This is a genomic window from Thiospirochaeta perfilievii, from assembly GCF_008329945.1.
In the GTDB taxonomy this organism is placed as follows: Bacteria; Spirochaetota; Spirochaetia; order DSM-2461; family DSM-2461; genus Thiospirochaeta; species Thiospirochaeta perfilievii.
Genome location: NZ_CP035807.1, coordinates 692056 through 749726 on the forward strand (window position 1 = coordinate 692056; position 57671 = coordinate 749726).

At 33.9% G+C, this 57671-nt stretch carries 50 protein-coding genes and 3 rRNA genes (2 of these 53 only partly in view); 13 read left to right on the forward strand and 40 right to left on the reverse strand.

Features of this window, described 5'->3' with window-relative positions; translation table 11 throughout:
* The 28 genes from EW093_RS03180 to EW093_RS03310 form a co-directional block, all read right to left on the reverse strand.
* Window positions 1-119, reverse strand: partial view of a tyrosine recombinase gene (locus EW093_RS03180; protein ID WP_149567000.1) — the beginning only. It extends 751 nt beyond the left edge of the window; 119 of the gene's 870 nt are visible here — the first part of the coding sequence; the start codon lies at window positions 117-119; its stop codon lies off the left edge, out of view.
* Window positions 120-124: 5 nt separating this feature from the next.
* Window positions 125-1258 carry a cell division protein FtsZ gene (ftsZ, locus tag EW093_RS03185; protein ID WP_149567001.1) on the reverse strand — a complete coding sequence of 378 codons (1134 nt, stop codon included), beginning with the start codon at window positions 1256-1258 and terminating at the stop codon, window positions 125-127.
* A gap of 16 nt (window positions 1259-1274) precedes the next feature.
* Window positions 1275-2504, reverse strand: coding sequence for a cell division protein FtsA (gene ftsA, locus EW093_RS03190; RefSeq protein WP_187759809.1), 1230 nt, complete (start codon window positions 2502-2504; stop codon window positions 1275-1277).
* Between the two features lie 4 nt (window positions 2505-2508).
* Window positions 2509-3255: a cell division protein FtsQ/DivIB gene (locus tag EW093_RS03195; RefSeq protein ID WP_149567003.1), complete on the reverse strand. Its 747-nt coding sequence runs from the start codon at window positions 3253-3255 to the stop codon at window positions 2509-2511.
* The gene (gene ftsW, locus EW093_RS03200) at window positions 3245-4399 is read right to left on the reverse strand and encodes a putative lipid II flippase FtsW (RefSeq protein ID WP_149567004.1); all 1155 of its coding nucleotides are present in this window, start codon (window positions 4397-4399) and stop codon (window positions 3245-3247) included. The genes EW093_RS03195 and ftsW overlap by 11 nt, the downstream gene beginning before the upstream one ends.
* 4 nt (window positions 4400-4403) lie before the next feature.
* Window positions 4404-5483 (reverse strand): phospho-N-acetylmuramoyl-pentapeptide-transferase, encoded by a 1080-nt coding sequence (gene mraY / locus EW093_RS03205; protein ID WP_149567005.1) that lies wholly within the window; start codon window positions 5481-5483, stop codon window positions 4404-4406.
* Between the two features lie 40 nt (window positions 5484-5523).
* Window positions 5524-6891 carry a UDP-N-acetylmuramoyl-tripeptide--D-alanyl-D-alanine ligase gene (locus EW093_RS03210; RefSeq protein ID WP_149567006.1) on the reverse strand — a complete coding sequence of 456 codons (1368 nt, stop codon included), beginning with the start codon at window positions 6889-6891 and terminating at the stop codon, window positions 5524-5526.
* Window positions 6884-7165 carry a hypothetical protein gene (locus EW093_RS03215; RefSeq protein WP_149567007.1) on the reverse strand — a complete coding sequence of 94 codons (282 nt, stop codon included), beginning with the start codon at window positions 7163-7165 and terminating at the stop codon, window positions 6884-6886. The genes EW093_RS03210 and EW093_RS03215 overlap by 8 nt, the downstream gene beginning before the upstream one ends.
* A complete protein-coding gene (rsmH, locus tag EW093_RS03220) occupies window positions 7162-8121 on the reverse strand; it encodes a 16S rRNA (cytosine(1402)-N(4))-methyltransferase RsmH (protein ID WP_149567008.1) in 960 nt (319 codons plus the stop codon). Before rsmH ends, EW093_RS03215 begins: the two co-directional genes overlap by 4 nt.
* The gene (gene mraZ, locus EW093_RS03225; protein WP_149567009.1) at window positions 8121-8558 is read right to left on the reverse strand and encodes a division/cell wall cluster transcriptional repressor MraZ; all 438 of its coding nucleotides are present in this window, start codon (window positions 8556-8558) and stop codon (window positions 8121-8123) included. Before mraZ ends, rsmH begins: the two co-directional genes overlap by 1 nt.
* Before the next feature lie 224 nt (window positions 8559-8782).
* On the reverse strand, window positions 8783-10381 hold the full coding sequence (locus tag EW093_RS03230) for a glycoside hydrolase family 57 protein (RefSeq protein ID WP_149567010.1): 1599 nt from the start codon (window positions 10379-10381) through the stop codon (window positions 8783-8785).
* Complete coding sequence (locus EW093_RS03235; protein ID WP_149567011.1) at window positions 10381-11109, reverse strand: DUF4912 domain-containing protein; 729 nt, start codon at window positions 11107-11109, stop codon at window positions 10381-10383. Before EW093_RS03235 ends, EW093_RS03230 begins: the two co-directional genes overlap by 1 nt.
* A 73-nt stretch (window positions 11110-11182) precedes the next feature.
* Entirely contained in the window at window positions 11183-12043 is an 861-nt protein-coding gene (locus EW093_RS03240; RefSeq protein WP_149567012.1) for a class I SAM-dependent methyltransferase, read from the reverse strand.
* Window positions 12043-12900, reverse strand: coding sequence for a hypothetical protein (locus EW093_RS03245; RefSeq protein WP_149567013.1), 858 nt, complete (start codon window positions 12898-12900; stop codon window positions 12043-12045). Before EW093_RS03245 ends, EW093_RS03240 begins: the two co-directional genes overlap by 1 nt.
* A 3-nt stretch (window positions 12901-12903) precedes the next feature.
* On the reverse strand, window positions 12904-13944 hold the full coding sequence (locus EW093_RS03250; RefSeq protein ID WP_149567014.1) for a hypothetical protein: 1041 nt from the start codon (window positions 13942-13944) through the stop codon (window positions 12904-12906).
* An 82-nt stretch (window positions 13945-14026) separates the two neighbouring features.
* On the reverse strand, window positions 14027-14848 hold the full coding sequence (locus EW093_RS03255; RefSeq protein WP_149567015.1) for a hypothetical protein: 822 nt from the start codon (window positions 14846-14848) through the stop codon (window positions 14027-14029).
* A 6-nt stretch (window positions 14849-14854) separates the two neighbouring features.
* Entirely contained in the window at window positions 14855-16528 is a 1674-nt protein-coding gene (gene recN, locus EW093_RS03260) for a DNA repair protein RecN (protein ID WP_187759810.1), read from the reverse strand.
* Window positions 16521-17369, reverse strand: a complete 849-nt coding sequence (locus EW093_RS03265; protein ID WP_149567017.1) for an NAD(+)/NADH kinase — start codon at window positions 17367-17369, stop codon at window positions 16521-16523. Before EW093_RS03265 ends, recN begins: the two co-directional genes overlap by 8 nt.
* 19 nt (window positions 17370-17388) lie before the next feature.
* Window positions 17389-18375: a hypothetical protein gene (locus EW093_RS03270; RefSeq protein ID WP_149567018.1), complete on the reverse strand. Its 987-nt coding sequence runs from the start codon at window positions 18373-18375 to the stop codon at window positions 17389-17391.
* Complete coding sequence (locus EW093_RS03275) at window positions 18372-18875, reverse strand: chemotaxis protein CheW (RefSeq protein ID WP_187759811.1); 504 nt, start codon at window positions 18873-18875, stop codon at window positions 18372-18374. Before EW093_RS03275 ends, EW093_RS03270 begins: the two co-directional genes overlap by 4 nt.
* A 62-nt stretch (window positions 18876-18937) precedes the next feature.
* Entirely contained in the window at window positions 18938-19564 is a 627-nt protein-coding gene (locus EW093_RS03280) for a phosphorylase family protein (protein ID WP_149567019.1), read from the reverse strand.
* A 2-nt stretch (window positions 19565-19566) separates the two neighbouring features.
* Window positions 19567-20016, reverse strand: a complete 450-nt coding sequence (locus EW093_RS03285) for a hypothetical protein (RefSeq protein WP_149567020.1) — start codon at window positions 20014-20016, stop codon at window positions 19567-19569.
* Window positions 20017-20790: 774 nt separating this feature from the next.
* Window positions 20791-20899 (reverse strand): 5S ribosomal RNA (gene rrf, locus EW093_RS03290).
* Window positions 20900-21079: 180 nt separating this feature from the next.
* Window positions 21080-24049: ribosomal RNA gene (locus EW093_RS03295) — 23S ribosomal RNA — on the reverse strand.
* A gap of 475 nt (window positions 24050-24524) precedes the next feature.
* Window positions 24525-26064, reverse strand: a 16S ribosomal RNA gene (locus EW093_RS03300).
* Together the 16S, 23S and 5S rRNA genes form the textbook arrangement of a ribosomal RNA operon.
* A 264-nt stretch (window positions 26065-26328) precedes the next feature.
* On the reverse strand, window positions 26329-28230 hold the full coding sequence (locus EW093_RS03305) for a pyruvate carboxylase subunit B (protein WP_149567021.1): 1902 nt from the start codon (window positions 28228-28230) through the stop codon (window positions 26329-26331).
* A gap of 174 nt (window positions 28231-28404) precedes the next feature.
* Entirely contained in the window at window positions 28405-28566 is a 162-nt protein-coding gene (locus EW093_RS17255) for a hypothetical protein (protein ID WP_187759812.1), read from the reverse strand.
* Window positions 28567-28575: 9 nt separating this feature from the next.
* Complete coding sequence (locus EW093_RS03310; RefSeq protein ID WP_149567022.1) at window positions 28576-30141, reverse strand: acyl-CoA carboxylase subunit beta; 1566 nt, start codon at window positions 30139-30141, stop codon at window positions 28576-28578.
* A 218-nt stretch (window positions 30142-30359) separates the two neighbouring features.
* Between EW093_RS03310 and EW093_RS03315 the strand changes: the two genes are divergently transcribed.
* From EW093_RS03315 to fabV, 5 genes are all read left to right on the forward strand, one after another.
* Window positions 30360-31343 carry a beta-ketoacyl-ACP synthase III gene (locus tag EW093_RS03315; RefSeq protein ID WP_149567023.1) on the forward strand — a complete coding sequence of 328 codons (984 nt, stop codon included), beginning with the start codon at window positions 30360-30362 and terminating at the stop codon, window positions 31341-31343.
* A 125-nt stretch (window positions 31344-31468) separates the two neighbouring features.
* Window positions 31469-32398, forward strand: a complete 930-nt coding sequence (locus EW093_RS03320; RefSeq protein WP_149567024.1) for an ACP S-malonyltransferase — start codon at window positions 31469-31471, stop codon at window positions 32396-32398.
* A gap of 3 nt (window positions 32399-32401) precedes the next feature.
* Entirely contained in the window at window positions 32402-33151 is a 750-nt protein-coding gene (fabG, locus tag EW093_RS03325) for a 3-oxoacyl-[acyl-carrier-protein] reductase (RefSeq protein ID WP_149567025.1), read from the forward strand.
* 61 nt (window positions 33152-33212) lie between these two features.
* A complete protein-coding gene (gene fabF / locus EW093_RS03330) occupies window positions 33213-34445 on the forward strand; it encodes a beta-ketoacyl-ACP synthase II (protein ID WP_149567026.1) in 1233 nt (410 codons plus the stop codon).
* A gap of 3 nt (window positions 34446-34448) precedes the next feature.
* Window positions 34449-35618 (forward strand): enoyl-ACP reductase FabV, encoded by a 1170-nt coding sequence (gene fabV, locus EW093_RS03335; RefSeq protein WP_149567027.1) that lies wholly within the window; start codon window positions 34449-34451, stop codon window positions 35616-35618.
* A gap of 36 nt (window positions 35619-35654) precedes the next feature.
* On the opposite strand, the gene EW093_RS03340 is transcribed toward fabV, so the two are convergent.
* Window positions 35655-36563, reverse strand: a complete 909-nt coding sequence (locus EW093_RS03340; RefSeq protein WP_149567028.1) for a response regulator — start codon at window positions 36561-36563, stop codon at window positions 35655-35657.
* Window positions 36564-40865, reverse strand: coding sequence for a PAS domain S-box protein (locus EW093_RS03345; RefSeq protein WP_149567029.1), 4302 nt, complete (start codon window positions 40863-40865; stop codon window positions 36564-36566).
* A 106-nt stretch (window positions 40866-40971) separates the two neighbouring features.
* Between EW093_RS03345 and EW093_RS03350 the strand changes: the two genes are divergently transcribed.
* On the forward strand, window positions 40972-41766 hold the full coding sequence (locus EW093_RS03350) for a thymidylate synthase (protein WP_149567030.1): 795 nt from the start codon (window positions 40972-40974) through the stop codon (window positions 41764-41766).
* Window positions 41763-42239, forward strand: coding sequence for a dihydrofolate reductase (locus tag EW093_RS03355; protein WP_149567031.1), 477 nt, complete (start codon window positions 41763-41765; stop codon window positions 42237-42239). The genes EW093_RS03350 and EW093_RS03355 overlap by 4 nt, the downstream gene beginning before the upstream one ends.
* A 23-nt stretch (window positions 42240-42262) precedes the next feature.
* Here the strand turns inward: EW093_RS03355 and EW093_RS03360 are convergent, their stop codons facing one another.
* The 5 genes from EW093_RS03360 to EW093_RS03380 all read right to left on the reverse strand — a co-directional run bounded on the left by EW093_RS03360 (window position 42263) and on the right by EW093_RS03380 (window position 45611).
* On the reverse strand, window positions 42263-43075 hold the full coding sequence (locus tag EW093_RS03360) for a PIG-L deacetylase family protein (RefSeq protein WP_149567032.1): 813 nt from the start codon (window positions 43073-43075) through the stop codon (window positions 42263-42265).
* Window positions 43076-43138: 63 nt separating this feature from the next.
* Window positions 43139-43411 (reverse strand): hypothetical protein, encoded by a 273-nt coding sequence (locus tag EW093_RS03365; protein ID WP_149567033.1) that lies wholly within the window; start codon window positions 43409-43411, stop codon window positions 43139-43141.
* A gap of 101 nt (window positions 43412-43512) precedes the next feature.
* Window positions 43513-44274, reverse strand: a complete 762-nt coding sequence (locus tag EW093_RS03370) for an MBL fold metallo-hydrolase (RefSeq protein WP_149567034.1) — start codon at window positions 44272-44274, stop codon at window positions 43513-43515.
* Between the two features lie 3 nt (window positions 44275-44277).
* Window positions 44278-44616 carry an arsenate reductase family protein gene (locus EW093_RS03375; protein WP_149567035.1) on the reverse strand — a complete coding sequence of 113 codons (339 nt, stop codon included), beginning with the start codon at window positions 44614-44616 and terminating at the stop codon, window positions 44278-44280.
* A complete protein-coding gene (locus EW093_RS03380; RefSeq protein WP_149567036.1) occupies window positions 44613-45611 on the reverse strand; it encodes an FAD:protein FMN transferase in 999 nt (332 codons plus the stop codon). Before EW093_RS03380 ends, EW093_RS03375 begins: the two co-directional genes overlap by 4 nt.
* A gap of 29 nt (window positions 45612-45640) precedes the next feature.
* Here EW093_RS03380 and EW093_RS03385 point away from each other — a divergent pair, with 29 nt between their 5' ends.
* From EW093_RS03385 to asnS, 5 genes are read left to right on the forward strand one after another with little or no spacing between them, the layout of a single operon-like run.
* Entirely contained in the window at window positions 45641-46006 is a 366-nt protein-coding gene (locus tag EW093_RS03385) for a NusG domain II-containing protein (protein WP_149567037.1), read from the forward strand.
* Window positions 45981-46511: a Gx transporter family protein gene (locus tag EW093_RS03390; RefSeq protein ID WP_187759813.1), complete on the forward strand. Its 531-nt coding sequence runs from the start codon at window positions 45981-45983 to the stop codon at window positions 46509-46511. Before EW093_RS03385 ends, EW093_RS03390 begins: the two co-directional genes overlap by 26 nt.
* A gap of 14 nt (window positions 46512-46525) precedes the next feature.
* Window positions 46526-47050: a hypothetical protein gene (locus tag EW093_RS03395; protein WP_149567039.1), complete on the forward strand. Its 525-nt coding sequence runs from the start codon at window positions 46526-46528 to the stop codon at window positions 47048-47050.
* A gap of 8 nt (window positions 47051-47058) precedes the next feature.
* On the forward strand, window positions 47059-47841 hold the full coding sequence (locus tag EW093_RS03400; RefSeq protein WP_149567040.1) for a M15 family metallopeptidase: 783 nt from the start codon (window positions 47059-47061) through the stop codon (window positions 47839-47841).
* Between the two features lie 28 nt (window positions 47842-47869).
* Window positions 47870-49246 (forward strand): asparagine--tRNA ligase, encoded by a 1377-nt coding sequence (gene asnS / locus EW093_RS03405; protein ID WP_149567041.1) that lies wholly within the window; start codon window positions 47870-47872, stop codon window positions 49244-49246.
* 28 nt (window positions 49247-49274) lie between these two features.
* Here asnS and EW093_RS03410 read toward each other — a convergent pair whose 3' ends face one another.
* Window positions 49275-49748, reverse strand: a complete 474-nt coding sequence (locus EW093_RS03410) for a hypothetical protein (protein WP_149567042.1) — start codon at window positions 49746-49748, stop codon at window positions 49275-49277.
* Between the two features lies 1 nt (window position 49749).
* A complete protein-coding gene (locus tag EW093_RS03415) occupies window positions 49750-50181 on the reverse strand; it encodes a hypothetical protein (RefSeq protein ID WP_149567043.1) in 432 nt (143 codons plus the stop codon).
* Between the two features lie 102 nt (window positions 50182-50283).
* On the opposite strand from EW093_RS03415, the gene EW093_RS03420 reads away from it, so the two are divergent.
* The gene (locus EW093_RS03420) at window positions 50284-51918 is read left to right on the forward strand and encodes a nucleoside kinase (RefSeq protein WP_149567044.1); all 1635 of its coding nucleotides are present in this window, start codon (window positions 50284-50286) and stop codon (window positions 51916-51918) included.
* On the opposite strand, the gene EW093_RS03425 is transcribed toward EW093_RS03420, so the two are convergent.
* The 3 genes in view from EW093_RS03425 to EW093_RS03435 are tightly spaced (each overlapping or abutting the next) and all read right to left on the reverse strand, a layout consistent with a single transcriptional unit that may run on beyond the window.
* On the reverse strand, window positions 51908-52948 hold the full coding sequence (locus EW093_RS03425) for a hypothetical protein (protein ID WP_149567045.1): 1041 nt from the start codon (window positions 52946-52948) through the stop codon (window positions 51908-51910). The genes EW093_RS03420 and EW093_RS03425 overlap by 11 nt on opposite strands.
* The gene (locus EW093_RS03430; RefSeq protein WP_149567046.1) at window positions 52941-55679 is read right to left on the reverse strand and encodes a tetratricopeptide repeat protein; all 2739 of its coding nucleotides are present in this window, start codon (window positions 55677-55679) and stop codon (window positions 52941-52943) included. Before EW093_RS03430 ends, EW093_RS03425 begins: the two co-directional genes overlap by 8 nt.
* Window positions 55680-57671 carry the 3' portion of an ATP-dependent Clp protease ATP-binding subunit gene (locus EW093_RS03435; protein ID WP_149567047.1) on the reverse strand. It continues 468 nt past the right edge of the window, so 1992 of the gene's 2460 nt are visible here — the last part of the coding sequence; its start codon lies beyond the right edge, outside the window; its stop codon occupies window positions 55680-55682.

Below are 57671 nucleotides of genomic sequence, written 5' to 3' on the forward strand. Positions count from 1 at the left end.
GGATTTAAAGACCTATCAATACAGTAGTTATTAAGTTCCATAGCCTCATACATATAGGTTTCAACAGAACTCTCTTGTAGACGAATCTCAACTGTAAGGTAGTCTCTAAATTTCTCCATTATATCTAATTAATCCTCTGTCTCTCTCTTAATATAGTTGGAACATCAAAATCCTGACTAATAGAGAAGTTTTGTGTTAAGATGCTACTTTTACTCTTAGCCTTTTCGGTTTTTGCTTTAGGAGTCTTATTATGAGATGTTATCTCAAGGATTTCATCTTTATATGTATGATCTCCTCTAAATCCAGTTGCAACAACAGTTACAATAATCTTTCCATTCATAGTTTCATCAACAACGGTTCCAGATTTTATCTCGACTCTATCATCAACAGTGGATGTAATTATCTCATTAATCTCTTTATACTCAGTTATTGTAAGGGATTCATCACATCTAATATTTACTAAAAGACCTGTTGCACCATCAATAGTTGATTCATTCTCTAATAGAGGGTTTTTTATAGCACTAGTAGCAGCATCAATTGCTCTGTTATCACCAAAACCTTCACCAATGCCCATTAATGCATCACCCTTTCCCTTCATAGTACTCTCAACATCAGCAAAATCGATATTAATTATACCAGGAGTAGTAATAAGATCGGATATTCCTTGTACACCCATTCTTAATACATCATCAGCCATTAAAAAAGCCTCTTTTATTGATGCATTTTTATCAACAACATTAAATAAATTTTCATTCGGAATAGTGATAACAGTATCAACGATACTCTTTAAGTTATTAATACCATTTTCTGCATAGGACATCTTTTTTTCCCTTTCAAAAGCGAAGGGTTTTGTAACTACTGCAACTGTTAAAATATCTAACTCCTTTGCAATAGAAGCTATAACAGGGGCTGCTCCAGTTCCTGTACCACCGCCCATACCAGCAGTTATAAAGACCATTTTAGAGCCCCTTAACATATTTGTTAAAGTCTCCCGATCCTCTTCTGCTGCATTTTTTCCAACCTCAGGTTTACCACCGGCACCTAATCCTCCGGTTAACTTTGATCCTATAGCTAGTTTAATACTGGCTAAAGACATATTTAGGGCTTGTTGATCTGTATTAACAGCAATAAAATCTACACCTTTAACACCCTCTGATATCATACGGTTTACAGCGTTACTTCCACCTCCACCTACACCAATAACCTTAATAATTGTGCCTACAACCATTGGTTCATCATTAATATACTCAATATCCATTTACCCCTCCCAGACTTTAAATGAAGTGTTTAAAAACTCTTTTAAATAAATTCTCTTTTTTAGGACCACTAGAGTCCAAATCTTTTCTTTTAATTACAGTATTCTTATTTTTTTTCCCAATAAAAGATACTAAACCTACTGCTGTTGAAAACCCAGGATGTCGTAACTCCTCGGTTAATCCGGATACCCCTTGGGGTAGACCTATTCTTGTTTGTACACCTAGAATCTCTGTAGCCAAATCAGCAATCCCTGGTAGAAGTGAAGATCCACCAGTTAAAACAACTCCACCAGGATACTTATCACCAAAACCCTTTCTTCTAAGCTCAGTACCAATTATATTAAACATCTCACATGCTCTAGCTTCAATAATCTCAGCTAAATATGTCTTAGTTACAGTTAATGGAGGTCTTCCAGCTATTCCTGGAATTATTATCTCCGATTCGGAATCAACGTAACTAGCAACACAACACCCCTCTCTTAACTTAATATTTTCTGCAGATAGGATTGGTGTATTTAAAACCTTAGAGATATCATTTGTAAAAATATCTCCTCCCATAGGTACAACATTTGTATAATAAGGAGCTCCTCCATAGTGTAGTAAGACGTCTGTAGTTCCACCGCCAATATCAATTAGTAGAACACCTAACTCCTTCTCGTCCCTTGTAAGGACACATTCACTTACAGCTAATGACTCTAAAACTATCTCATTAACGTAGTAGTTTCCTCTGTTTACACACTTAACAATATTATCTGTGGATGTTAAAGAGCAGGTTATAATGTGAACCTCAGCCTCAAGTCTAACACCTATCATATTTACAGGATCATAAATTCCACTCTGCCCATCTATTGTATACTCCTGGGGAATAACATGTAGGATTTGCCTATCTAGAGGTATAACCAGTGCTTTAGCTGCTTCTAAAACCCTATCAACGTCGTGGGTAGTTATCTCTTTTCCCCGGTCTGTAACAGCTACAACTCCCTTAGAGTTATAACACTCAATACTACCCCCTGCAATTCCAGTATAAAGATGAGTAACAGTTCTACCAGCCATCTGTTCTGCAGCGGATATAGCACTGGAAACAGCTTTTATAGCCTCTTCCATGTTTGTAATTACACCAACTCTAACACCCTTTGACGGAGCACTGCCCCAACCAACAATATGAAGTTTACCAGAGGTATTATACTCAGCAATAACAACCCTAATTGTTGTTGAACCAATATCTAAACTAACTACTAAATCATCCAACAAACTACTCCTTTTCCCTATAAACAATTTCATCTTCTCTAAAATCAACCTGATCAACAGAGACAGACTCCCTCTCTAACAGGGAAATAACAACTATAATATTCTTTAATTCTGATGCTGTTAAAACATCTCTAACTACAGCTTTTATAGGTGAAAAAATAAAATGTAAAACAAGATCAAATGTTTTTTCACCCCTTTTTGTAACAATAATTTCACTAATAGAGGAGTAATACTCTGGAACACTGCCTCTAATATCCTTTAGGGACTTTAATAATGGAACTAAAACCTTAGGAAGTTCCCCACCTGTGGAAACCTTTCCAAAATCTAAATCCCCACTTAATACAGGAAGATTAATATCCTCTATCTCATTACCTATTTGAAAAACAACACCATTTTCATCAAAGCAGATAGGAATGGAGATACCACCCTGATCCACATAAGCAATAGCTAATGCCTTCCTACCAAATACAGTTATATTCAGAGTATCAGGAAAGGATTTTTCTACATATACTTTTCGAACTAAAGGCTCTTTTAATATTCTTTTTTCAATTATATCTGGCTTAATAAATAGGAAAGAACTAGAACTATTAAGCCCTGCAATATTCTCAATATTATTGGAGAAACTTATGGATGAGTCTAACTTTATCTCCTTAATAGTAAAAAAAGGCAGAACAAAGAAACCAAAAATTGATATTATGATCAATATAGTTAATAGAGTATATATAGAGTTTATAATTATTCTAGAATTCATCTTCTACCTCAACATCCTCAAACCTAGAGAGATTAAATAGAAAACCAACCATTATCATAGTAACTAAAATTGAAGTACCACCCTGGGAGAAAAATGGAAGAGGAATACCTGTTGGTGGAAGAAGTCCTGAAACAACACCCATATTTAACATTGCTTGGAAAAATATGGCACAACTAAAACCTGCTCCCACTAAAACCTTAAAGCTAGAGTCTTGCCTCTTGGCGATTGAAATACCCTTTAAAAAGAAAATAACAAAAAGGGTTATTATAGCAAAAACTCCAATTAAACCCGCTTCCTCACCTACAACTGTAAAAACAAAATCAGAATGAGCCTGGGGTAATGGTCCTAGTTTTATATTTCCAGCTCCTAATCCCTTCCCGGAAAAACCACCTTGATATAGAGCCTTTAATGATGTTAAAACCTGATATCCACTAGCTAAGGGATCTTTCTCAGGACTTAACCATGAGAGGATCCTACGAATTCTGTAGGGCTGGACCATAATAACTAATGAGGCAACAAGTAGACAGAATCCCGATATAATACCAATAAAACGGATTTTAACCCCTGATAAAAACAGTAGAATCAGTGATAGAGAGAAAACAAAAAAGCTTGTAGAGAAGTCATTCTGAATAATAATTATCCAGGATGAGAAACCAACAACAATAAGGGCTGGTAAAATTGTCCTAGACATATCATTTATCATACCCCTCTTTTTATCAAACATTCTAGCAAGATAGATAGTTAGGGTTATTTTTACCAACTCAGATGGTTGAAATTTTATACCCGCAATTTCAAACCACCTAGTCCCTCCAGATATTGTTCTACCTAGACCAGGTATAAAAACCAATAGATTTAATATTAAAGAGATCAGGAGAATAAGGGATGCAAACTTCTCAAAAAAATCAATATTAATAAATGTAATCAAAATAGCTAATATAACACCTAAACCTAAAAATTGTAGGTGCCTATAAAAAAAGTAGTATGGTCCCCTATCTACCTTTAGACTAAAATACCAAGAAGCAGAAAATAGAGATACAGCACCAATTCCAGCTAATAAGATAACGATCATTATTAGGTGTAAGTCTACGGACTTCTTAGATGAGATAGATTCAAATGTAAACTGATTTTTTATATTATTTGCCATTTTTTTATTGTGTTTTTAACATTGAAAGCCCAAGAATTGCTAACATTCCTCCAATAATCCAAAATCTATTTATAACCTTACTCTCAGCCCAGCCCTTTAATTCAAAATGATGATGTATAGGAGCCATTTTAAAAACCCTCTTACCTGTTCTTTTAAACCAAAAGACCTGTATTATTACAGATAGAGTCTCCATAACAAAAACTCCACCAATAATCAAAAAGAGAACCTCTTTCTTAACAATAATGGATATAACACCTAATACTCCACCTAATGCAAGACTTCCTGTATCCCCCATAAAAACCTGGGCAGGATAACAGTTAAACCATAAAAACCCAATACATGCCCCAACTAATGCAAGACTAAATACAGTTAACTCCCCACCACCTGGGACAAAGGGGATATTAAGATATTCAGAAAAATCAGGTCGCCCCGATAAGTATGTAATAACAGCTAAGGCTATAGTTGCAAAAAGAACTAATCCTGTAGCAAGACCATCTAAACCATCTGTTAAATTAACCGCATTAGATATCCCAACTATATAAAAAACAATAACAGGGATCATAAAAATACCTAGGTCAATAACATGACGTTTTAAAAATGGGATATAGAGTTTTGAGAACTCCTCACTGCCATGTAAATATAATAATATTGCCACAACTGAAGCTATAAATACCTGACCAATTAGTTTAAACCTACTTCTTAATCCCTCGGAACTCTTTCTTGAGATTTTCAAATAATCATCTAAAAAACCTAAAAAACCAAAGGAGACAAATGCTCCAATTACAAGCCATGAGTAGAAACTTCTAATATCCTGCCATAGAACTACTGATATAATTACAGAGACAATTATAATAAAACCACCCATTGTAGGAGTCCCTGACTTTTTTAAGTGGGACTGGGGCCCATCATGCCTAACCTCTTGTCCCATTTTTATTTTAGTTAAAAACTTAATAATCCATGGCCCTAGAATAAATGAGATTAAAATTGCAGTCACCGCAGCATAGGCTGAACGAAAACTGATATATTGAAAGATATTTAAAAAGGATACACTATCCTTTAATGGATATAATAATGCTTTAAACACGAATCTCCCCCCTAGAATCGAAAAAATATATAATTAAAAGCTAAAGTAAATTATCAGTAATTCCCTCTAAGCCTATGCCCCTTGAAGCTTTTAAAAGAACCAAGGAGCCAGAACCAACTAAAACGTCGACTCTATTTTTAAGGTCGTTAACATCCTTAAAGTAGTGAATGCCTACAACACTCTCTAATTCAGAAAAGACCTGTTCAAACTCTTTACCACAAAGGATAACTGTTTTAAACCGATCCCTTGCGAAGTTTAATATTTTATTATGCTCCAAATAGGAAGAGTCTCCTAACTCAAGCATACTACCTAAAATTACAACCTTCTCCTTATCCCATTTAGTAGATTCAAACATTTTAAGTGAGCTTAACATAGAGTCTGGATTTGCATTATAACAATCTCTAATAACCCAATTTTTCCCATTTAAAACCTCTCCACGACCAAACATTGATGGAAGATTTTCTAATCCTTGGGCTATAAGCCTAGAAGGAACGCCTAATTCCCTAGCACAACTTATAGCCATAAAAGCATTTAATAGATTATATCTGCCAATATATGGATATTTAACAGTTACATCTTCATATTTAAACTCCCAACCATAAAAACCTAAATCATTTATATTTGATATAAAATCAGGGTTATCACTTACAGTTAGAACACTACCATTTACTTCAGAAGAAAGGTAGCTGTAATAATCATCCCAACCCGGAATAATACCAATATTATCCCCTGTAAAGTTTGCAAAAGAGTCCTTCTTCTCCCTTGCTATACCATCTCTTGATCCAAAAGAACCAATATGAGCGGTACCAATATTTGTAATTATAGAAATATCAGGGTTAATAATATCAACAAGGGCTTTAATCTCCCCTGGGTTACTCATCCCCATTTCTAATACTGCTAATTCATTCTCCTCTCTAACCCTAAAAACAGTTAAAGGTAGCCCAGTTTCAGAGTTAAAATTTCCATCTGTTACCAGGGTAGGTTTATATAGCTTTAAAATTGAGCCTAAAACCTCTTTTGTTGTAGTTTTACCACTACTACCAGTTATAGAAATAACCTTTAATTTTGGAAATTTCTCTATATAGTGATGGGCCAATTTATGTAGAGCCTCTAAACCATCGTTAACTATAAAAAAAGTAGCTCCATACTCAGCAGCTAATTTTTCAATCATCTCCCTATTCTTATCAAAGTAGAAAGAAGATACTAAGGAGCTAACAACCCCTTTTTTTAAACACTCTTCTATATATAAATTCCCATCTGTAAACTCCCCTTTTAAAGGAATAAAAAGTGAACCACCTACAGCTAATCTAGAATCTATTATAACTCGGTCAACAACACCATCTTTATAACCTACGGCTTTGGCCTCTAGAGCATTTAATATATCATAGTGGGAAAAAAGCTCAATCATCTAAACCTATCACCTCTAAACGAACAATCTGGCCACCACCAATCTTCTTTAATCGCTCATTGGTATCTATATACTCAAAAACCCTAGCTGGTGACTCTAGCTCAGCTACACGATTTATCAGCTTTTTATTATTTTGAACCAACTCTTCCTGGCTATTTATTAAACCTCTAACCTCAAAATACTCCATCATATACCTTTCAGACTGTAATACATTAACAAAGAGGAATAGAGGAACAGATAAGGTTACAATTATAGCTAAAAAAGATCTTCTCATCCCATAACTTCCCTAGCTTCTGTAAGCTTTTCAATAACCCTTAACTTTGCACTTCTAGAAGGAGGATTTAGTTTAATCTCTTCCTCTGTAGGACCTATAGGTTTCTTTGTTAATCTTTTAACCTCAGGCTTCCCTCCACACAGACATCTTGGGTAATTATCAGGACATATACACTTTTTTGCCCTATCCTGGAAAAAACGTTTTACAGCCCTATCTTCTAAAGAATGGAAGGTAATGATACCAAACCGCCCTCCAGGTTTTAATATCCTTAAAGCGTCTTCTAAAACCCTGTCTAATCTATATAGTTCTGAATTAACCGCGATTCTTAAAGCTTGAAAAGTTCTAGTTGCAGGATGGGTTTTTCCATGACGTTTATCAGGTGCAAAACATCCACGAACAATATATGCCAACTCATCCGTTGTTTCAATAGGTTTTATCTCCCTTTGAGCACATATTTTTCTTGCTATTTTCCTTGATAATTTCTCATCACTAAAATCATATATTAAGTTTGCTAAAGTCGTCTCATCATAGGTATTAACAATGTCCCTAGCACTCTCTACAGTGTTTGGGTTTAACCTCATATCAAGGGGTTCATTCTTTTGAAAAGTAAAGCCTCTTCCACTTTTTTCGTAGTGAAAAACAGAGATTCCTAGATCCAACAGAATCCTATCAGGTCTCTCATAATTATAGTTATCAAAATTCTCAAAAAACTCATTAAACCAGGTATTTTCAAAATTAACCCTATCACCAAAGGGAGCTAATCTCTCCTTAGCTACACCCTGAATAACATGATCAGCATCTATTCCAATAACTTTCATAGTAGGAAAATTTGTTAAAAACATATTTGAATGTCCACCCTCACCCATTGTTCCATCAACAAGTAGTTGATCTGGTGCAGACGGTTTTAAAAAACCTAAAACCTCATCCATTAAAACTGAATAATGTACAATATCCATTAAAAATCCAATCCTTCAAGAGCTTCATTAAGATCCTCTTCAGTCTCTCTTTGGTACTCTTCATACGCTTCCACATCCCAAACCTCAATATGGTCATCAAGGCCTAAAATAACACACTCTCTTACAACATCTACTGACTTCATAACCGAGGCAGAGAGTTTAATTCTACCGGCTTTGTCAATATTAACTTCTTGAGCAGGAGCGATCAGTCTTCTTTGAATAAGTCTGGATTGTGATTTAAATAGAGAACTATTCTCTTTTACTAAAGCCTCTAGCTTCTGCCAAGGCTCAGTTGGGAATAACCATATACAGCGATCGACGCCCCTAGTTTGAACTAGGATATCATCTGGCAGAGAAGCCCTGATTTTTCCAGGAAGAAGTAGTCTTCCCTTATCGTCAATAGTACCGTTGAACTGGCCTTTTATCTCATATCCCATCTAATTACACAAAAATCCTACAAATTCCCACTTTCTCCCACTTATATCCCTAATAATGACACTTAGAAATTCAATTGTCAACGAAGAAAAAAAATTTAGAATTTAAATTAAATGCCGATAATAGATAGAACTATACAGGCGTTAAGTAAAAAAATATTTTATTAGAATAAAAAAAAAGAGAGTGGAAAAACCACTCTCTTACTAATAATTATTACTATTTAAAACTAAATCTTTTGAAAAACTAGATAGTTTATATCCTTAAAGAGATTATTCTTTTTTTCTAACTTAGTTAACCATTCAGTTTTTACCACATTTTCACACAAGGAATCGTAAATTTTATGAAAATTTAGTATATGAGTTTTAACACGCTTAGTAGCGTATGGAACTGTAGTTCCTGTTTTTAAAATTAAAGGCCAGTCCGAGGCTTGAGCAAGTAAAACTTCCCTAGCTGCTTGATTTAAAGCCCTTCTTTTAAGGCCTGTAGCATCAGGGTACCTCTGGGTTAGTTCAACCATTTTCTCTATAACTTTAAATAAGTGTCTATAAATCCAATCATTAGATCCATCTAACCATACCTGACTATATCCCTGTTCCCCCCAACTAGAATATACAGGTTCAACAGTTTGATTCTCAGGGTAAGATTTTAAATACTCAAGAGGTGTACAATAATCAAATATATCACTTTCAGATATGGAGACTAAAAGTTTCTCAATAAATTGGGGACCTTCAAACCACCAGTGACCAAATAACTCAGCGTCATATGGACATGTAAATAGAGCAGGTCTATCATCAAAAACTTTTCTAACTCTATTTACCATCTTCTCTCTATTATATAGAAAGTTATCTACATGTTCCTCGATCTTTATCTCAGCCTTAGCTGGGTTGTATAACTGCTTAGTTTCAGAGCCTGTAATAGCGTAATACTTAAACCCGGTATTAACCCTAATATCATCATCTTGAATATATGGTCTTATATAGTCTATAGGAAGATCAAAACCAATATCCCTATAAAACTCTCTATATACAACATCTCCTGGGTACCCATCAATAGGGGACCATATATCCCGGCATGACTCCTTCTCTCTTGGGAATACCGATACTCCATTTGGACATGAAACAGGGGCAAATACACCTTTATCAGGAGTTGTATCACTATACATTACCCCATGGGCTGATGAAATATAGAATTTTAAACCAGACTCTTTTAATATTTCTTCTAGTCCAGGGAAATACCCACACTCAGGTAACCAAATACCAGAGGGCCTTTCAGCAAAAACCCGTCGAAATGAGTCAACAGCTGTAACTATTTGTGCTCTAATAACTTCAGGATACTCTGAAAAGTTAGGTAAAAAAGCATGGGTTGCAGCACTGGTAATTAGTAATAAGTTCCCCTTATTAAAATAGTGTTTAAAACCAATAGTTATATCTTTATTATATAAGTTAACAAAGTCATTATAATTTTCTGTAAATAGCTTCTGGTACATTATTGCCATTTTATGTTCAGCAGGATTACTTCTAGTTCTAATAATCTCTTTTTCCGCTAACTCTATAAGGGAAGATAAGTGATCTAAATACCTCTCTTGTAGAAATGGATCAACTAACATCTCAGTTAGTGTTGGAGAGAATGATATAGTAAGTTTAAAATCTATACCCTTAGACTCAAGATTTCTAAAAGTTCTTAACAGAGGAAGATATGTCTCACTTATAGCCTCAAAAAGCCACTTCTCTTCTAAGAACTTCTCATACTCTGGATGCCTAACAAATGGAAGATGGGCGTGTAAAACTAAGGATAAAAGTCCCTGTGAATTTTCAAAAGATCTCATTATTCCTCCTCATCCATACTATCCATAGGTAGTATTCTATTTAAACTTTTTCTACTCTCTTCTATAATATCGCAATTAGAATAGCCACTTAATTCTACAATTTTTTTAAGCTTAGCATTATCATCTAAAACGTAGTTTATATGGTCTCTAGTAGTTTTCACAATCCTACTTCTATCAATAATAATCTCTTTTGAATCGGATAAGAGTACAAATTCAACACAGTAGAACGACTCTTCATGGGGGAGACTAACATACCTACTAGTCTCTCCTTTTTTTATCCCAATATCAAAAAAATCAACAATAGCATCAGTAGAATACTCAGCTTCATCTAACTCAATGATTCTTAGGATATAATTTACATCCTCTAACTGGTTCTGGTACTTTAAATTTAGTGAATCTTTAATATCCCACATAATAAAACCCCAGGAATTATCCCGTAATAGGAAATGAAGCATATTTTCATTATACCTATCTGGTAAAACCATCTCTTCATCAACATCGTAGGCTAAATCAAGTTCTTCATTAATTGTTACTGAATATTTTTTTGATTCAATTGATACGGCTAAATTTAAAAGAGACTCTTTCTCTATACGATCCTCTTCCATTACCTCAATAATAGAATCAATCATTTTTGAACGATCCCAATCCTGCTTTACTCTAATTCCAATTTTCTTGGAAAGATTAGCTAAAACATCATCACTTAATAACTCTAAACGCTCTATAGTCATATACCATCCTATACTAAGGAAAACAAATTTTTTTTAGATATTAAAAGTATGTTATGAAAATGATGAACCAGTGTCAAGGGTCGATATAGATAGGTTTCACAGCTTTGATAATGACTACATCTCCAAAGCCCAGGGGTTTTGCAAGTCTATCTAGTAATAATTTAATTAGTTTATGATAGCCACTATTTGCACACAGACCTCCCCAGGTTTTATGTCTTTCTACTTTAAAATTATTCTGTGTAAAAAGACGCTTTAGGGTTTTTATAGAGAATAGAATTAAGTGATCAGGAATAACTGACCGCCATTTATCTTTAAACAGTTTAGCTTGAAATCCGGAAATATTTGGAGTGGTACAATAAATAACTCCTCCAGGCTTTAATAAAGAGTATATATCTTTAACAAAATCATCAGGATTATTTATATGTTCAATAACATGGGATAAGTGTATTACATCTAAGGACTCTTTTTCTATAGGAGCTTCATTAAGTGTCCCATTAAAGATGTTTACACCCCTAACTCTATTTCCATACTCTGCAGCTCCCTTACACACCTCAACACCGTAGGTTTCCCATCCAAGCTCCTTCATGTGGGAGAGGAATAGACCTGTTGCACAGCCGATATCTAAAATCTTCTTTTTACGTTCCATTACAGGGTTAAAGTCAAAAGAAACATCCTTTAATCCAAGAATCATTAAATTTAGAAAGGAGTCTTCGTTCTCTATTTCATACTCAAAATAGTCATCATCATATCTACTAGTAACATCTGAGGCTACAGGCTGAGGATTTTGATATATAAGGGAGCAGTTACAACATTTTTTATAGCTATACTCCCTATCCATATCCCAAAAATCAATAAACTTATCATCTTTACAAACAGGACAACTAATAACTTCCTGTCTCTCTAAAATACTTGGTTTTGTAGAAAATGTTTTCATTATTTTACTACCACTGGATAGGATCTTGATGCTTCATTACCTTCTATATCCTTTATTACTATCTCTATTAAACTGCTACCGGTAGTAAGGTATACATCCCCACCATAGAGTAGAGTACCTCCAGAGATTATGTCTTTAAGTGGAACATCACTATTCCCGGAGAGGTATATAGTTTTATCAATCTCTTTTAATGAACTAAAGGATGTATTATATCTCTCAAAACCATCTACAAAAACATTAACACTAAAGGGAGTAAACTTCTTATACTTACCCCTAATTCTTACAACATCCCATGCATCTATATAAATCCTTGATAAACCTGGGTTTAAACTTATATTTCTTGTTAACTTGCCCCTAGTTTCAAGATTATCTATATAGACACTACTTATAACAGGTTTTCTATCATCTAATAAAAAGGGTAAAATTTGCTGGGGATTAATATATGAATCTTTTTTATCATCATATAAAGAGAAGATAAAAGAGTCATATACCCCTGAAGAGACCCCTATTAGTTCAGACTTAGATAAATTTTTAGTTTGTGTAAAACTATCACTTGTAGAGAAGTTTCTATATATAGACTTAAATTCTCCTACATGTTTAAGAATTAAAATATTTCCCTCTTCACCATTGTAATCTAAATCACCAAACTCAAAACTGTCCTGGTAAAATACAATTTCACCATCTGTTATAGGGTAGATAGCTTGATTTTCGCTATCAAATTCAATTCCATCTAATATATTATCCCCTGTAAATGATCCAAAAACTGATGATAAATAGTCCTTATTTGATGGCCACTGGTATGAAAAAACTGCCGTTATGGCAAAATAAAGTAAAAATAATAGAACAAATTTTCTCACACCCTACTCCCTTATATCCAACTTAATAACTGAATCATCAATTACTGTATATATAGACTTATTCATTGATCTAACAGAGACTCCCTCTCCAATAAAGTTGTTCTCTAACAATACCCTATTGTCCGGTGTTAACAGTTTTATATTATTATAATTAACTGCTCCTGAATGAACTAGGTAGATATCTAACTCTTTTAAATACTCAACATTTTTTAAGTTGTAGTTACTTTCAAAAAATGTATCAGATTTCTCCTCAATATTTATAATGAAAAAACCACTACTGTTTTGAAGGAATACAGAACGGTTATTGGATGTAATAAAAAGTTTAACACTCTTCCTTATCTCATCTTTTAAAGTAGTTGTGTAATAGGGTTTATACTCAACACCCCTTCTCTCATATAGTATAAACCTTTGAGGATCTAGCCCACTTACAATACCTATATATTTACTATCCTTTGATATTACAACACTGTAAATTATTGAGACTCTACTACCTCCAGGTTCATAATCAAAAGTAATCTCACCATCACTATCTAAAACTGTAAAAAAGCCCTTTGCAAATCCGATTACAGTAGTGTCGAAGTTCCCATCAATTGAAGTAATAATATAATTAAATGATCTACTCCACTTAACTCTACCCTCTTCAATTTCATATAGACTCTTTCTATCCCTACTAATTACATATAATCTATCTGAGATACTAAATGGGTATCCATCATCCTCTATAGAGAATTTAATATCACCATCAAAGTTTCTTATTTGAATTATTTTTTTATCCCTAGAGGAGTTAATAAAACTACTATCTAAAAGAGTAATACCATCTTTTATCTTAACACCCCAGGACTCTTCTAAATCTTTTGTAAAATAACCAGCGTGGTTTTTATATATATATGGAATCTTCTCACCTGATAAAGGTGTTTGGACTAGGGATAGTTTCATTGAGTCTGCAGAGTTATAATTAAGATTTGGTACTAATTTTAGTGGAAATAGAAGAAAAAACAGTACAAATATTAAAGTTGCAGTTATTATATTTTTTTTATCAGACATACTTCTCACTTTAGTAGATTTTATCTCATCCTACACTAGGGGCGAATATGTGTCAAATAATTAATACCAAATTAGCAAATGCCTACTTTCTAGCTTCTCTTTGTCTATTTTCTTGTATCTGCTTATCCGATTGTAACTTTGCCTTCCAAACATCGATCTTTTTTTGTACTTCAGCCATCTCTTTCTTTTTTCCAATATAAGAGTACAACCTTCTAAGGGTCGCTAATAGAAGTATTGCCCTTTTAAAATCATCTAATTTATTTGTAGTAAGTTCATATTTTAACCTGTAACTATTTGCCGCATCATTAAGAGCCTTTATAGTCATCTCTATAAAACTTATATGTAGAGAGTACAACTCCCTCTCCCTAGGATCTAACTCTTTCGCAATACTCTTAAAATCGATACAGTTATGGGAAATTACAGCATGTCTACCCTCTAAGTCAATAAATGATAACTTCCATTTAGAATTCTCCCCAAAGGCATCTTTTACCATATTTATACTAAAACCTAACTTTTTAAGAAGATTGTACTTACTCTCAATAGGGTATGTATTAAACTCAACAAAGTTATCTTTATAATCTGCAAATGGAGCATTTACTAAATCCCCAAAAACTGCCTCTAGAAGTATTAAAGACTCATAACACGCCTTTCTTGCTTCATTTATGAAAAATTCATTTTTTATACCTAATAACTCTAATGAAAGTCTATTCATAATGCCATAAAGGGATATTAACTTCATAGTTTCATCGGCTATTAATATTTTTTTATAAGATGCACCAGAATCATCACGTTGCAAAATAAGTTTCATTTGATTAATTTTTTTTGTTGTCTCTTCTAAATTTCTCTTATACTCAGAAATCTTTTCAGAATAGAGATGTTTAGCTTCTTTACTTACCTTTGCCATAACTTTTTAGCAGATACCAAGGAGTTCTTTAGCATGATTTAAAGATGCCTCATTACACTCGCCTGATAACATTCTTGCTATCTCCCTTACACGTTGATCATCCTGAAGTTTAACTACCTCAGTTTTTGTCTTTGTACCATCTGTACTTTTAATAACCTTTAAGTGATTTTCACCACAACTTGCAATACTTGCTAAGTGGGTGATACTTAAAACTTGTTTATTTCTAGAAAGTGATTTTAAATGCTCCCCTATACTAAGAGCAACTTCTCCGCCTACTCCAGAATCAATTTCATCAAAAATTAAACACCCAACACTATCTACATCGGCTAAAACACTCTTTAAGGCAAGCATAATTCTAGAAATTTCTCCCCCAGATGCAATCTGCTTAACCGGTTTTAGTGGTTCCCCAGGATTCATAGACATTAAAAACTCTACTTCATCCATTCCCCAAGGGCCACAGGATGGTTTTCCATTACTATCCTTCCTAGGAGCTAAATCAACAACAAACCTTACATTAGGTAGACTAAGCTGTTTTAACTGGGCTACCACCCTATTTTCAAGCTCCTTAGCAAACTTACTTCTACCCTCGGACAAGAGTTTGGCTTTTTGTAAGATATCCTCTTGTTCTAGTTTTAATCGCCCTTTTAAAGCTTCTATATTATTTCCAGAACCTTCAATCTTATCAATCTCTTTTTTAGCCTCTATACTATAATCTAAAACATCTTTAATAGTTGCGCCATACTTCTTTTCAAGTTTAAATATTTCAGATAATCTCTGTTCTTTAATATTAAGCTGTTCTGGTGAAAAATCAATCATTCTTTTATAATCACTAATAGATTCATTTATATCATCCATCTCATAATAACTATCCTTTACTCTTTTTATCATAGGAGTAAAAACATCATCAATATGGGAAAGAGAGTCTATATTAATTGTTAGATTCTTAAGATATTGAACTATACCCTTAGCCCCATTTGTAAAACTTAGGGCTTCATCTATTAGGTAACAGAGTTTATCCGTATTTCTTAATAGTTTTAGATCCTTCTCTATCTCCTCTTCTTCACCGTCATATAAAGCAGCCGAGTCAATCTCTTTTATAGCTCTATTTAGCTCCTCTAATTTATCACCTAAGTCTGTCTCTTCCTCTTCAAGGTCAGCTATATCAGCTCTTAGTTTAGTAATCTCTTGAAATTTGTTATATAGAGATAATACATCATCATTTAAGCCTCCATACTTATCTAGTAACTTCCTGTGGTTTACCTTGCTAAAAAGAGATTGATGCTCATGCTGTCCATGCATATCAAATAGAAGGGAGGAAAACTCCTCTAATTGGGATCTAATAATCCCTTGTCCTTGAATATACTGACTACCTCGCCCAGAATTTTTTATATTTCTTTTTATTAATACTTGATCATCTTCATAGGTTATTCCTGCATCTAATAACCATCTTTGTGCCTCATGGTTACCACTTATATCAACTAAGGCAGATATATTTGCCTCATCGCATCCCTGCCTTACATAGCTTGGGTTTCCTTTTTTACCAAAAATTAGACCAAGTGCTCCAACTAATAAGGACTTACCTGCACCGGTTTCACCTGTTAATATATTTAACCCTTTTGAGAATGAGACTTGAATATCATCAATTAATGCATAATTAGTAACACTTAACTCTTCAAGCACGGGGCCCTCCACTCCATTTTAATTTTGTTCTTACTACATCAAAGAACGACCTTTTATCAGACATAATAACCCTAGCATACCTACCGTGTTCACGGAAATATACTAGGTCTTCTTCTTCTAAATCTATAGACTCCTGTCCATCTATAGTTAATAGTATATTAGCTCGCTGATTTTTATTTATTTTTACCTTTATAATCTCATTACCACCAGTAACTATAGGCCTATTAGATAGGGAATAAGGACAAATAGGTGTAAAAATCAGCGCGTTCATCTCAGGATTAATTATTGGTCCCCCTGCAGCTAATGAGTAAGCTGTAGAACCTGTAGGCGTAGATATTATAACTCCATCTCCATGAATCTCACCTATCTCTATATCCGAAAAATATACCTTTAATTCAATTATAGCCTTTATATTGTTAGAAGTTACAATTCCATCATTTACTCCAATGGTATTAAAGATCTCCCTATTCTTCCTAACAACCTTTATATCTAACAGAGTACGATTACTAACCCTTAGGGTGCCATCTATATATTTATCTAACGCCTCTCTCCATTCACCCTTGGCTATCTCTGTTATAAAGCCTACTGTACCTAGATTAATACCTAAAATCGGAATTTGATAGGCGTGTATCCTTCTTAGTGCCTGAAGAACTGTACCATCTCCACCTAGTGTGATAACTAGATCAAAATTTTTTATTTCTGAATGTTCCTGTTTATCAGCATAAATAACTGAGTTTTCAATACCGATACCATTTAAATAGGTAGTTATATCAGACTCAAGAGATGTAGCTTCACACTTTATTCTGTTTACATACAGTAGAACATTTTTTATAGTAGCCATAACTAATAATATTGGGATTTTAGGGCAATGTCGATAGAATCTTGGAAATTAGTTCTATACCCTTCTTTTTCATAGATAACGACAGAGGAATAAGTAACGTCCTACTTGTTAAAGATTTTGCATTACAACATTTAAGACCTCTAATATTTCTAATTATTGAATCTAAATATCCTCTCTGTGTCTCTAATCCATTATTTTTACAATAGTGCTGGATCTCCTTCAACGACTTTTTAACAATTACAGGAAAAGAGCTATAGATAGTAGTATCCCCACTATCAAAGGTGTAGTATCCAGATTTTAGTATTGAGTTTTTATATGCTTCAATAACATGTATACGTCTCTCTTGAAAATGTTCTAAGTCATTAATTAATGAGATTGCCAAAGAGGCATTTAATCCTGAAAGGATTAGGTGTGGATTATGCTTAAGGTAGTTATCAATATATTTTGTTTCATGATTTGTAAAAAAAATAGCTCCACCTAAGGAGTTAACTATTAAATCTTCTTCAAGTGATATTATAGTGTAGTCACTATTAAAGTTTATGCTATCCATATTAACATCTAACCCAATACCACACAATAAAATATCTATAACAGGAACCCCTAAATCTTTAAGATATGATGTATCAATATATGTGTACGTAGATGTATTTATTATTAACACAGTTTTATCCCTAAGATTATTATTATATGAATCAAATTCTACTAAACCTGTTTCTAAGGATACATCTAATACAATAGGAGTAAACCCTTTTTCAATAATAACCCTATATAGAGATACTGGAGCTAATGCAGAGATCATTATCTCTCCACCTTTAAGTTCTAGTTTTTCTAAAAAGATCCTAAAGGCAGACTCATAATCTCTTAAAAGTTTCACATTATGTTTATCATAGTTTTTTTTAATTAATTTAGACAACTCACCTACAGCATCAAAGTCATCTTCGACTAAATAAGTGAGTAGTGAGTCCATCTCTTTTCTTCTGAAATATTTTTTACTTACTTCTATCAAAGGTTTCCTAAGTCTATATTTTTAAGTTCGCCTCTACTAAAAAGTCTCCTAGTATCTAGAATAACCAAATATCCATCTTCTTCATTAACAACACCATGAATATACTCACTTCCTATACCAGAAACAATTTGTGGTGGTGGCTGAATATTTCTCTTATCAACTGTAACTACTTTTAAAATTTTATCAATAATTATACCGATATCCATATTATTAATATTAATTATTATAAATCCACTTAGGAGTTTTTCTTCTTCAGTTAGTTCTTTTTTTTCAAAATGAAACCTTTTTTGCAGATTAATTACAGGAATAATAGCCCCTCTTAAATTAAAGAGACCTTCCACATATACCGGAGCATTAGGAATAGGTCTAACGTCTTCAATACCATTAATCTGTTTAACATCCATTATATCAATACCATATCTCTCTTTCCCTAATTGGAAAGTAACAAGCTGTAGCGTATGATCTTCTACAACCTCTTTTTTACTTTGACCTAATATCACAACAAATCTCCTACATATTACATTCTAATAAAAATTATTAATTTTTCAAGGCATTATTATTATTATATACCTTTACAAAGTTTTTTTACAGAAATATATAATTTTTTACACGCTTCACTCTTATTATTTTTAAAATCCTTAAATGTATTTTCATCACAGTTGTCAGTAATAACTCTTTTTGAAAAACAAGGAATTTTTAATTTATTACAAACTTCAAAAACTGAGGATGTTTCCCAACTTACTACAGAACAGCCCCTATCTACCAATAGATTTCTTTTTTTAGGGTCACTGACACTATCCTCAATAGATGCATTAATATAATCATCAAACTCCAAATTATTAAAAATAGTTAATAAACCTTCTTTCTTAATACTATATTTTTTTCCAACTGTCTCATAATTGTAAAACTCCAATGACCTATTTATAGTTACAATATCTAGGGGATGAAGTTTATTATTAAGTGATCCACATGTACCTGTATCTATAACAACTAAATCTTTTAAATTTAAGAGGTTTTCATAAAGATTAATCAATGTATTAACTTTTCCAAGACCTGTATAGATTAGTGTTACATGGTCTTTTTTAGCAACTCTTGGTAGATCGCCCTTTAATGTCTCTTCTCTTAAACCTAACTCATTTTTTGCTGAATTAAACTCAAAAGGCAAAGCACATGTAATTACTATTTCCACTTTTAATTACTTATCTTTAAACCATACTCTTTTGTAAGTAAGTCTAAATCTTTGTTAAGTTTTTTTAGTTTATCAGTTGTTAAGTGACCTGTAAGATTTTTTTGAAAATATAAAAACTCTAATTCAAAGTTCAATCCTAACTCACTATTTAGCATTTGTATAAACTCCTCCTCAAAATCATCTGTTTCATTAGAATCTAGGAGAATCCTATTATTATTCCCTTTAATAAAAATAGCTACAGAGTTTATTCTATTTATCTCAAGTATTTCATCATTTTGGAAGTAGTACTTAACATCTCCACAATTCTCAATAAAATCCTGTGAATGCTCAGTTACAACACCATTTTCATCTAATAATCGAGACTCTGTCTTTACAACTTTTTTAACACTATTATCCAGGATATAGTTATGTACAGCCCGTTTCTTAGTAAAATCTGAAAAATTTACTTTCATACTACCCTCTTAACTTTATTATATATCTCACAATTCAAGAATGGAAGTATTTATGAGTATTAAATAGGGGTAAGTGTAATTATTACAGTTGAGTTTTATAATATTAGAATGGATATCAATAAATCTACAGCCTAGGAACTAAATACAGTGCAATTAGCCTACTCTCCCACTCAAAACATTTCGATCAGAAATTGTTTTGCTTAACTAGGAGATTGATATGGAACTTAATATATTATTTGCATGACTGGATTGAATTGGCATTGTACCATCGAGATGGAACTGCGTTAGTTCATGTTAAACAAAACGTGTTGATTAAAAAAAGAAAATTAATAAAAAAAAGTCTAGCGTATGAACCTAATTGCAGTGCAATTAGCCTACTCTCCCACTCAAAACATTTCGATCAGAAATTGTTTTGCTAAACTAGGAGATTGATATGGAACTTAATATATTATTTGCATGACTGGATTGAATTGGCATTGTACCATCGAGATGGAACTGCGTTAGTTCATGTTAAACAAAACGTGTTGATTAAAAAAAGAAAATTAATAAAAAAAAGTCTAGCGTATGAACCTAATTGCAGTGCAATTAGCCTACTCTCCCACTCAAAACATTTCGATCAGAAATTGTTTTGCTAAACTAGGAGATTGATATGGAACTTAATATATTATTTGCATGACTGGATTGAATTGGCATTGTACCATCGAGATGGTACTGCGATAGTGGGGAAATCCTAATACAGATACATGGTAAATAAAACTATTATAAATAAAAAAAGTCTAGCGATCACCTACTCTCCCACTAACGCAGTACCATCGGCGCAACTTGGCTTAACTTCCGTGTTCGGTATGGGAACGGGTGTGGCCCAAGTGCTATCATCACTAGACAAAAATTTTAATTAAAAACTCTTAAAAAAAGTGTTTAATTAAAACAACTTAAGAAAACTTAAGTTTATTTTAAATAACGCTGGAGTTAAGTTATTCTACTTATTTATACTCCGTTATTTCCCGAAGGTAAATAACTAAATAGGGTATAAAAATCATATCCAGTTAAGGAAAATAAAAATATGGTCAAGCCTCACGGGAGATTAGTACCTCTCAGCTAAATACATTACTGCACTTACACTTGAGGCCTATCAACCAGATCATCTCTCTGGTCCCTTTAGGAGAGTTAAACTCTCAGGAATGTCTCATCTTGAGGCGGGCTTCCCACTTAGATGCTTTCAGCGGTTATCCCTCCCGAACTTAGCTACTCTGCAATTACCGTTGGCACGATAACAGATACACCAGAGGTTCGTCCATTTCGGTCCTCTCGTACTAAAAATAGATCCTCTCAAACATTCAACGCATGTGGCAGATAGGGACCGAACTGTCTCGCGACGTTCTGAACCCAGCTCACGTACCGCTTTAATTGGCGAACAGCCAAACCCTTGGGACCTGCTTCAGCCCCAGGATGCGATGAGCCGACATCGAGGTGCCAAACTTTGCCGTCGATATGAACTCTTGGGCAAAATAAGCCTGTTATCCCCGGAGTACCTTTTATCCGTTAAGTGACGGCCCTTCCACTCGGGACCGCCAGATCACTAAGACCTACTTTCGTACCTGCTCGACTTGTAAGTCTCGCAGTCAAGCTACCTTCTGCCTTTGCACTTACAATCTGATTTCCAACCAGATCAAGGTAACCTTTGCGCGCCTCCGTTACTCTTTAGGAGGCGACCGCCCCAGTCAAACTGCCCACCAGACATTGTCCAAAAACCGGATAACGGCTTCTGTTAGAAAACTAATTAAACAAGGGTGGTATTTCACCAACGACTCACCCCAACCTAACGATCAGGGGTCATAGTCTCCCACCTATCCTACACATGTTTAACCAGATTTCAATATCAGGCTGCAGTAAAGGTTCACGGGGTCTTTCCGTCTAACCACATGTAATCGGCATCTTCACCGATACTTTAATTTCACCGGGTCTCGGGTTGAGACAGCGTCCAATTCGTTACACCATTCGTGCGGGTCGGAACTTACCCGACAAGGAATTTCGCTACCTTAGGACCGTTATAGTTACGGCCGCCGTTTACCGGGGCTTCAATTCGCTGCTTCGATAAATCTAACAACTCCTCTTAACCTTCCGGCACCGGGCAGGTGTCAGTCCCTATACTTCATCTTACGATTTCGCAGAGACCTGTGTTTTTGGTAAACAGTCGATTGGACCTCTTTTTTGCAACCTCTCCTCGCGGAGTAGGCCATACTTCTCCCTAAGTTACGTATGTAATTTGCCGAGTTCCTTAACCCGAGTTATCCCGTACGCCTTAGCATACTCAGCTCGCCTACCTGTGTCGGTTTGCGGTACGGTTCCTGTTAATCGAACCTTAGAGATTATTTCCTGGCACGATGAATCCTCTATCTTCCTGCACCCGTAGGTTTAGTACCCTTAACAACTCACCTCAAAATGCGGATTTGCCTACATCTCTCAACAGCTTATTGCTTGGACCGGAACTACCATTCTCCGGCATAGAATCTCCTTATGCGTCATCCCATCGAAATTAACAGAAGTACTGGAATATTAACCAGTTTCCCATCGACTACGCTCTTCAGCCTCGTCTTAGGGGCCGACTCACCCTGGGAAGAAAACCTTTACCCAGGAACCCTTAGGCTTTCGGCGGGAAGGGATCTCACCTTCCTTTTCGTTACTCATGCCTGCATTCTAACTTGTGATACCTCCAGCAATCCTTCCAGATCACCTTCAACAGCCTACACAACTCTCGTCTACCATCCGTATTAATACGAATCCGTAGCTTCGGTACTATGCTTAGCCCCGTTACATTTTAGGCGCTCGACTACTCGACCAGTGAGCTATTACGCACTCTTTCAAGGAGTGGCTGCTTCTAAGCCAACCTCCTGGCTGTCTTTGCAATCGAACTTCCTTCTCCACTTAGCATAGTTTAGGGACCTTAGCTGACGGTCTGGGCTCTTTCCCTCTTGACCATGGATCTTATCACCCACAGTCTCACTGCAATATTTTGTTTATCGGTATTCAGAGTTTGAATAAGTTTGGTACCCGGTGAAGGGCCCTAGCCTAATCAGTGCTTTACCTCCGACAAAAATCATATCACGCTGATCCTAAAACCATTTCGACGAGAACCAGCTATCTCCGAGTTTGATTGGCCTTTCACCCCTATTCACAAGTCATCACTGCCTTTTTCAACAGACTAGTGTTCGGTCCTCCACTTGATTTTACTCAAGCTTCAACCTGCTCATAAATAGATCACTCGGCTTCGGGTCTACGGCAACATACTTGGCGCCCTATTAAGACTCGGTTTCCCTCCGGCTCCGGTACTTCTATACCTTAACCTTGCATATTAACGTAACTCGCAGGCTCATTCTACAAAAGGCACGCCATCACGTCTCAAGGACGCTTTGACCACTTGTAAATCCACGGTTTCAGGTCTATTTCACTCCCCTCCCGGGGTGCTTTTCACCACTTCCCTTACGGTACTCGTTCACTATCGGTAGCTATCTCGTATTTAGCCTTGGAGGGTGGTCCCCCCAGATTCCAGCAGGATTTCTCGTGTCCCGCTGTACTCAGGAATATACTCTACAGCTATATTAGTTTCGCTTACGGGACTATCACCCACTCTGGTACTAGCTTTCCAGCTAATTTCTGCTACTAATATAGTTTCTTACTGCAGTTCGCATCACACAATACAAAACAGTACATCCTACAACACCCCTACTGCAACTCCGTGCAGATATTACACAGTAAAGGTTTGGGCTATTCCCCGTCCGCTCGCCGCTACTAAGGGAATCACAATTGTTTTCTTTTCCTTCAGGTACTTAGATGGTTCAGTTCCCTGAGTCTCACTCCAATACACTATTTTATTCATGTAAAGGTAATAGACATCTTGTCTATTGGGTTACCCCATTCGGCAATCTGGGCGTCAAAGGATGTTTGCTCCTTAACCCAGCTTTTCGCAGCTTACCACGGCCTTCATCGTCGGATAGCTCCAAGGCATCCACCATGGATCCTTATTCGCTTGACCATATATTTTGCTAGCAAAATATAGTCGACAGAAGTTTCAAAGAAACTTCGATAGACATATTGTTCCTATCAAAAATATTTGTGCTTTCACACTATAATTTTTATACCCTTCGCTATTTAGTTGTAAACGTAGTTTACAACACCGTCAGAAGTTTCGAAGAAACTTTGAGAGGTTGCCAACTATGCTATTTTGCCTTTCAATGATTAAAAACAATCAATGTAAGGCAAGTCAAACATTTCTAATAGAAAAGTTTGATATTTAAGCCACTGGAATCGAACCAGAACAATACTCACCAAAGACTTAACTGTCACGAGGACAAATATAAAAATAGAAGGAGGAAGAAATACTAACCTATTGTACTGCAGTTTTACTTTACAAGAGTTACCTCTCTTGAATGTCTTTTACCCAAGACATTTAGGGTTTAAAGATAAATCTTTAAGGTACTTAGTAAAAACTAAGCTTCCCTTTCTCGTAGAAAGGAGGTGATCCAGCCGCACTTTCCAGTACGGCTACCTTGTTACGACTTCACCCCCCTTACTAAGCATACCTTCGGCGCCGTCCTCCATAAAGGTTAGACTAACGACTTCGGGTACCCCCAACTCGGGTGGTGTGACGGGCGGTGTGTACAAGGCCCGGGAACGTATTCACCGCATCATGCTGATATGCGATTACTAGCGATTCCACCTTCATGGAGTCGAGTTTCAGACTCCAATCCGAACTGAGACCGGCTTTTTGCGGTTAGCTCCACCTCGCGGCTTCGCATCACTCTGTACCGGCCATTGTAGCACGTGTGTAGCCCAGGGTATAAGGGCCATGATGACTTGACGTCGTCCCCACCTTCCTCCGGTTTGTCACCGGCAGTCTCGCATGAGTCCCCAACTTAATGATGGTAACATACGATAGGGGTTGCGCTCGTTGCGGGACTTAACCCAACACCTCACGGCACGAGCTGACGACAGCCATGCAGCACCTGTAATAGTGTCCCCGAAAGGAAAGAACTATCTCTAGAACGGTCACTAATATGTCAAACCCTGGTAAGGTTCCTCGCGTATCATCGAATTAAACCACATGCTCCACCGCTTGTGCGGGCCCCCGTCAATTCCTTTGAGTTTCACCGTTGCCGGCATACTCCCCAGGCGGTACACTTAACGCGTTAGCTTCGGTACCGAGGTTTGACCCCCGACACCAAGTGTACAAAGTTTACGGCATAGACTACCAGGGTATCTAATCCTGTTTGCTCCCTATGCTTTCGCGCCTCAGCGTCAATCCAGGCCCAAAATGTTGCCTTCGCCATTGGTGTTCTTTCTAATATCAACAGATTTCACCCCTACACTAGAAATTCCACATTTCCCTACCGGATTCTAGTTAATCAGTTTCCTGTCCGTTTCCGGTGTTGAGCACCGGTCTTTCAAACAAGACTTAATTAACCGCCTACACGCCCTTTACGCCCAATAATTCCGAACAACGCTCGCTCCTTACGTGTTACCGCGGCTGCTGGCACGTAATTGGCCGGAGCTTATTCATGAGCTAACGTCATCTACTACTCATTTCCTAGTAGTTTTATTCCTCACTCATAAAAGGATTTTACAACATCTCTGCATTCTTCATCCACGCGGCATCGCTCCGTCAGACTTTCGTCCATTGCGGAAGATTCTTAGCTGCTGCCTCCCGTAGGAGTCTGGGCCGTGTCTCAGTCCCAATGTGGCCGATCACCCTCTCAGGTCGGCTAACTATCGTCGCCTTGGTAGGCTCTTACCCCACCAACTAGCTAATAGTGCGCAGACTCATCTTTCAGCACAGCTGGGCGCTGCTTTCCTCTAAAAGCTAAAGCTTAAAGAGATTATTCGGTATTACTCCATGTTTCCATGGGCTATCCCCAACTAAAAGGTAGATCATCTACGTGTTACTCACCCGTTCGCCACTCTCGGAAGTGCAAGCACTTCCTACCGTTCGACTTGCATGCTTAAAACGTGCCGCCAGCGTTCGTTCTGAGCCAGGATCAAACTCTCCGTTATTATGTTTACTAACCGAAGTTAGTAATAACTAAGTTGATCTTTATACTCAAGGTTTTAATTAACATTAAATGTTAAAAGTATTTCTTCCCTTCTCTATTACTAATGTAAACATGATACTACAAAGTAGCTCATGCCTTAACAACTAATAAAAGTTATTAAGTTTTTCGTCTCAACAGACTCTTAAGTTAGAGTTACTGTTGCAACGCTCGATGAATATACCAACTCACATTTTTTTTGTCAATAAACATTTCAAAAAAAATATAATTATTCTATAGATACTAATACATCACCTTTTGCTACACTATCTGCTGTTGAAAAATGAATCTCTTTAATTACACCGTCTATAGCAGCTTCTAGATTATTCATCATTTTCATCGCTTCTAAAACAACAACAACATCACCTTTTTTAACTTCGTCCCCAACTTCCTTTTTGTATTCAACAATCATTCCAGGAATTGGAGCTACAATTGATTTAGGATCTGCGACAACACTCTCTTTTTTCTTTTTTGGAGACTTAGAAGTAGAACCACCAGCTTTTGGAACAGCAACTTGAACACTAAAGTGCTCGCCTTCAACATAAACATCAAAACTTCTAGCATTAGCAGGAGCTTCAGCATCACCCTTCTCTTTTAATTCACCACTTACAGCTTTAGCAATAAGCTCTCTCTCCATCTCAACATCTTCTAATGTTTTAGGTTTAACATCATCAGGAGCTTTTTCATGTCCATGTTTCCAGTTTAAGAATCTTTTTCCAGTAATTGGATATAACGCACATAAAACCTCTTCATCAATATCTTTAGCTAAACCAGAAAAATCCTTTTTAACTTTAGGCATTTCAGGCTCTAAAATATCTGCAGGCCTACAAGTTATAGGCTCTTGCCCTCTTGGATAATCCTTAAGAGCTTTCTTTTGAACTTCACTATCTATTGGTAGTTCTGTTTTTCCATATAACCCATAACATAGATCCTTTACCTGTTCTGTAATCTGAGTAAACTCCTCTCCGTTTTTATCAAATAGAACATTATTTACGGTTTGAGTTCCTACTATTTGTGAAGTGGGAGTTACTAATGGTATCTGTCCTAATTTTTCTCTAACTTTTGGAAGCATTTCAAATACTTCATCAAGTTTATCTATAGAACCCATCTGCTTTAATTGATTAACAAGGTTAGATAACATTCCTCCAGGAGTTTGATGTAATATAACATCAGTATCTATAACAGAAAGTTTTGTATTATCCATTAGATGCATATATTTTGGAGTACTTTTTTCCATCTCCTTAGAGATTCTATTAAGTAGCTTTAGATCAAAACCAGTATCCCTATCAGTTCCCATAAGAGTTACAACTAATGGCTCAATTGCGGGATGGGATGTTCTATACGCATATGGAGCCATACATGTATCAATTACATCAACTCCAGCTTCAACAGCTTTTAAAAGTGTTAAGTCACCCATTCCAGATGTAAAGTGGGAATGTAAATGAATAGGTGTGTCTGACTGAGACTTTAATGCTTTGATTAAATTATATGCGTCATACGGAGCTAATAACCCTGCCATATCCTTAATACATATAGAGTCAACACCCATATCAACCAACTCTTTTGCTTTTTTAAGATAAAAATCTATATTATATACATCTCCACCTAATCTTAACTCAGTTAAAGTATAACATAGGGTTCCTTGAAAATGTTTACCGTTGGCTTTAATTGCCTTAGCAGCTGTTTCAAAGTTTCTAAAGTCGTGTAAAGCATCAAACATTCTAAAAATATCAATTCCATTCTCAGATGCCCTATTAATAAAAGTATCAACAACATCATCTGCATAATTTCTATACCCAACTAAGTTTTGACCTCTTAAAAGCATTGAAAAAGGAGTTTTTGGAGCGTGTTGACGTAGAGTTTTTATTCTTTCCCATGGATCTTCATTTAAAAAACGATGCATAACATCGAAGGTTGCACCACCCCACATCTCCAAAGAATGAAAACCTACTTCGTCCATCATCTCTGCAACAGGTATCATATCTTCAGTTCGTCCTCGGGTTGCAAAAATAGATTGGTGACCATCCCTATAAGAAACATCTTGAACTTTAACAGGATTCTTTGCCTTCGGTCTATCTCCAGCGTAATTCATCTCTGTCATATTTAAAACGCCATGTTTATCAAATTTCATTTTCATCTCCTTGGTTGCATAGGCGAGTAAGAACTTGTTCCAACCCGCAAAGTATCTCTTTGAACATAAATAGTAGTAGGAACCTGGTCCAACCCTTAAAGTATCATTTTGTCTATAAACTAGGATCAATAAACTTTAATTTACGATCTATCTTAATTAATAGACAAAACAGCCTTATCTAAAGAGTTTTGTTTGGGCCATCTGTCGATTCTTCATAATCATCTGCCTACCAGAATCTACCCAATTATTACCACTCTTTTTATTTTTTTCTTCTTCTTCTAAAAATGCCATAACTGCCATAATAGCAGCCTTTTTCATCTTTGCTCTTTTATCCATAACTAAACCCTATAGAGGAATATTCCCATGTTTCTTAGGAGGTAGCGCTTCACGTTTAGTCTTTAAAATATTTAAAGCGTCTACTAATCTTTTTCTTGTCTCTGATGGCTCTATAATAGCATCTATATATCCACGTTCTGCAGCAATATATGGTGTATTAAATGCTGTTTCATACTCAGCAATTTTTTCATCAATAACAGCTTGCTTATCATTCTCATCAGCTGCTGAAATAGCTTTTCTATATGATGCAATAATACCAACGGCACCCTTTGCACCCATTACAGCTATTTCAGAACTTGGCCATGCAAACATCATATCTGCACCTAAATGTTTAGAACTCATTGCAATGTAAGAACCACCATAATTTTTTCTAGTAACAACTGTCAACTTAGGAACTGTAGCTTCAGAGTATGCCCATAACATTTTAGCACCATGACGAATTATACCATTATGCTCTTGATTAACCCCAGGAAGAAACCCTGGTACATCTACAAATGAGATTAAAGGAATATTATAGGCATCACAAGTTCTAATAAACCTAGTCATTTTATCCGATGCGTCAATATCTAAACAACCAGCTAAAAACATTGGCTGATTTGCAACAATACCAACAACTCTACCATCTAAACGCCCATATCCTACTATTGCATTTTCAGCAAAAAGCTCTTGCACTTCATAAAAATAACCATCATCTAAAACCTCTTCAATAATATTTTTCATATCATAGGGAGCTCTAGCATCATCTGGAATAACTGTATTTAAATCAGGACAATCTCTATGTGGATCATCACTAGAGTGAATTGTTTCTGGCTCTTCCATATTATTATTAGGTAAAAATGAGATCAACTCTCTTATACTCTCTAATGCATCTTGATCACTCTCACACGCAAAATGAGCATTACCTGACTTTGCATTATGAACAACTGCACCACCTAGCTCTTCAAATGTAGTTTTCTCACCTGTAACAGACTCAATAACACTTGGACCTGTAATAAACATATAACTAGTTTTTTTAACCATAAATATAAAATCAGTCATAGCAGGAGAGTATACAGCCCCTCCAGCACAAGGTCCCATAATACATGATATTTGAGGAATAACACCTGAGGCCCTTGAATTTCTAAAGAAGATATCCCCATAACCCTTTAAAGAGTCTATACCTTCTTCTACCCTTGCTCCTCCAGAGTCATTTAATCCGATTATAGGAACTCCACACTTCATTGCTAGGTCTTGCACTTTTACGATTTTTGCAGCGTGTTGCTCCCCTAAAGATCCACCTCTAGCGGTAAAATCTTGAGAGTATGCAAAAACAGGCCTTCCTTCAATTAAACCATGCCCTGTAATAACACCGTCTGCCGGTATATCAACATCTTGAAAATTAAAGTTTGTAGAACGATGTTTAACAAACATATCAATCTCTCTAAACGTACCTTCATCAAACAGAATATCAAGTCTCTCTCTAGCTGTAAGCTTATTTTTATCATGTTGTTTCTTAACACGATCTTCTCCACCCATTTTCTTTATTATTTCTTCTCGCTGTTTTAACTCTTTAAGCTTGTCAGCTACTGTAGACATTGGTTGCTCCTCTTAACTGTAAAGTTAACTGTTTATTATTTTAACGCCAGCCTGTTTAATGTCAAGATAAATGAAGATAAAATAAACAAATTAGCAAAAACGTCAAAAAAATCTTTAATAAAAAATATATATAGGGTAAAATATGGAAATTAGATTATTGACAACAATACATTTTTTGTCAAAAATAAATCTAAGAAAGAATAATATGGAGAAAATATATGGGTGTAAAAATATTATCAGTAGGTGCATGGACCCCTAGCAAAGTTTTAACCAACGATGATCTTACAAAAATGGTTGATACTTCTGATGAGTGGATAAGAACAATGACTGGTATTTGTGAAAGACGAATAGCTGATGAAGATACAGCAACTTCTGACATTGCATATAATGCAGCAAAAATTGCTTTAGAAAGAGCAAAAATAAATGCCGATGAACTTGATATGATAATTGTAGCTACTGCTACCCCAGACTATATAGGTTTCCCAGCAACGGCTTGTATTGTACAAGACAGAATAGGCGCTACAAAAGCAGGGGCCTTTGATTTAGTTGCTGGTTGCTCAGGGTTATCCTACGCTATTGAGGTAGCTCGAGGCTTAATAAATAATGGTAGAATGAAAAATATTATGATAATTGGAGCGGAGAAACTCTCAAGCATTGTAAACTGGAATGATAGAAGTACTTGTTGTCTATTTGGTGACGGGGCAGGCTCACTAATATTATCAAAGGGTAGTGATGCTGATGGAGATATTATTGACTCAATTGTTAGAGCTGATGGTAGTGGAGAGTGCGCCTTAAAAATTAATGCGGGAGGTTCTAGAAACCCAATAAAAGATACTCTTCCAGATATTACAGAAAGAACTCTATATATGGACGGTCAAGCTGTTTACAACTTTGCAGTTAAAGTTAATACAGAGATGGTTAAAGAGCTTTTAGAGAGACATAACTTAACTGCAGATGATATTGCATGGATTGTACCTCACCAAGCAAACTATAGAATAATTAAAGCTGCGTCAAAGCGATTAAAACTTGATGAGTCTAAATTTTATATGAACTTAAAAGATTATGGAAATACATCTGCAGCAAGTATAGGTATAGCTCTAAACGAGATGCATGAAAAAGGACTGCTAAAACGAGGAGATTACATTATAACAATGGGATTTGGAGCAGGATTAACATACGCTGCAAACCTTATAAAATATTAAACTCTTTTTATAGAGACTTTATTGTAAGTTGGAAGAAATTCCAGCTCACTATTAATGCATAAAGATATACTTTACGGGTCGGAACAAGTTCCTGCTCGCCTATGCAACCAAGGAGATTTATTAGAATGAATGTATTTTTATATCCTGGACAAGGAGCCCAATACCCATTAATGGGTACTGATTTTTATGAAAACTCAGATGCAGTTAAGGAGCTTTTTGATATTGCACAAAAAGAGACTGGAATTGATGTCAAAGAGTTATTATTTAATGGTAGCCCAGAGGATCTTAAACAGACAGATAATACACAAGTTGCAATAACTTTAGTGAATTTAGCATCTACTATAATGTTAAAAGAGAAGGGAATAGATCCAAGTGGTGTAGCTGGATTTTCTTTAGGTGAATATGCAGCTTTAGCAACAGCAGGAGTGGTTTCAGTTAAGGATGTATTTAAACTTGTAAAAAAACGAGGGGATGTTATGCAATCCGTTTGTGAGGGTTTAAAAGAGTCTAAGGGTGAAACAGGAATGTCAGCTGTATTAAGAATTACACCAGAAGTTATTGAAGATGTAATAAAAACGTCAGGGATAGATGGTGTATATATGGCAAACTATAATAGCCCTTCTCAAACTGTAATATCAGGACTTAAAGAGAGCTTATTAGCAATTGAACCACTACTAAAAGAGGCTGGGGCTAGAAGGGTTGTACATCTACAAGTCTCTGGACCATTCCACTCCCCATTATTAGAAGAGGCAAAGAATCAATTCGAAGATTTTTTATCTACAATTACTTTTAACGATCCACAAATGCCTATATATTCTAATGTAACTGGAGATATAATCAAAAGTGGAGAAGAAGCAAAAAAACTTTGTGGCGATCAAATTATCTGTCCAGTAAAATGGATTTCAATTGAAAACAAAATAAAAGAAGCAGGCTTTACAACAGCCTATGAAAGTGGACCTGGAAAAGTTTTAACTGGACTTTTTGCAGGAATAGATAAAGAATTTAAATCAATCCCATCAGGGACTTTAGAAGATATTCAGGGAATACAGGAGTAAGAAATGTCAGGATTATTAGAAGGAAAAAAATTATTAGTTACAGGTGGTTCTAGGGGAATCGGAAAGGCTATTGCAGTTAAAGCTTTAGAAAATGGGGCTATTGTATACAACCTAGATCTTGGTATTGATCCAGATATGGCAGAAATGGAAACTCTTGCAAAAGCGAACAATACAGAAATATTTGGTTATACGGCTGATGTTAGTAATGAAGAACAAGTAGTTGAAGCTTGTAAAAAAATCTTAGAACATGCTGGATCAATTGATATATTAGTAAACAACGCTGGAATAACTAGAGATGGACTAATGATGAGAATGAAAACTAAGGATTGGGATGATGTTATTAATATTAACCTTAAATCTGCATTCTTAATGAGTAGAGAAATTTCAAGAGCTATGATGAAAAAAAGAACTGGTTCAATTATTAATATGTCATCTGTTGTTGGTGTTCAAGGAAATGCTGGACAAACAAATTATTGTGCATCTAAAGCGGGACTTTTAGGTCTTACAAAAGCTTTAGCGAAGGAAATTGGTTCAAGAAACGTAAGAGTTAATGCAATTGCACCTGGTTTTATTACTTCTCCAATGACTGATAAATTATCTGAAGAAGTTCAAGCTAATTACAAATCTGCAATTCCATTGGCAGCCTTTGGTGAAGCGGATGATATTGCAAATGCTGTTTTATACTTAGCATCAGATATGTCAAAATATGTAACAGGACAGGTTCTAGGTGTTAATGGTGGATTAAACATGTAATATGAAGTTTGTTAACAAACTTCAATTTGAGTAATTATAAATATATACTGAGGATTTTAAAATGAGAAGACGAGTTGTTGTAACAGGAATGGGAACAGTTAACCCACTTGCGAAAAACGTGAAAGATACATGGGATGCTTTAAAAGAAGGAAAATGTGGAGTAGCACCAACTACTTTAGTAGATGTTTCTAATTATCCATCTAAGGTTTCCGCTGAAGTTAAGGATTGGAAAGCTTCAGATTTTATAGATAAAAGAGCTGCAAGACAGATGGCTAGATTTACACAGTTTGCATGTGTAGCAGCAAAAGAAGCTATGGAAGACGCAGGACATAAAGAGGGGACCTTTGACCCATTTAGAACAGGAGTAATTCTTGGAAATGGTATTGGTGGTTTTGAAATAATTGAAGATGGATATAAGCAAATTTTTAATGGTAAAAGTGTTGCTCCAATGACTATTCCAAAACTTATTCTTAATGAGGGTCCAGCTAACGTAGCGATAATGCATGGAATTAAAGGTCCTTGTCATGCAGTTGTAACAGCATGTGCGGCAGGAACTGATGCTATTGGAAATGCATTAATGTCTATTAGGTCAGGCCAAACCGATATGGTTATTACAGGTGGAATGGAAGCTCCAATCTCCCTACTAGCTATTGATGGTTTTTGCAAAATCCAAGCTTTAACTACAAATGACGACCCTAAAACAGCTTGTAGACCCTTTGATAAAGATAGAGATGGTTTTATTCTAGGTGAGGGTGCTGGAATTTTAATACTTGAAGAGTTAGAGCATGCTAAGGCAAGGGGTGCTAAAATTTATGCAGAGCTTGTTGGTTATGGACAAACATGTGATGCAGGACATATTACAGCTCCTTCCCCAGATGGAGAAGGTGGAGCAAGATCTATGACAATTGCGCTACAAGATGCTGGTATGGAACCAGAAGAGATTCAATATATTAATGCCCACGGAACATCTACACCTAAAAATGACCCTATAGAGACAAATGCTATTAAGACTGCATTTGGTGAGCATGCTTACAAATTAAAAGTATCTTCAACTAAGGGTATGACAGGACACTGTGTAGGTGCAGCTGGTGGTATCGAAGCGATTATCTCAGTATTAGCAATCAATAACAACTTCTTCCCTGCAACTATTGGATTAGAAACAGAAGATGAATTATGTGACCTAGACTATGTAAAAGGAAAGGGTGTTGAGGGTGAAATTAAGGCAGCTTTAACAGACTCACTAGGTTTTGGTGGACACAACGGTTCACTTATATTTAAACAATACGAGGATTAATAAATGACAGTAGAACCAAGAATTAGAAATGGAATATGTATGACAGCTCACCCAAAAGGTTGTGCCCTAGCTGTTCAAAAAGAGATAGATTATGTAAAGTCTCAACCTAAATTCAACGGAGCTAAAAAAGTGTTAGTAGTTGGAGGATCTACAGGTTATGGACTTTCATCTAGAATATCCTTAGCCTTTGGATCAGGTGCAGGAACTTTAAATATCTCTTTTGAAAAAGAAGGTTCTGAAAAGAGACCTGCTACTCCGGGATTTTATAATAATAGGGCTTTCGATGAGAAAGCGAAAGCTGAAGGTTTAATTGCTGAAAGTATAAATGCTGATGCATTTTCCCATGAGACAAGAAAAATTGCCATTGAGAGAATAAAAGAGCTCTTTGGTAAAGTTGATATGATTGTCTACTCCTTAGCATCTCCTGTTAGACCTGATCCAGATACTGGAGAGTTATACAAATCATGTTTAAAACCCTTAGGTGAAACATATACAGCAAAATCAGTTAACCCTGAGAAGGGAACTGTAACTGAAGTTTCAATAGAACCAGCGGATGAGTCTGAAATTGCCCCAACTGTAAAGGTTATGGGGGGTGAAGATTGGATGTTATGGATCAAAGCTTTAAAAGAGGCAGATGTTCTTGAAGATGGTTTTAAAAGTATAGCCTACTCCTACATTGGTCCTGAGTTAACTATGGCTGTGTACAGAAAAGGAACTATAGGAAAAGCAAAGGAACACTTAGAGGCCACAGCTAAAGAGATTACAGAGTTTACTAAAGATATTAATGGACAAGCTTGGGTATCAGTAAATAAAGCCTTAGTAACAAGAAGTTCATCTGTTATCCCAGTTGTGCCCTTATATATTTCCCTTCTATTTAAAATAATGAAAGAGAAAGAGATTCATGAGGGCTGCATAGAACAGATGCAAAGAATGTTTGTCCAAAAAATATATAATGGCTCTACTGCAATTGTAGACGAGGAAGGTCGATTAAGACTAGATGATCTTGAGATGAGGGATGATGTTCAAGCAGAAGTTGAAAAAAGATGGGATAGTATTACAAGTGATACACTATCTGAAATGACTGATATTGAGACATATAAATCTGATTTCTTAAAACTACACGGTTTTGGATTTGACGAGATTGATTATACAGAAGATGTAGATTTTCTATAATAAAAAGAGGCAAGCTAAGCTTGCCCCTTTTTATTTTTAGAACAGAGTAATCTCATCTTTTTGTTTTATTTTATAAGTTGCTAGTTTTACAAAATCTTCAAAATGTTCAGCTGATAACTTACCCTCTCTATATATCTTCTCTAATAGAGAGTAAAAAGATGTATCAGTAATACTACCTCCTACTAGTGTCTTTTTATCAATAAGTCCTATTGATACTAAAGCATTAATAGCTCCTTCAATATCAGAAATTGCCATTTTAAGGGGTTCTATTGTTTGGGAGAGAATTTTAAAATACTCTTCCCCTGGCTCTTTTATTAATTTATCAATAGATTCTCGACTCTCATCTAGAATTTTTGCTACTACTTTTAAACTTCCTAAATCATTGGATGCTATTAAGGGAATTAGCTCTTTTACACTCTGTAGTTGATTATCCATATCACTCTTTTGAGTTAAAACTTTTTTTACTCTCTGGGCTAGATATTCCGCCTTATTTTGCATTAACTCAGATGTATTATTAACTTCAATATTTATTAAATTAAGCTGAGCATTTTTTTGATTTAAAAGCTCCCTATTTCTCTTTATCTCTAAATGTGTTTTAACCCGTAGTTCTAATTCAATAGGCTGAAATGGTTTAGTAATATAATCTACGCAACCACACTCAAACCCCTGTTGTAAATCTTCAATTTGTGCCTTTGCTGTAAGAAAAATTATAGGAATATCCATATACTCTTCATGTAACTTAATCATACTACAAACTTCATATCCATTAATCTCTGGCATCATTATATCCAATAGAATCAGATCAGGTCTCTCCTTCTCTAGTAATTCCATAACCTTTTTACCATCTTTTGATGCTATGATTTCATATTGATCCTTCAAAAGAATAATTAATAACTCTATATTTTCAGGAACATCATCTACTATTAATATTTTTTCCTTAACCATCTATTCTCCCTCTATTTCTATAATTATTTCTAATGATTTTTCAAAATCAAAATTCTTAATATGTTTTAAAACATCTTTCAATTTTTTTTCTAGACTATCGTCTTCCACCTTAATTATCAGATCCTCTAAAAGTTTTACACTTTGAATATTATTACTACTAATATATCCCTTTATAACTTCAAGTTCATTTTTTAAATTATATGCATCAATCTGAGTTTTCCCAACCTTTTCTTTTATTTTGTACTCCTTATTAACTTCAAAGAAGTTATCTATACTGTTAAAAAGGGCATTAATGGCCTCTCCAAGGGAGGAAATTAAATTAGAGCAGAGATTATTATCTTCATTGTTGTAGGCATTCTCTATCTTTATGCAAATACTATAGATCTCATTTGCACTAATATTACCTGCAATACCTTTTAGTTTATGAATGACTTCGCAACAAGATTCATAGTCACCAATAGAGTAGAAACTATTTATTTCATTAAATATTCCAGCATTATTCTCTCTAAACCTGGAAATTATTGATAGATAGGATTTCACATCATTATTAATTCGAGCAATACCCTCATGACAATCTAGGTGTTTAATATTAGGAATTTCTAAACTACTCTTATCAATTGGGGTTATTTGTAAATTAGATACCCACTTATTGATTTTAACAAACATATTGTCAAAATTTATAGGCTTTGTAATGTAGTCATTCATTCCACATTTTAAAACCTCATCCTCTACACTCGAAACTGCATTACCAGTTAAAGCAATAATTGGTAACTCTACCTCACTGTACAATTCACGTATTATTTTTGTAGCAGAAATTCCATCTAACTCAGGCATCTGCAGGTCCATTAAAATTATATTATATCTCTTCTCTTTTGCCATTTTAATTGCTTCTAAACCATTACATGCTACATCAATAAAAACTCCATCTTGATTAAGGATTTCAACTATTACTTGTTGATTTATCTCATTATCTTCAACAAGTAAAATATCCATTCTATTATCAAACTCTAGCCTATTCTTAGTTGATTCAATACTATTTGATTCTGTATTAGGAGGACTATTTATCTCCATAATAGTATAAAGTGTATCATCTACAGCACTTCTTGTTATAGGTTTTAATAAAATTGAATCAACACCAACCCTTGTATACTCATTAATAATGTCAGGTCTATTAAAATCACATATAAGTATAGTCTTAGAACTATGTTTGTCATCCAAATTTTTTATCTTCTTAATTGTATCAAGACCATTTAGTTCTGTTAGTTTTAGATCAACAAAAATAATAGAGTATCTTTTAGATTTCTCTTTCTTATTACTATTATATGCTTCAATTGCATCATACCCACTTTTGACACTGTTAACTTTAAAATCATACTCCATTAGAAGATAGGATAATGTGGTTACTAATTCATCATCACTAGAGGCTAAAAGAATATTAGTATTTTTAAACTCTTTTGGAATATCAAATAAATCAAAAGGTTGAGTTCCAACAATATTACACCGACAGGTAAAGGAAAAAGTACTACCCTCCTCAGGTTTACTATTTACTGAGATATCCCCATCCATTAATTTTGATAGTTTTTTTGAGATTGAGAGCCCTAAACCTGTACCACCATACTTTCTAGTTGTAGATGTATCTGCCTGGCTAAAGGATTTAAACATCTTTTTACTCTGCTCTTCTGTTAACCCAATACCTGTATCAATTATATCAAATTTCAATAAAATATCTGTCTCTAACATATTGTCTAGGCTACATTTGATTATAATCTTCCCCTGTTCTGTAAATTTAATTGCGTTACTAACTAAATTTGTTAATATTTGACTAATCCGAAGGGGATCACCATTTAGAAATCTAGGTACAAGCTCATCAACTTTTACTTGTAAATCTAATGATTTTTGACTAGCTTTTTCCTGGAACATATTAAAAATATTATCAACTACTTCATCAAGATTAAAATCAATATTATAGATATCAAGTTTTCCTGCTTCTATTTTTGAAAAGTCTAAAATATCATTTATAATATCCAATAAATTAGTTGAAGCGATATTAATCTTTTTAATATAATTTTCCTGTTTTTCGTTTAGATCAGTTTTAGTTAAAAGATGTAGTAGGCCTACAATTGCGTTCATGGGTGTTCTAATCTCATGGGACATATTTGCAATAAAGTCACTCTTAGCCCTTGTAGCTTCCTCAGCCTTATGTTGGGCTAAAACCCTATCATTTGCTTCGACAGTTAGGGAGATAAAGTTAGATAGAGACTTACCATAGGACTTCTCATCATTCTTCCACTCCTTAGTTGTACTGTTTTCATTGCATAAAACACCCCATATATCACCCCTAACCCATATAGGAATATCAAGTAATGATTTAACATCGTTATCAACTAAGTAGTTATTAATTAACTCAGTAGTTCTCTCATCACTAAAAGCATCGTATACAACCAGACTTTTACACTTTAAAATTGTTTCGAAGTATATAGGAAAATCAGTAACTTTTAACACTGAACCAACTAATGACTGGCCATTAGTTTCCCCATACTCGCTATAACAGGAGAGTTCAGTTTTATCACTGTTAAATAACCAAATACTGGATCTTGAAATATTTAAACCAAGAACTGCATATTGAGAAATTTTATCATATGTATTTTCTATGGATTGGTTAACAAGGTCATCATTCTGAGTAAGTTTTGATAGATATAGACTGTGTTGCTCATATCTAACAGATTTATCCTTTAACTCTTTTTCCCTTATTTTCCGTCTTGTTATATCATCTTTAATAGCAACAAAATTACTTATAACTCCTCTATCATCTAATATTGGAGTGATAGTTGTAGCCTCACAATATATAGATCCATCTTTCTTTTTATTATATATCTCACCCTTCCAAGTTTCACCGGATAAAATAGTATTCCATAACTCTCTATAAAACTGATCACCCATAATACCAGACTGTAGTATTGATGGTTTTTTCCCAATGACATCCTCCTGGCTGTAACCTGAGACTTTAGAGAATTCCTGATTTATATATATAATCTGAGCATCAGTATCTGCAATTATAATAGATACAGGGCTCTGTTCAACAGCTTCAGACAACCTTTTTAACTGTATATTTGTCCTATACTTCTCTGTTAAATCTATACCAAAACCAACAGTATATGTCTGATCATTAATATCTACCTTAGACCCTGTAAATAAAAATGGAATTAAAGTCCCATCCTTACTTCGTATATCAGCCTCAAGAGAGTTATTTCCAATTCCCTTTAACTTTTCAAAAATATCCATATCGGAAGAGTTATCCCTATCGATATGGTTAGTTAATAGGTCTACTTTTTTAATACTTCCTTCGTTTAAACCTAATAAATTCTGAAAAGATTTATTTGATCTTTGTATATCACCCTTATTGTCAAAGGTGTAAAATATTCCAGGAAGATTATTTATAATATGATCAATAAAAGACTTCTCCTCTTCTAACTCCCTTGTTCTAAGATAAACACTCTCTTCAAGTTTTTCATTTAGTTTAATAAGCTTATTTTGAGCACTCTTTTTCTCTGTTACATCGTTATTAAAACCTCTATACCCAATTATTGTCTCATCTTTATCATAAATAGGGGTTATAGAAGTTTGTAAACATATAAAGTTTCCATTTTTGTGTTTATGCCAATTTTCATAATCTTTAATCATGGATTGTAATGTATTAAGTTTACGTTTATATTCAGGAATTGAGGATTGTTCAAGGGTTTCATAGGGTGGTTTACCTAAAAGTTCATGGGGTTCATACCCTAATATATCAACAATATTTTCAGAGATATAGTTAAGGTTTCCATTTTTGTCAGTCTCCCAAATTAAGTCTGCAATATTTTCATTAATATCCTCATATCTTGCGCATTTTTTTTCCAATAATAGGTTGTAACTCTCTAATGACTTGTTTTTTTTAAGTTCATTTGTCGCTTTATTAACTCTAAATATAACCTCTGATTTAACTATTGGTTCAGATATATAATCTACCATACCTATCTTTAATATTTTATACATATTCTCATCGTTATGTTTGCCTACAAAAATAGAGGGTATAGATACCTGACAACTATTTTTAATATCCATAAAACTTTTTAGGCTATCATCCATTGTGTGATTGATAACAAAAATAAGTAGTTGAGGTGTATTATATTTAATACTTGATATCCCTTGTGCTGTATCTTTAACACTAAGTAGATAAAAATCTTCTGGTTCTAATATTTTTTTAAGAGCTTTAGATAATCTAGAGTTTTTATCAATTACAACTATTAAGTTATTAGAATGCATAGAATCTCCATATAATAATTTTAAATTGATACCAAAGTAAAATTCAAATATTTTATTTTTACATGCTCACTATTTTTTTTAACATCAATAATATATATTATTAGATATGAAACAATATTTAGATCTTTTAAAACATGTTATAGATAGTGGGACTCAAAAGGGAGATAGGACTGGAACAGGAACTATTAGTACCTTTGGATATCAAATGAGATTTAACTTAGAAGAGGGATTTCCCCTTGTAACTACAAAAAAAGTCCATGTTAAATCCATCATCCATGAACTTTTATGGTTTCTTAAAGGTGATACTAATATAAAATATCTTAAAGATAACGGTGTAAGAATTTGGAATGAGTGGGCTGATGATAATGGAGAGTTAGGTCCAGTTTATGGTTCCCAATGGAGAAGCTGGCCAACTGCTAATGGTAAGCATATTGATCAAATAACCCAGGTTATTAACTCTATAAAAACAAATCCGGACTCTAGACGACATATTGTAAGTGCTTGGAATGTAGGGGAGTTAGATAATATGGCTCTTCCTCCGTGTCATGCTTTTTTTCAATTCTATGTAAATGATGGGAAACTATCGTTACAACTATACCAAAGAAGTGCAGATATATTTTTAGGTGTACCCTTTAATATAGCATCCTATGGAATACTATTAGCTATGGTTGCCCAGGTAACAGGCCTAAAACCCTCCGAGTTTATTCATACAATAGGTGATGCCCATATATATAATAATCATATCCAACAGGTTAATTTACAGTTAAGTAGGGATCCAAAAACTCTACCAACACTAAAAATAAACCCAGAAGTTACAGACATTTTTGATTTTAAGTATGAAGATTTTACCTTTGAGAATTATACCTGTCATCCAGGTATAAAAGGAGAGATATCTGTATGATATCAATAATTGTTGCAATGGATAGAAATAATGGAATAGGTTGTAATGGAGAACTACTAACCTACCTTCCTGGAGATCTACCACGTTTTAAAGAGTTAACTATAAATAAAACCGTAATAATGGGTAGAAAAACATATGACTCTCTACCTAAGGGACCTCTTCCTAAAAGGGAAAACATAATAATATCTCGAAGTAAGGATCTTCACATAGATGGGGCAATAGTTGTTAACTCCTTAGAAGAAGCAGTTAAAATAAGTTCAAAGGATATATTTATAATCGGGGGCGGTGAAATATATAAACAAGCACTAAATATTGCTGATAAACTATATGTTACTCATATAGAAAAGTCCTTTACTGCGGATACATTCTTTCCACAAATAGGTAGAGAGTGGGAAATATATAGTGAAGAAGTAGTTAATAACAATCCAGAACTAATATTTAGATATACAAATTATAAAAGAGTAAAAAAATAGGCTGTTATATTAACAGCCTTATTTTAAAATAGATCCTTATATCTTCTTGGGTCATATAGATTAAACTCAATATCCCTAAAATATTCAACATTTCCACCCTCTCTTGTACTATCCACAAGAACTGATATTTGTGTTTGGGACTCAAATGCTAAAATTGCTTTTAGTTTATTTTCTAAAGCAGCATCATCACTTGTTATCTTTAAATTTGGATCCTTATCAAAATCACAGTAAACAGCCATTTCATAAACTGGAGGAATCCAACCTAAAGGTTCTCCTAAATTAGGCCAAATAGTTCCTGTTGCATGAAAAATAGACATTAACAACTCATCATATACAACCTTATGATCCATATTTAAGTCTGACCCAGCTGGTACAAAAACTCTAGTTGGTCTTATTTTTCGAAGATTGTATGTAAATGCGTTTTCTATACCTGTACAACCATCAATAACACAGGGATCTCCAGATATGGCTACTCTACGACCTATAAAGTTACTTGTATTACAGTCTGGGAAGTTCAGCCATTTAGCGTTATTAACACCTAGGATCTCAAGACCCTTAAGTGTCTCATTTCTTCTTATTTCTATAATATTGTCCCGATCCTCTTCACTACAGTAGCCCATAGAACCGTCAGTTGTAATTAAAACTGAGACCTTAACCCCATCCTCAATTGCTTTTTGAATAAGAAGAGCACCACCAATTATAACATCATCATCATGGGGTACTACAAAAAGAAGATGCTCCTGTGACTCCCCCTTCCAATTTGTAAATATATCCTTCCAGTTTTTTGAACTTAAACTCATATTATTATCTCTTTTAAAAAGTGTAAAATTACTCATATAACCTCCGCTTAGTTTGAATAGCCAAACTTATATGATGTTACACCTAAAAATCAATTCTGGCTAGTTATAATTTTTCCTACCACTTCTTTCTGAACCAGTAAAAAGAGATACAACAACAGCACCAATTAAAATTAGTGTTACAGAACCTACAGAGATAAAGGGTATCGATATAATAAATAAAAGGGGTAATAGTGGAATAAATATACAAGCTATTACAATCTTAATTATAAAACCTGCTCCTACCAATAAAACACCAAATACAAAAAAAAGAATTTTGAACAGTATAACAGCACCCAAAAAAATAAATAGACTAATTAAAAACAGACCAAACATTGTGTCCTCCTAAACTTATTAAAGCAATTATAATGCCAACTTAATATATAGCCAGTATGATCATTTAGACTGAAAATAGTGGTAAATAATACCATTACAGGTTAAATTAACCCTAAAGCCTCATCACAGGAGACAGACTCATCCCTATTACAAATTCTATAGGGGATTTCACCGGTATATAGTTCAGAAAAATCCCTCTCGACGGCTTCTATGCTGTTATTGTTTTTAGAAAGATGACATAGATAGACATAGGATATACAACAATTGTCATCACTAGTTAGATCATTAAGAAAATTTATTGCTGAAATATTTGATAAGTGTCCAACATTAGACTGAATTCTTCTTTTAAGAAAGTCAGGATAAGGTCCAGATTTTAACAGCTTATCACAGTAGTTTGCCTCTAAAAACAGTAGATGGGATCTTTTGGCTAAATTATACATCTGGGGTGTTATCATTCCAGTATCTGTAATAATTGTCACTCTTTTTTCTAAAATCTTAAAGTAGAAACTTATAGAGTCTTTAGCATCATGGGATAGATCAAAGGGCATAATGTTAAGTTCATTTATAACATAGTGTTTAAATGGTTCTATTGGTTTATGGATATAAAAATCACCCTTTATATTTTTATGAGCATAAACAGGAATTTCCAAATCCCTAGAGAGAGGCCCTACTCCCTTAGAGTGGTCTGAGTGGGTATGAGTAAGAAAAACTGCTCTTATATCCGTGTATTTAAAACCTAATTTATTAACCCTTAACTTAAACTCTTTTAAGGAAAAGCCATTATCTATAACAAAAAGGTCCTTCCCAACTTCAAAAATATAAGAGTTTGCAGACGAACCAGATCCAATTACAGCGTATCTCATCAACTATTCCTCAATTAAAGACTTTATAGCTTTTTGATCAAAACCAATAATAACCCTATTCCCACTTCTAATTATAGGGGTAACTAAAAGATCTGGATGCTCTAAAATTTCTTCAAGGGGATTATAATCCATATATATAAAATTTTTCTTTTTAAAAGTTACCGAGTTTTTATTTATCAGATCCTCAGGGTCTCTACCAGATGATATTTTATTTAACTCACCAACACTAATTCCACGCTCTTTAAGGTCTGCAAAGTGGTATTTAATAGACCGATCTTTAAAAAACCTTTCAACTTTTTGTGTATCTTTACACTTTTTTGTACCTATAATCTGAATATTCATGGAATTATACTATATGTTTCATCTTTAAGAGTAAATATATTCTTAAGGGCATCAGTTATATAAATCTCCTTATTTCTAGTAATAAAGACTCCTTCAAACTCTATAGACTCCCTAAGCTTCTTAACATCAGATATACTTCTTCCAAAAGTTATAGTAGACAGGGCATCTCCTTTTATTGCCGATGAATCTAATATAGATGAACTTATAATATCTCCATTTTTAGGGTAACCTGTAAAACTATCTAATATATGATGATATCGAATGCCATCCTCTATAAAAAACCGTTCATAATCACCACTAGAAACAAACGATGACTCCTCAACCCTCAATAAACCGATATAATTACCCCTAATTTTTCTAGGGTGCTGAATTCCAATACTCCACAAGCTATTACTATTTTTTAAACCTATTAGATCTATATTACCACCTAGATTTATAATGGCAGATTTAACACCTCTACTTACTAAAAAATCTTTTAACCTATTAGAAGCATAACCCTTGGCTATTCCTCCTAGATCAATGGACATATCTTTGTTCTGTAACATAACTTTTTTATCTTCAATAATAATATTGTTATAATTAACTAAGGGTAATAAATTCTCTATATCACGACTATTTGGAACAGTAGTTTTATTATTAATATCCCAAAGAGAGATAAGGGGTCCTATTGTTATATCAAATTCACCATTTGAAATAACCCCATACTTTATACCCTCTCTAATAACAGTAAGGGTAGATTCTGATGGTTTATAAAAAGTAATACCAGCCAATCTATTTATATTACTAACATCACTATCAAAAACATGGGAACTCATTAGATTTTCAATTTCCATAATCTGAGCCTTTACCTCTTCAATATCAATTGGAGAAGAGTTATAAATAGTTATGCTACATGTAGTATTTAGACCTAAAAAACTAAAATTTTGTCTCTCTTTAATATTACTGCAACTAAGTGAAATAATAATTAAATATATTATTGTAATCTTTCTTAACATAATAACCCCAGATAAGATATACTCCTATTATGATATTTAAACCCCTAGATGCTCTAGTAGTTATATGCACAATTGTAGTAATAACTATTTTTTTTATAAATACACTAAACAACAGTAATAGTAGCAGTTTTGTCAAGATTGAAGTAGTAGGTAGAGAGTATTTATACCCTCTAGATAAAGATGAAGATTATACATTTCATGGGGAAATAGGAGATACAACTGTAAGGGTATTAGATAACACAGCGAAGATTATAGAGTCTCCCTGCTCCAACAAAACCTGTATAAAAATTGGAGAAATCTCCAAAAGTGGTCAGAGTTCAGCCTGTTTACCTAATAGAATACTTATATCAATAGTTGGAGATCATGATAATGAAGTCGATGCCATCACGTTCTAATAGTTACAATATAATACCTATTTTAGGAGCACTTTCCCTTTTTTTCTCGGTTATTGAGTATATTATACCTAAACCTATACCATTCCTTAGAATAGGACTTGCAAATATACCAATCCTACTCTCCCTAGTACTACTAACCCCTAAAAAGACTATTTTATTAATTTTTATCAAGTCAATTGGTTCTTCACTAATTGCCGGGACTATCTTTAGTTGGATTTTTTTATACTCACTTTCTGGATCTTTAGCTAGCGGGATTATTATGTTAATCTTTTACAGAGTTTTTAATAGATGGATTTCAATGATAGGTATAAGTGTTATTGGAGCATTAAGTAGTAACTTAGTACAAATATCATTTGCAACACTACTACTAGGTTCTGGAGCTAAGTATATTGGGTTGCCTATACTTATTACAGGATTAATAACAGGTATAGTTATCGGATATTTCACTAATAATTTTTTAGACAAGTCCCTTTGGATAAGGAGTAACAAATTAAACATACAGTAGGTTTTTTATCAATTTTGATGTTTCTATTTATTAATAACCCATATTTAAAGCTAATAACTGCTATTTTTTATATAATAATAACATTTTTATCCGGATTTAGAGTAAAACTTCTTCCTAATATCTTGCTATTTACATCTATTTTAATAGTTTCTCTATTTAGTCCTGTAGGACTAGTTATAACGAATATTGGACCAATGACAATAACCTTAGGAGCACTGGAGAATGGATTATATAATTCAGCCCTATTAATTGGTCTATTATATCTATCAAAGCATATAAGTATGTCTAATATTAAGTTTTCAGGAACAACTGGTATTCTAATTAGAGATACATTTCACTATTTTAACCAGCTAACCTCTGGTGATAAAATTAAATTTAAGGGATTTATAGAACAAATAGATAATAAGCTTTTAAATCTTACACCTTATAATTCAGACAGTAATACAAATGAGGTAAAAAAAACAAAGGATAATAGTAAAATAATCTTTGTTATAACCCTATCTCTTATCCTCCTTGACAAATTATACCATAATTTTTAGTTTTACTTATGAGAAATATTTTTTACATAACTTTATATATAGTAATATTATCAACTTCAATTTATACCCAAAATTTACATAATAAATTTAATATAAATAGTGATGACCTAGCGAAGGTAATTATTAATGAAGATGAAATTACAAAAAAAGCCATAACAACTACTCCTGTCAACTTTCTAACACTTGTAGATAAACTCCTTAATAATAGTGTTGATTTAACCTTAGTTGATAAAAACCATAGACTATTAGAAAACTATATCCCTCCTAAAATGGTCAATTTAAGTGATTTCGATCTGCACACAAGATATAAAACAATGCTTTTTGCCCAATATGCAATAGATGATTTTATTCAGATGTCAAATGATGCAAAGAAAAATAATATCGATATTTTTATAGCATCAACCTATAGATCCTATGGTTTTCAAAATAGAATATTTAACAATATGAAAAATTTTCACGGTGAAGAAAAAGCAGCAACAATTGTGGCATACCCAGGAGCGAGTCAACACCAGCTAGGAACAGCTGTTGATTTTGGGACAATAACAACAGCTTATGCTTACACAGATGCTGGTAAATGGTTAAAAGAGAATAGTTGGAAGTATGGTTTCACCCTATCCTATCCCAAGGGAAAAGAGAGTTTAACAACATATATATGGGAACCTTGGCACTATAGGTATATTGGACCTGCAGGAGCACTAATTCAACGAAATTATTTTAACGACATACAGCAAAATTTTCTTATTTTTTGGGATAAATACAGTGCATTTTTTTTAGAAAGGCATATACACTAAGATTTTATTTTCTGTATAATACCATATTATGGATAGACGGATAAAAGAGATTCTACAAACCCCTGCAAAAGAGCAGGAATTGACAGTTAATGGCTGGGTTAGATCCAAAAGAGATTCTAAAGCAGTATGTTTTATAGCATTAAATGATGGTTCATGTATGAGTAATATACAGATCATTATTGATAAAGAGAATTCTAATGAGAATTTATTAAATGCTATAAATCAGCTTAATACCGGTGCTAGTTGTAGTGTAAACGGAATTCTAGTTGAGTCTTTAGGTAAGGGTCAAACAGTCGAAATACAGGCAAAAAATATCACTGTCCTAGGGGAAGCTCCAGATGATTATCCTCTGCAAAAAAAGAGACACTCATTTGAATTTTTAAGGGATATAGCCCATTTACGACCAAGAAGTAATACATTTGCTGCTGTTGCTAGGGTTAGAAACGCAATGAGTTTTGCTGTGCATAAATATTTCCAAGAGAATGGATTCCTATATGTAAATACACCTATAATCACAGAGAGTGATGCAGAAGGTGCTGGAGAGATGTTCCAAGTTACAACTATTCCTATGGAGAAACTATCAGGTGGAGTTGACTATACAAGGGACTTCTTTGGTAAAAAGGCATCCTTAACTGTTAGTGGCCAACTAATGGGTGAAACATACGCTACAGCCCTTGGTAATATATACACCTTTGGACCAACGTTTAGAGCAGAAAACTCCAATACTACAAAACATTTATCTGAGTTTTGGATGATTGAACCAGAGATGGCTTTTTGTGATATTAATATGAACATAGACATTGCTGAGGAGTTTTTAAAATATATATTACAGTATGTACTAGACAACTGTCAGGAAGATATGGCGTTTTTTAATCAACACATAGAAAAGGGTGTTATTGAGAAACTAGAGAATGTAATTAAGAGTGAGTTTAAAAGGGTTACATACACCGAGGCTATAGATATTTTAGAGAAATCTAATGAGAAATTCCAATACCCTGTAAGCTGGGGAATAGACCTACATACAGAGCATGAAAAGTACTTAACAAAACATTTTAATGGAGCTGTTGCAGTTGTTGACTATCCTAAGGATATTAAAGCCTTCTATATGAAACTAAATGAAGATGGAAAGACTGTAAGAGGTGTAGATATTTTAGTTCCTAGACTAGGTGAAATAATTGGTGGATCCGAAAGAGAGAATGATTACGAGACGCTTTTAGGGAAAATCAAAGAAGTAGGGTTAGATCCTGAAGAGTACTCTTGGTATTTAGATACAAGAAAGTATGGCTCTGTACCACATTCAGGTTTTGGTCTTGGATTTGCAAGATTGATAATGTATGTAACTGGTATGGAAAATATTAGGGATGTTATACCCTTCCCAAGAAGTTCTAAAAATCTTAAATTCTAAAAAAAGCTGCTTATGCAGCTTTTTTTATCTACTCTTCCCTATACATATCAAACCTATAACCAAAACTGAGGGAAAAAGTATAGACAAAACTACTCTCATATTCAAACATTGTATACCCCATAATTGGGATACCCCTTATAAAAAAGTTATTATTTAAAATATACTCTATTGGGAATCTAATTAAAAAAATTGATGAGAATTTATCTAGGGAAACATTCAATAGAACCCCACTTCCTAGGCCTATTTTTAACTGAGAACTATTAAGATCCCTACTGTATAAAAAAAGATCTGTAGAGAAGGTCATCCCTTTGAAATGGATAAATGAGTAATCAAAATTTAGGTTTATATTTTTAGAGTTTATAGTTAAACCAGAGGATATACCAACATTTAACATTATATAACTCTCATTTGGATTACTGTTATAAAATTGAAATAGCCTACTCTCTTGGGAGTAGACTATAAATGATAGATTAAAAAATATAAGAAACAGTAAATGCTTCAAATTATAGTCCTACTCTAACTCCAAGACCTACTTCAAAATCAAATGTAGGTTTAGGAATTATAGGTACTATAGGCTTAGCTTGAAGATAGATATCTAAACCATTTAATATTTCCCTAATTTTAAATACTAGTTCTACTGGAACAATAATATTTAAGCCAAAATAATTATCACTAATACCAATTCCTGCACCAGCTGCAACATTCCAAGAGAAACCATTAGCAATTCCGGCTCCTGCTAGTGTATAGTCTGCACTTAAACTTAGGGCACTGTTTGTTAAAGCTGTAATTGATAACTCAACCTCTACTTTTCCACTACTAGCTGTTGCAGTAAAACCTGAAGGCTCAAATACACCCATACCACCAACAGTTACAGCACTAGCTGTTCCAATAGTAGTAACAATAAAAAATAAGATAACTATTCCTTTTTTCACCATAATAAACTCCATTAAAAAAAATTATGTAATGTTAGCATTAATAATTATAAATTACTATAAATATTTCATATCTAACATTATGCTTATAGTAGAGGTTACAATATGAATAAGATTAATTTAACAATAGATAAAAAAAATTATGAAGTAGATCAGTATTCTAATTTAATAACTATTTTAGAAGATAAAAGTATAATTGCCGCATCGGCAAATAATAAAATAATATCTCTACACCACGAGTTAAAGTCAAACTGTAATATAGAACCAATCTATATAGATACTATTCCTGGATCTAGAGCATACAGACAGACACTATGTTTTATTTTATCCATGGCAGCAAAGGAAGTTCTACCTAATAAGAAGTTAATTATTGGCCACTCTCTAGGTCACGCATTTTACTACTACTTTCTTGACGAAATAGTAACAGAGGATGAACTAATTCTTTTAGAAAATAGAATGCACGAGATTGTAGAAGAGGATAGACCTATAAAGGAGAACTACATCTCATGGGTTGAAGCTGTTAACTATTTCAAATCTATTCACCAGTACGATACAGCCCAGCTTTTAGAGTATAGAACAGAGGATGACCTTAAAATTGTTGATTGTCTAGGGTTTAAAGAGATATATCACATGCCCTTAGCTCCATCTACCGGGTATATTAAGACCTTTGATTTAGTTAATAAGGGTAACGGGTTTTTACTTCACTTCCCCCACTCATTAAACCCTAAAAAACTAACACCGGTAGAGGATATGCCAGTTATTTTTGGTATATTTCAAGACTATAAAAAATGGGTTAAAATCCAAGAAGTTCACTGTGTAGGTAAATTAAACGAGTTATCATTAACAAAGAGTATTAGGCACTTTATTAAGTTATCCGAAACAGAACATGATAGACAAATTGTTAACATTGCATCAAAAATACAAAAAAATATCGATAGTGTAAAGGCAATTTTAATAGCAGGTCCATCCTCTTCAGGGAAGACTACATTTTCAAAAAAATTAGCCCTTGCATTGGAGATAAATGGTATAAAACCAATTAATATCTCCCTTGATGACTACTATCTTCCCCATGATAAGGTACCAGTAGATGAGTTTGGTGAGAAGGATCTAGAAACTGTTCATGCTCTTAATATACCCCTTCTTAATCAGAATCTGATTGATCTACTCGCAGGGAAAGAGACATATATTCCAATAAATGACTTTACTAAAGGGATACAGATATTAGAGGGTAGGAAGCTAAAATTAGAAGAAAATAATGTCCTAATTATTGAGGGTATACACGCATTAAATGATGAACTAACAGATAAAGTACCCAAATCATCAAAGTTTAAAATTTATATTTCAGCCCTTACAGGACTTAATCTTGATGATAACAATAGGATCTCTTCAACAGATAATAGATTATTAAGGCGTATGGTTAGGGATTATAACTTTCGAAGATATAGTGCAGATAATACATTTAATATTTGGCCTAGTGTTAATAGGGGTGAAAAGAAATATATATTCCCATTTCAAGGAAGTGCAGATTGTGTTTTTAATTCAGCCCTACCCTATGAGATAGCAGTACTAAAAATATATGCAGAACCTCTGCTTAGAACTATTAGGCCAGATAATGCAAACTATAATGAAGCTGTTAGAATACTTAATCTATTATCCAATTTTACCCCAATACCTGAGGATTTAGTACCATCAGATTCACTTATTAGAGAGTTTATAGGAAAGAGTTATTTTAAATATTAAAACCACGTAATCTATAGGATTGCACAGAGAGGACAATAATAAAAAAGAAAAATGCAACAGCCATTGAGATTAATATTAGTTGTAGAAACGACTCTTTGGTTTTGCTTTTTTCTAATTTGTCCAAAAGTACCTCTTGATTAAATCCTAGTCTTTGAATTTTCTTATTTTGTAAAAGTATAAAATTTGAATACTTCTCTTGTAAGGCGATTAGGTCTTCTTGTACTATGGATAAATTTTTATAATCACCAACTTTTTTATATTTTTGACAAAGTGACTTAAGAACCTCTATCTCTAAAGGGTCCTTATTAATAAACTTACTTACTAAGTAGGCCTCTTTTAAGTAGTTTGTACTATTTGTAATCTCTCCTAATGCTAAAAGGGATTGGACTCCATAAGGACTCATCTCAAACTCTGAAGATTTTAAAAAGTAAGAGAGGGATTTTTGTAAATCGATATCCTTATAATACTCACCAAAAAAATTATATACCATAGCTAAGATTTCATCGTTCTCTAAACTTTTACTTAAGTTTAATATTTGTTCAAACTTATTCAAATCTATCTCTATACCTAACTCGAAATTAAGTTTAAAACGTAAAATTGAAAAATATACAACTTCTCTATCATCAAGTGATGCAACAAGTTCTTCTATAGTTAATAGAGTGTCTAATTCTTCATACATATCATATTTAAGAAATGTTTCTGCAATAAATAGTATAAATAGGTTGTTATCCAACTTTATGTTACCCTCTTTTATAATGTTAAATCCCTCTTTAACAGTATCAATAAGTAAAAATTTTTCATTTAATATATCTAAGGCTCTAGCTTTAATATAAAGAGAGTATAGGTACTCCTTTTTATCACTATTATTATTAATATAGATACTCTTATCAGCAAAATAGAGGGCGTTTGATGGATCTAAGTCAAGGGAGTTAAAAGCTCTTGTATTAAAAGCACTTATTTCCTTCTCTATTGAAAAGAGAGGACAAAGAGATAATAAAAATATCAGAAGAATAACGGCTTTACTATTCACTAATGCTCCTGCTATACCAGGTTGTATCCTTATATTCTGTAGCTAGTATGTTCATAATTTTGTCCTTTAAAACTAGATCCTCAATTTTCCCACTTAAAATAAGGCCTTTATATAAGGCATAGGAAGCCTCTTCCTTAAAGTCAGAATAGTTTATATAGAGATTTAGATAAAGATCTATAGCCTCTTTTTCTTCTCCATACTCCTCTAAAATTTGTGCTTCTAACATTATTGCATCTATTTTAACCAAGTCTTCTGTTAAGCTACTTGATAAAAGGGTTGTAATATTTATTTCAGCCTCTTTAAAATTATTATCTTTAAAAAGATAATAAGATTTAAGATATATCAATCTATCAATTTCATCTCTACTATCAGATAGCTGAATTAGGTTATTGATAACTTCAATGGAACTATCCCCATAAAAGCCTTGGTTTATTATTTCTGTATAAATAGGGATAACTAAACTCTTATCTATATTTTTATCTTCTAATAAATTCTTTACATAGAGTGTTAATCTTGGATCTAACTGTTCTTTTAAGATTGTTACAATCTGTTTAACACTCTCTAAAAAATATATGTCTTTATCATAGATGGAATCAATTAGTAAATTTAGAGATTCTATGATATTTTCTGATAAGGAGTAAGCTTCTGCTAATCTAAATCTAGCTTTATACCAGTTTTTATCCCTATCAAAAATATTTAAAGCCTCTTTATATACATCTATAGAACTAATAATGTTTCCACCATATAGTCTATTATCCCCCTCATTCATCATAACACTACCTGGGAGTTCAGACTCTCTATATTTATTATAGAAATCTTTAACTAATATAAATGCATCCTTATCTCTAGATAATTTAAATAGAATCTCAACCGATTTATAATATGAACTCTCGATATATTCACTTTCTAGATCAACTAATAAAAGATACTCTTCTAAAGCTTCCTCTAATAAATTCATGTTACTATAACAGTTAGCAGAGTTAAAAATGTAGATATCCTTATGACTTGTATTTCTAAGTTTTGTATATATATCTAGAGCTTCTTTATACTCAGTTAAGTAGTAATAACACCAAGCTAAGTTCTCCATTGAACCTATATAGAGAGACTGCTTATTAATTGAGGTATTAAAATATTTTATCCCATCTACGTAGTTAAAATTATCCTTTTCTATTAAACCTAAATAAAAAGAGACCTCTTCTTTATAACTATTATCACTATTTAGAAGCTCAAGGAAACCACTCTTACCCTTAGCTAGTTCTCCAATTTGGTAATAAGCTATACTTTTTGAGTATAATCCATCAATATACTCCCTATCTGTCAACTTAAGCTTATCAAAATACTCTATAGACCTTATAAACTCACCCTTAGAGTAGTAGATCCAACCTAACTTATAAACAATATTACTGTAGTATGGGGAACCTATATAGTATCCCTTAGAGAGATATTTGATACTCTCTTCTAATCTGTTATCCTCTAATAAAAGTTCACCATAAGTTAGTGAATAGGTTGTTACAGTAGGATATAATTCTGTTAAATATTCTAAAAAAAGCTCAAGGTTTTTAAAATCTTTATTCTCTTGAAGGTAGTTAATATATCTATTATTACCATCTAGAGCTAACTCGCCCTTTGTAAACATATCATTTAGTTTATGAATATAAGATAGAACATCATTACCACTTATTAAACCTGCTAAAACTGTAAAATATAGTGATGACTCTTGGGTTTCTACTCTACTAAAATATCTAAAGGAGTTTTCATAATCTTTTAAGTTATAATATATGCTACCTATTCTATGGTTATTCTCATCAATATCCTTAGGGTCAGATAAAACGCTATTTAAACTGATGTAGATATTAACAGCTTCCATACTCTTATTCTCTGACATTAATAGATCACCTAACATTAATAAAACATCTTCGGTAGGTGAATAACTATCAATAAACTCCCTTAGGTATTTGATACTTTCACCCTTTTTCCCTAGTTTATTGGATATTGTGGCTAATCTTCTAATAATTTTTTGATCACTTTTAAGATAGTTAAGTAGTAGATATGTTCTCTCTGCATTACTCCACTCTTCTAAAAGAAAGTAGGAGTTTGCAACTATAGACAGGCTCTCATTGTAGAACTTAGAGTCAGGATAGTCTAATAAAATAGTATTTAGTACATTTATAGTACTATTTAAATTCCCCTGTTCTAAATATAGTGTTCCTAATCTATAAATTGCTTCCTCCCTATATCTAGACTCAGCATCAGGGTTGTTAATTAGTCTTTTAAAACTATTTATAGCATCATCAATTTCATTTAACTTTATATGGGATAGAGATTTAAATAAAAGAGAGATGTTTTTATATTGGGAATCTATATTTGAACTTAGTTCAAAAAATTTAGTAGCATCCTTATAATCCTTAAGATAATAATAATCTAAACCCATCCAATAATAACCAGCTTCTACATATTTCGAATTTGGAAACTGGTTAATAATTCCATTAAAAAAAGTTATAGAATCACTATACTGTTTTATATGATAGGAAGAGATTCCGCTTAGATAGAGGGACTCTACCCTTTTATCCATATCTTCAGTGGATAGATACTGGTTCAAATTTTCTAGAGCGATAGAGTACAAACCTACAGAAAATGCTTTTTTACCTGCCTGATATAACTGGAGGCTATTAACTGCTGATATTGATAGTCCACATACAAACAGTGACAACAGTAATAGATATTTTTTCACTTATCCTCCATAGTTAAATACTAAATTTTCCTCCTTCAATTCTACAGAAACATGTGCCCCTTGATCAAGCTTACCTAGTAATATTTCCAAAGCTAAGGGATCTTCTAATTGATTAAGTATAATTCTCCTAATTGGTCTTGCGCCATAACTCTTATCATAGTGTTTTTCATCTAATAAAAAAAGTTTTGCACTGCTTGTTATATCAAGGGAGATATCCATAGCCTTAAGCCTATCAACAAGCTCTTTTAAGCTTATATCTAAAATTTGTTTTAAGTTTTCATGGTTAAGAGCCTTAAAAACAATAGTCTCATCAATTCTGTTTAAGAACTCAGGTCGAAAAATCCTTTTAAGCTCACCTAAAGCTGATGATTTAATTGATTTTTGATCCTGTTCTCCACTTTGGGAAACAAAACCAAACTTATTAACATTTACAATATCCCTAGCTCCAGCGTTACTAGTCATAATTACAACACAGTTTTTAAATGAGATAGTTCGACCACTACTATCTTGTAACTCACCCTCTTCTAGGATTTGTAAAAGAAGATTAAAAACATCAGCATGGGCTTTCTCTATCTCATCAAGAAGAATAACACTATAGGGTTTCCTTCTTATTTTATCTGTTAAAAATCCTCCCTCCTCATAACCCACATAGCCAGGAGGTGCTCCAACTAACCTTGAAACGTTATGTTTTTCCATATAGTCAGACATATCTACCCTAATTAGTGACTTCTCATCTCCAAATAGAAAGGTTGCTAGAGTTTTAGCTAGTAGTGTCTTCCCTACTCCTGTTGGTCCTAAAAAAATAAAGGAACCAAGGGGTCTATTAGGGCTAGATATACCTGCACGGGCTCTTCTAACAGAAGCTGTTATTGCATTTACAGCCTCATCCTGTCCAACTACCCTCTCTTTTAAGTAGCTATCCAACTCTAATAGTTTAACCTTCTCATCTGTAGCAAACTTAATTGATGGGATACCTGTTATCCTAGATATTAGATCATAAATATCATCCTGGGTAACTTCACTAACCTGGTTAACTAAACTACTCTGCCAAGAACTTTTAAGTTCATCAATCTCCTGCCTAATAGATATAACTTCATCCCTTATCCTAGCTGCTTTTTCATAGTTCTGATTCTTAACTAATAGGGATTTCTCTTTTACTAACTCATCCACCCGAAACTCTAGGGAGAGTAGTTCCTCAGGCTGTTTAGTAACCTGAAGAGATTTTACAGCCCCTGCCTCATCTATTAAATCTATTGTCTTATCTGGCTGAAACTTATCGGTTATATACCGATCTGCTAGGGAGACTGCGCTAACTAATGCTGCATCACTATATTTTACATTATGATGACTCTCATATTTTGATATTACCCCACGAATGATTGCTACACTGTTTTCAAAGTTTGGTTCTTCAACATAGACCTGCTGAAATCTTCGATCTAAAGCTGTATCTTTTTCAATGTGTTTCTTATACTCATCTAGGGTTGTAGCACCTATACAACGAATCTCTCCCCTAGAGAGGGATGGCTTTAATATAGTGGATGCATCTATTGCCCCTTCGGCTCCTCCAGCTCCAACAATAGAGTGTAGTTCATCTATAAATAGTATAATATCCCCACTCTTTACAATCTCTTTAATTAATTTTTTAAATCGTCCTTCAAACTCTCCCCTATATTTAGTACCAGCAATCATAGAAGCGATATCTAGGGTTAATATTTTTTTATTTAAAAACTTATGTGGTACCTCACCATTCACAATCCTTGAGGCTAACCCCTCAATAATTGCAGTTTTACCTACCCCCGGTTCACCTATTAAAACAGGATTGTTCTTATTTCTCCTTGATAAAATTCTTACAATTCTCTCAATCTCAAACTCCCTTCCTAATACAGGGTCTATTAAACCATTTTTTGCTCTTTGGGTTAGATCTATACAAAAATCCTTTAGACTAGAGGATTTTTCAACTTCTGTTACTGTTGTGGTATCCTTAAATATGGA

Bases quoted from the DNA above. Each gene is read 5' to 3' on its own strand.
- EW093_RS03345 (WP_149567029.1), bottom strand. From the start codon at position 40,865: ATGCATTCTAATAACTTAATAGTTGTAATTGATAAAAACTCTAGATTA.
- fabV (WP_149567027.1), top strand. From the start codon at position 34,449: ATGACAGTAGAACCAAGAATTAGAAATGGAATATGTATGACAGCTCAC.
- ftsW (WP_149567004.1), bottom strand. From the start codon at position 4,399: ATGGCAAATAATATAAAAAATCAGTTTACATTTGAATCTATCTCATCT.
- EW093_RS03355 (WP_149567031.1), top strand. From the start codon at position 41,763: ATGATATCAATAATTGTTGCAATGGATAGAAATAATGGAATAGGTTGT.
- EW093_RS03285 (WP_149567020.1), bottom strand. From the start codon at position 20,016: ATGAAAGTAAATTTTTCAGATTTTACTAAGAAACGGGCTGTACATAAC.
- EW093_RS03210 (WP_149567006.1), bottom strand. From the start codon at position 6,891: ATGATTGAGCTTTTTTCCCACTATGATATATTAAATGCTCTAGAGGCC.
- EW093_RS03310 (WP_149567022.1), bottom strand. From the start codon at position 30,141: ATGTCTACAGTAGCTGACAAGCTTAAAGAGTTAAAACAGCGAGAAGAA.
- EW093_RS03255 (WP_149567015.1), bottom strand. From the start codon at position 14,848: ATGGCAAAGGTAAGTAAAGAAGCTAAACATCTCTATTCTGAAAAGATT.
- ftsZ (WP_149567001.1), bottom strand. From the start codon at position 1,258: ATGGATATTGAGTATATTAATGATGAACCAATGGTTGTAGGCACAATT.
- EW093_RS03215 (WP_149567007.1), bottom strand. From the start codon at position 7,165: ATGAGAAGATCTTTTTTAGCTATAATTGTAACCTTATCTGTTCCTCTA.
- rsmH (WP_149567008.1), bottom strand. From the start codon at position 8,121: ATGGATATTGTACATTATTCAGTTTTAATGGATGAGGTTTTAGGTTTT.
- EW093_RS03400 (WP_149567040.1), top strand. From the start codon at position 47,059: ATGAGAAATATTTTTTACATAACTTTATATATAGTAATATTATCAACT.
- EW093_RS03370 (WP_149567034.1), bottom strand. From the start codon at position 44,274: ATGAGATACGCTGTAATTGGATCTGGTTCGTCTGCAAACTCTTATATT.
- EW093_RS03305 (WP_149567021.1), bottom strand. From the start codon at position 28,230: ATGAAATTTGATAAACATGGCGTTTTAAATATGACAGAGATGAATTAC.
- EW093_RS03250 (WP_149567014.1), bottom strand. From the start codon at position 13,944: ATGTCTGATAAAAAAAATATAATAACTGCAACTTTAATATTTGTACTG.
- EW093_RS03390 (WP_187759813.1), top strand. From the start codon at position 45,981: ATGAAGTCGATGCCATCACGTTCTAATAGTTACAATATAATACCTATT.
- EW093_RS03230 (WP_149567010.1), bottom strand. From the start codon at position 10,381: ATGAGATCTTTTGAAAATTCACAGGGACTTTTATCCTTAGTTTTACAC.
- EW093_RS03385 (WP_149567037.1), top strand. From the start codon at position 45,641: ATGATATTTAAACCCCTAGATGCTCTAGTAGTTATATGCACAATTGTA.
- EW093_RS03415 (WP_149567043.1), bottom strand. From the start codon at position 50,181: ATGGTGAAAAAAGGAATAGTTATCTTATTTTTTATTGTTACTACTATT.
- fabF (WP_149567026.1), top strand. From the start codon at position 33,213: ATGAGAAGACGAGTTGTTGTAACAGGAATGGGAACAGTTAACCCACTT.
- EW093_RS03380 (WP_149567036.1), bottom strand. From the start codon at position 45,611: ATGTTAAGAAAGATTACAATAATATATTTAATTATTATTTCACTTAGT.
- EW093_RS03265 (WP_149567017.1), bottom strand. From the start codon at position 17,369: ATGGCTACTATAAAAAATGTTCTACTGTATGTAAACAGAATAAAGTGT.
- fabG (WP_149567025.1), top strand. From the start codon at position 32,402: ATGTCAGGATTATTAGAAGGAAAAAAATTATTAGTTACAGGTGGTTCT.
- EW093_RS03375 (WP_149567035.1), bottom strand. From the start codon at position 44,616: ATGAATATTCAGATTATAGGTACAAAAAAGTGTAAAGATACACAAAAA.
- EW093_RS03235 (WP_149567011.1), bottom strand. From the start codon at position 11,109: ATGACTATAGAGCGTTTAGAGTTATTAAGTGATGATGTTTTAGCTAAT.
- asnS (WP_149567041.1), top strand. From the start codon at position 47,870: ATGGATAGACGGATAAAAGAGATTCTACAAACCCCTGCAAAAGAGCAG.
- mraZ (WP_149567009.1), bottom strand. From the start codon at position 8,558: ATGGGATATGAGATAAAAGGCCAGTTCAACGGTACTATTGACGATAAG.
- EW093_RS03195 (WP_149567003.1), bottom strand. From the start codon at position 3,255: ATGAATTCTAGAATAATTATAAACTCTATATATACTCTATTAACTATA.
- EW093_RS03365 (WP_149567033.1), bottom strand. From the start codon at position 43,411: ATGTTTGGTCTGTTTTTAATTAGTCTATTTATTTTTTTGGGTGCTGTT.
- EW093_RS03240 (WP_149567012.1), bottom strand. From the start codon at position 12,043: ATGAAAACATTTTCTACAAAACCAAGTATTTTAGAGAGACAGGAAGTT.
- EW093_RS17255 (WP_187759812.1), bottom strand. From the start codon at position 28,566: ATGGATAAAAGAGCAAAGATGAAAAAGGCTGCTATTATGGCAGTTATG.
- EW093_RS03420 (WP_149567044.1), top strand. From the start codon at position 50,284: ATGAATAAGATTAATTTAACAATAGATAAAAAAAATTATGAAGTAGAT.
- EW093_RS03350 (WP_149567030.1), top strand. From the start codon at position 40,972: ATGAAACAATATTTAGATCTTTTAAAACATGTTATAGATAGTGGGACT.
- EW093_RS03320 (WP_149567024.1), top strand. From the start codon at position 31,469: ATGAATGTATTTTTATATCCTGGACAAGGAGCCCAATACCCATTAATG.
- EW093_RS03360 (WP_149567032.1), bottom strand. From the start codon at position 43,075: ATGAGTAATTTTACACTTTTTAAAAGAGATAATAATATGAGTTTAAGT.
- EW093_RS03340 (WP_149567028.1), bottom strand. From the start codon at position 36,563: ATGGTTAAGGAAAAAATATTAATAGTAGATGATGTTCCTGAAAATATA.
- EW093_RS03315 (WP_149567023.1), top strand. From the start codon at position 30,360: ATGGGTGTAAAAATATTATCAGTAGGTGCATGGACCCCTAGCAAAGTT.